Source organism: Paracoccus sp. NIOT.M2S5SZ12, assembly GCF_057748165.1.
The window spans coordinates 1-55,422 of the sequence record NZ_JBYLFR010000008.1 but is presented as its reverse complement, the minus strand read 5'-3'; the positions used below and the strand labels follow the sequence as shown (position 1 = coordinate 55,422).

The 55,422-nt window shown below is 67.7% G+C and carries 51 protein-coding genes, 1 tRNA gene and 1 pseudogene (1 of these 53 only partly in view); 22 read left to right on the top strand and 31 right to left on the bottom strand.

The genetic code is table 11. From position 1 onward, the window contains the following. Positions 1-1,423: the 5' portion of a CoA-acylating methylmalonate-semialdehyde dehydrogenase gene (locus AC2SGK_RS09090; RefSeq protein WP_488323254.1), read on the bottom strand. 77 nt of this gene lie to the left of the window's left edge; only the first 1,423 of its 1,500 coding nucleotides appear in the window; its start codon is at positions 1,421-1,423; its stop codon lies beyond the left edge, outside the window. Between the two features lie 100 nt (positions 1,424-1,523). Here AC2SGK_RS09090 and AC2SGK_RS09085 point away from each other — a divergent pair, with 100 nt between their 5' ends. The 3 genes from AC2SGK_RS09085 to coaD all read left to right on the top strand — a co-directional run bounded on the left by AC2SGK_RS09085 (position 1,524) and on the right by coaD (position 3,545). Further along, a complete protein-coding gene (locus AC2SGK_RS09085) occupies positions 1,524-2,432 on the top strand; it encodes a LysR family transcriptional regulator (RefSeq protein ID WP_488323253.1) in 909 nt (302 codons plus the stop codon). Between the two features lie 54 nt (positions 2,433-2,486). Further along, positions 2,487-2,948: a CBS domain-containing protein gene (locus tag AC2SGK_RS09080; RefSeq protein WP_488323252.1), complete on the top strand. Its 462-nt coding sequence runs from the start codon at positions 2,487-2,489 to the stop codon at positions 2,946-2,948. Positions 2,949-3,038: 90 nt separating this feature from the next. Continuing rightward, complete coding sequence (gene coaD / locus AC2SGK_RS09075; protein ID WP_411839458.1) at positions 3,039-3,545, top strand: pantetheine-phosphate adenylyltransferase; 507 nt, start codon at positions 3,039-3,041, stop codon at positions 3,543-3,545. Here the strand turns inward: coaD and AC2SGK_RS09070 are convergent. From AC2SGK_RS09070 to pyrC, 10 genes are all read right to left on the bottom strand, one after another. After that, positions 3,527-4,252 carry an SDR family oxidoreductase gene (locus AC2SGK_RS09070; protein WP_488323251.1) on the bottom strand — a complete coding sequence of 242 codons (726 nt, stop codon included), beginning with the start codon at positions 4,250-4,252 and terminating at the stop codon, positions 3,527-3,529. The two genes, coaD and AC2SGK_RS09070, sit on opposite strands and share 19 nt — an antisense overlap. Then, positions 4,242-5,111 carry a fumarylacetoacetate hydrolase family protein gene (locus AC2SGK_RS09065; RefSeq protein WP_488323250.1) on the bottom strand — a complete coding sequence of 290 codons (870 nt, stop codon included), beginning with the start codon at positions 5,109-5,111 and terminating at the stop codon, positions 4,242-4,244. The genes AC2SGK_RS09070 and AC2SGK_RS09065 overlap by 11 nt, the downstream gene beginning before the upstream one ends. A 137-nt stretch (positions 5,112-5,248) precedes the next feature. Continuing rightward, positions 5,249-5,734 (bottom strand): bactofilin family protein, encoded by a 486-nt coding sequence (locus AC2SGK_RS09060; protein ID WP_411838789.1) that lies wholly within the window; start codon positions 5,732-5,734, stop codon positions 5,249-5,251. Next, the gene (locus tag AC2SGK_RS09055; RefSeq protein WP_488323249.1) at positions 5,724-7,007 is read right to left on the bottom strand and encodes a DUF5930 domain-containing protein; all 1,284 of its coding nucleotides are present in this window, start codon (positions 7,005-7,007) and stop codon (positions 5,724-5,726) included. Before AC2SGK_RS09055 ends, AC2SGK_RS09060 begins: the two co-directional genes overlap by 11 nt. A gap of 198 nt (positions 7,008-7,205) precedes the next feature. After that, on the bottom strand, positions 7,206-8,603 hold the full coding sequence (locus AC2SGK_RS09050; protein WP_488323248.1) for a helix-turn-helix domain-containing protein: 1,398 nt from the start codon (positions 8,601-8,603) through the stop codon (positions 7,206-7,208). A gap of 60 nt (positions 8,604-8,663) precedes the next feature. Further along, a complete protein-coding gene (locus AC2SGK_RS09045) occupies positions 8,664-9,851 on the bottom strand; it encodes a multidrug effflux MFS transporter (RefSeq protein WP_488323247.1) in 1,188 nt (395 codons plus the stop codon). A 174-nt stretch (positions 9,852-10,025) separates the two neighbouring features. Continuing rightward, the gene (locus tag AC2SGK_RS09040) at positions 10,026-10,376 is read right to left on the bottom strand and encodes a DMT family protein (RefSeq protein ID WP_411838793.1); all 351 of its coding nucleotides are present in this window, start codon (positions 10,374-10,376) and stop codon (positions 10,026-10,028) included. A gap of 4 nt (positions 10,377-10,380) precedes the next feature. Continuing rightward, entirely contained in the window at positions 10,381-11,880 is a 1,500-nt protein-coding gene (locus AC2SGK_RS09035) for a replicative DNA helicase (protein WP_488323246.1), read from the bottom strand. A gap of 96 nt (positions 11,881-11,976) precedes the next feature. Beyond that, a complete protein-coding gene (locus AC2SGK_RS09030; protein ID WP_488323245.1) occupies positions 11,977-12,648 on the bottom strand; it encodes an orotate phosphoribosyltransferase in 672 nt (223 codons plus the stop codon). After that, positions 12,645-13,688: a dihydroorotase gene (pyrC, locus tag AC2SGK_RS09025; RefSeq protein ID WP_488323244.1), complete on the bottom strand. Its 1,044-nt coding sequence runs from the start codon at positions 13,686-13,688 to the stop codon at positions 12,645-12,647. The genes AC2SGK_RS09030 and pyrC overlap by 4 nt, the downstream gene beginning before the upstream one ends. Positions 13,689-13,857: 169 nt before the next feature. Here pyrC and AC2SGK_RS09020 point away from each other — a divergent pair, with 169 nt between their 5' ends. Together AC2SGK_RS09020 and AC2SGK_RS09015 are read left to right on the top strand one after the other, a co-directional pair. Beyond that, positions 13,858-14,163: an antibiotic ABC transporter gene (locus AC2SGK_RS09020; RefSeq protein WP_488323243.1), complete on the top strand. Its 306-nt coding sequence runs from the start codon at positions 13,858-13,860 to the stop codon at positions 14,161-14,163. Between the two features lie 6 nt (positions 14,164-14,169). Then, positions 14,170-14,922 carry an SDR family oxidoreductase gene (locus tag AC2SGK_RS09015; protein WP_488323242.1) on the top strand — a complete coding sequence of 251 codons (753 nt, stop codon included), beginning with the start codon at positions 14,170-14,172 and terminating at the stop codon, positions 14,920-14,922. 58 nt (positions 14,923-14,980) lie between these two features. Here the strand turns inward: AC2SGK_RS09015 and gap are convergent, their stop codons facing one another. The 4 genes from gap to purB form a co-directional block, all read right to left on the bottom strand. Next, entirely contained in the window at positions 14,981-15,982 is a 1,002-nt protein-coding gene (gap, locus tag AC2SGK_RS09010; protein WP_488323241.1) for a type I glyceraldehyde-3-phosphate dehydrogenase, read from the bottom strand. 81 nt (positions 15,983-16,063) lie between these two features. Continuing rightward, entirely contained in the window at positions 16,064-16,207 is a 144-nt protein-coding gene (locus AC2SGK_RS09005) for a hypothetical protein (RefSeq protein ID WP_488323240.1), read from the bottom strand. A 55-nt stretch (positions 16,208-16,262) separates the two neighbouring features. Beyond that, complete coding sequence (locus AC2SGK_RS09000; protein ID WP_488323239.1) at positions 16,263-17,273, bottom strand: FliG C-terminal domain-containing protein; 1,011 nt, start codon at positions 17,271-17,273, stop codon at positions 16,263-16,265. Between the two features lie 74 nt (positions 17,274-17,347). Then, positions 17,348-18,661 (bottom strand): adenylosuccinate lyase, encoded by a 1,314-nt coding sequence (purB, locus tag AC2SGK_RS08995; protein WP_488323238.1) that lies wholly within the window; start codon positions 18,659-18,661, stop codon positions 17,348-17,350. Positions 18,662-18,805: 144 nt separating this feature from the next. Between purB and AC2SGK_RS08990 the strand changes: the two genes are divergently transcribed. The 3 genes from AC2SGK_RS08990 to AC2SGK_RS08980 are packed head-to-tail and all read left to right on the top strand — an operon-like array spanning position 18,806 to position 20,805. Then, a complete protein-coding gene (locus AC2SGK_RS08990; RefSeq protein WP_488323237.1) occupies positions 18,806-19,456 on the top strand; it encodes a hypothetical protein in 651 nt (216 codons plus the stop codon). A 21-nt stretch (positions 19,457-19,477) separates the two neighbouring features. Continuing rightward, complete coding sequence (locus AC2SGK_RS08985) at positions 19,478-20,470, top strand: YihY/virulence factor BrkB family protein (RefSeq protein ID WP_488323236.1); 993 nt, start codon at positions 19,478-19,480, stop codon at positions 20,468-20,470. Positions 20,471-20,472: 2 nt separating this feature from the next. Then, positions 20,473-20,805 carry an SMR family transporter gene (locus AC2SGK_RS08980; RefSeq protein WP_488323235.1) on the top strand — a complete coding sequence of 111 codons (333 nt, stop codon included), beginning with the start codon at positions 20,473-20,475 and terminating at the stop codon, positions 20,803-20,805. On the opposite strand, the gene AC2SGK_RS08975 is transcribed toward AC2SGK_RS08980, so the two are convergent. The 3 genes from AC2SGK_RS08975 to AC2SGK_RS08965 form a co-directional block, all read right to left on the bottom strand. After that, positions 20,802-22,448: a peptidoglycan -binding protein gene (locus AC2SGK_RS08975; RefSeq protein WP_488323234.1), complete on the bottom strand. Its 1,647-nt coding sequence runs from the start codon at positions 22,446-22,448 to the stop codon at positions 20,802-20,804. The genes AC2SGK_RS08980 and AC2SGK_RS08975 overlap by 4 nt on opposite strands. 2 nt (positions 22,449-22,450) lie before the next feature. After that, the gene (locus AC2SGK_RS08970; RefSeq protein ID WP_488323356.1) at positions 22,451-23,653 is read right to left on the bottom strand and encodes a biopolymer transporter ExbB; all 1,203 of its coding nucleotides are present in this window, start codon (positions 23,651-23,653) and stop codon (positions 22,451-22,453) included. 171 nt (positions 23,654-23,824) lie between these two features. Then, entirely contained in the window at positions 23,825-24,370 is a 546-nt protein-coding gene (locus AC2SGK_RS08965) for a gamma-glutamylcyclotransferase (RefSeq protein ID WP_488323233.1), read from the bottom strand. A 62-nt stretch (positions 24,371-24,432) separates the two neighbouring features. On the opposite strand from AC2SGK_RS08965, the gene AC2SGK_RS08960 reads away from it, so the two are divergent. After that, positions 24,433-25,437, top strand: a complete 1,005-nt coding sequence (locus tag AC2SGK_RS08960) for a DUF2125 domain-containing protein (RefSeq protein WP_488323232.1) — start codon at positions 24,433-24,435, stop codon at positions 25,435-25,437. Here the strand turns inward: AC2SGK_RS08960 and AC2SGK_RS08955 are convergent. The 5 genes from AC2SGK_RS08955 to AC2SGK_RS08935 form a co-directional block, all read right to left on the bottom strand. After that, entirely contained in the window at positions 25,434-26,375 is a 942-nt protein-coding gene (locus tag AC2SGK_RS08955; protein WP_488323231.1) for a prephenate/arogenate dehydrogenase family protein, read from the bottom strand. The genes AC2SGK_RS08960 and AC2SGK_RS08955 overlap by 4 nt on opposite strands. Continuing rightward, on the bottom strand, positions 26,372-27,460 hold the full coding sequence (gene hisC, locus AC2SGK_RS08950) for a histidinol-phosphate transaminase (RefSeq protein ID WP_488323230.1): 1,089 nt from the start codon (positions 27,458-27,460) through the stop codon (positions 26,372-26,374). The genes AC2SGK_RS08955 and hisC overlap by 4 nt, the downstream gene beginning before the upstream one ends. Positions 27,461-27,539: 79 nt before the next feature. Continuing rightward, the gene (locus AC2SGK_RS08945; RefSeq protein ID WP_488323229.1) at positions 27,540-28,607 is read right to left on the bottom strand and encodes a calcium-binding protein; all 1,068 of its coding nucleotides are present in this window, start codon (positions 28,605-28,607) and stop codon (positions 27,540-27,542) included. Positions 28,608-28,741: 134 nt separating this feature from the next. Further along, positions 28,742-29,362: a 30S ribosomal protein S4 gene (gene rpsD, locus AC2SGK_RS08940; protein ID WP_045981180.1), complete on the bottom strand. Its 621-nt coding sequence runs from the start codon at positions 29,360-29,362 to the stop codon at positions 28,742-28,744. Between the two features lie 152 nt (positions 29,363-29,514). Further along, positions 29,515-30,639 (bottom strand): ROK family transcriptional regulator, encoded by a 1,125-nt coding sequence (locus AC2SGK_RS08935; RefSeq protein ID WP_488323228.1) that lies wholly within the window; start codon positions 30,637-30,639, stop codon positions 29,515-29,517. A gap of 119 nt (positions 30,640-30,758) precedes the next feature. On the opposite strand from AC2SGK_RS08935, the gene AC2SGK_RS08930 reads away from it, so the two are divergent. The 3 genes from AC2SGK_RS08930 (at position 30,759) to AC2SGK_RS08920 (ending at position 33,693) form a co-directional block, all read left to right on the top strand. Then, positions 30,759-31,787, top strand: a complete 1,029-nt coding sequence (locus AC2SGK_RS08930) for a substrate-binding domain-containing protein (RefSeq protein WP_488323227.1) — start codon at positions 30,759-30,761, stop codon at positions 31,785-31,787. 80 nt (positions 31,788-31,867) lie between these two features. Beyond that, positions 31,868-32,923, top strand: coding sequence for an ABC transporter permease (locus AC2SGK_RS08925; RefSeq protein ID WP_488323226.1), 1,056 nt, complete (start codon positions 31,868-31,870; stop codon positions 32,921-32,923). Further along, entirely contained in the window at positions 32,920-33,693 is a 774-nt protein-coding gene (locus tag AC2SGK_RS08920; protein ID WP_488323225.1) for an ATP-binding cassette domain-containing protein, read from the top strand. The genes AC2SGK_RS08925 and AC2SGK_RS08920 overlap by 4 nt, the downstream gene beginning before the upstream one ends. Before the next feature lie 74 nt (positions 33,694-33,767). Here AC2SGK_RS08920 and AC2SGK_RS08915 read toward each other — a convergent pair whose 3' ends face one another. The 4 genes from AC2SGK_RS08915 to thrS form a co-directional block, all read right to left on the bottom strand. After that, positions 33,768-34,988, bottom strand: coding sequence for a multidrug effflux MFS transporter (locus AC2SGK_RS08915; RefSeq protein ID WP_488323224.1), 1,221 nt, complete (start codon positions 34,986-34,988; stop codon positions 33,768-33,770). Between the two features lie 57 nt (positions 34,989-35,045). Beyond that, the gene (locus tag AC2SGK_RS08910) at positions 35,046-35,672 is read right to left on the bottom strand and encodes a DsbA family oxidoreductase (RefSeq protein ID WP_488323223.1); all 627 of its coding nucleotides are present in this window, start codon (positions 35,670-35,672) and stop codon (positions 35,046-35,048) included. A gap of 94 nt (positions 35,673-35,766) precedes the next feature. Further along, positions 35,767-35,973, bottom strand: a complete 207-nt coding sequence (locus AC2SGK_RS08905; protein ID WP_410218251.1) for a cold-shock protein — start codon at positions 35,971-35,973, stop codon at positions 35,767-35,769. 192 nt (positions 35,974-36,165) lie between these two features. Further along, positions 36,166-38,112 (bottom strand): threonine--tRNA ligase, encoded by a 1,947-nt coding sequence (thrS, locus tag AC2SGK_RS08900; protein WP_488323222.1) that lies wholly within the window; start codon positions 38,110-38,112, stop codon positions 36,166-36,168. Between the two features lie 115 nt (positions 38,113-38,227). Here thrS and AC2SGK_RS08895 point away from each other — a divergent pair, with 115 nt between their 5' ends. Further along, the gene (locus AC2SGK_RS08895; RefSeq protein ID WP_488323221.1) at positions 38,228-39,517 is read left to right on the top strand and encodes an MFS transporter; all 1,290 of its coding nucleotides are present in this window, start codon (positions 38,228-38,230) and stop codon (positions 39,515-39,517) included. Further along, complete coding sequence (locus AC2SGK_RS08890) at positions 39,514-40,263, top strand: alpha/beta hydrolase (RefSeq protein ID WP_488323220.1); 750 nt, start codon at positions 39,514-39,516, stop codon at positions 40,261-40,263. The genes AC2SGK_RS08895 and AC2SGK_RS08890 overlap by 4 nt, the downstream gene beginning before the upstream one ends. Here AC2SGK_RS08890 and AC2SGK_RS08885 read toward each other — a convergent pair. Beyond that, on the bottom strand, positions 40,245-40,718 hold the full coding sequence (locus AC2SGK_RS08885) for a pyridoxamine 5'-phosphate oxidase family protein (RefSeq protein ID WP_488323219.1): 474 nt from the start codon (positions 40,716-40,718) through the stop codon (positions 40,245-40,247). The two genes, AC2SGK_RS08890 and AC2SGK_RS08885, sit on opposite strands and share 19 nt — an antisense overlap. Positions 40,719-40,806: 88 nt before the next feature. After that, positions 40,807-42,153, bottom strand: a complete 1,347-nt coding sequence (gene phaZ, locus AC2SGK_RS08880) for a polyhydroxyalkanoate depolymerase (RefSeq protein ID WP_488323218.1) — start codon at positions 42,151-42,153, stop codon at positions 40,807-40,809. Positions 42,154-42,286: 133 nt separating this feature from the next. On the opposite strand from phaZ, the gene phaC reads away from it, so the two are divergent. The 8 genes from phaC to AC2SGK_RS08840 all read left to right on the top strand — a co-directional run bounded on the left by phaC (position 42,287) and on the right by AC2SGK_RS08840 (position 53,168). Continuing rightward, positions 42,287-44,356 (top strand): class I poly(R)-hydroxyalkanoic acid synthase, encoded by a 2,070-nt coding sequence (phaC, locus tag AC2SGK_RS08875; RefSeq protein WP_488323217.1) that lies wholly within the window; start codon positions 42,287-42,289, stop codon positions 44,354-44,356. Between the two features lie 139 nt (positions 44,357-44,495). Continuing rightward, positions 44,496-44,951 carry a Phasin gene (locus AC2SGK_RS08870; protein ID WP_411838825.1) on the top strand — a complete coding sequence of 152 codons (456 nt, stop codon included), beginning with the start codon at positions 44,496-44,498 and terminating at the stop codon, positions 44,949-44,951. Positions 44,952-45,089: 138 nt separating this feature from the next. Continuing rightward, a complete protein-coding gene (gene phaR, locus AC2SGK_RS08865; RefSeq protein WP_488323216.1) occupies positions 45,090-45,662 on the top strand; it encodes a polyhydroxyalkanoate synthesis repressor PhaR in 573 nt (190 codons plus the stop codon). A gap of 45 nt (positions 45,663-45,707) precedes the next feature. Next, a tRNA-Ser gene (locus AC2SGK_RS08860) sits at positions 45,708-45,797 on the top strand. A gap of 247 nt (positions 45,798-46,044) precedes the next feature. Next, entirely contained in the window at positions 46,045-47,514 is a 1,470-nt protein-coding gene (locus AC2SGK_RS08855) for a type I restriction-modification system subunit M (RefSeq protein ID WP_488323215.1), read from the top strand. Continuing rightward, the gene (locus AC2SGK_RS08850) at positions 47,511-49,010 is read left to right on the top strand and encodes a type I restriction-modification system subunit M (protein WP_488323214.1); all 1,500 of its coding nucleotides are present in this window, start codon (positions 47,511-47,513) and stop codon (positions 49,008-49,010) included. The genes AC2SGK_RS08855 and AC2SGK_RS08850 overlap by 4 nt, the downstream gene beginning before the upstream one ends. After that, entirely contained in the window at positions 49,003-50,208 is a 1,206-nt protein-coding gene (locus tag AC2SGK_RS08845; RefSeq protein ID WP_488323213.1) for a restriction endonuclease subunit S, read from the top strand. Before AC2SGK_RS08850 ends, AC2SGK_RS08845 begins: the two co-directional genes overlap by 8 nt. Further along, positions 50,205-53,168 (top strand): type I restriction endonuclease subunit R, encoded by a 2,964-nt coding sequence (locus tag AC2SGK_RS08840; protein ID WP_488323212.1) that lies wholly within the window; start codon positions 50,205-50,207, stop codon positions 53,166-53,168. Before AC2SGK_RS08845 ends, AC2SGK_RS08840 begins: the two co-directional genes overlap by 4 nt. A 535-nt stretch (positions 53,169-53,703) precedes the next feature. On the opposite strand, the gene AC2SGK_RS08835 is transcribed toward AC2SGK_RS08840, so the two are convergent. Then, entirely contained in the window at positions 53,704-54,834 is a 1,131-nt protein-coding gene (locus AC2SGK_RS08835; protein WP_488323211.1) for an SAVED domain-containing protein, read from the bottom strand. Positions 54,835-54,871: 37 nt separating this feature from the next. Beyond that, positions 54,872-55,333 (bottom strand): annotated as a pseudogene (locus tag AC2SGK_RS08830) (Mov34/MPN/PAD-1 family protein); the annotation flags it as partial. Positions 55,334-55,422: the final 89 nt, after the last annotated feature.

Below are 55,422 nucleotides of genomic sequence, written 5' to 3'. Positions count from 1 at the left end.
GCGTGTAGAAGCGGAACGCGTCCGGGCCGTGCTGGTTCAGGTCGCCGAAGCCCGATTTCTTCCAGCCGCCGAAGGTGTGGTAGGCCAGCGGCACCGGGATCGGCACGTTGACGCCGACCATGCCGATGTTGATGCGGTTCGCGAAGTCGCGCGCCGTGTCGCCGTCGCGGGTATAGATCGCGGTGCCGTTGCCGTATTCGTGGTCCAGCGCCAGCTTGATCGCCTCCTCGTAGCTGGCGGCGCGGACGGTGGAGAGGACCGGACCGAAGATCTCGGTCTTGTAGATGTCCATGTCCGGGGTCACGCGGTCGAAGAGGTGCGGCCCGACGAAGAAGCCGTCCTCATAGCCCTGCAGATTGAAGTCGCGGCCGTCGACGACCAGCTCGGCGCCCTGGTCCACGCCCGACTGCACCAGGCGCAGGATGTTTTCCTTGGCGGCCTTGGTCACGACCGGGCCGTAGTCGATGTCGTTGCCGGCGGTCCAGGGACCGACCTTCAGCTTCTCGATGCGCGGGATCAGCTTCTCGATCAGCGCATCGGCGGTCTTCTCGCCCACCGGCACCGCGACCGAGATGGCCATGCAACGCTCGCCCGCAGCCCCGTAGCCCGCGCCGACCAGCGCGTCGGCGGCCTGGTCCAGGTCCGCGTCGGGCATGATGATCATGTGGTTCTTGGCACCGCCGAAGCACTGGGCGCGCTTGCCGTTCTGGGCGGCGCGCTCATAGATGTACTGCGCGATAGGGGTGGAGCCGACGAAGCCCACGGCCTGGATGGTCGGGTTGTCCAGGATCGCGTCCACGACATCCTTGTCGCCGTTCACCACCTGCAGCACGCCGTCGGGCAGGCCGGCCTCCTTCAGCAGCTTGGCCAGCATCAGCGGCACGGAGGGGTCGCGCTCCGACGGCTTCAGGATCATCGCGTTGCCGCAGGCCAAGGCGGGGCCCATCTTCCACAGCGGGATCATCGCCGGGAAGTTGAACGGCGTGATGCCCGCGACCACGCCCAGGGGCTGGCGCATGGAATACATGTCGATGCCGGGGCCGGCGCTGTCGGTGAACTCGCCCTTCAGCAGATGCGGCGCGCCGATGCAGAACTCGATCACCTCCAGGCCGCGCTGGATGTCGCCCTTGGCGTCGGGGAAGGTCTTGCCATGCTCGCTGGACAGGGCCTCGGCCAGCTTGTCTATGTCGCGGTTGATCAGGCCGACGAAGGCCATCATCACGCGGGCGCGGCGCTGCGGGTTGGTGGCGCCCCATGCGACCTGCGCCTCGGCGGCGCAGGCGACGGCATGGTCCAGCTCGGCCTTGGTGGCCAGCGACAGGCGGGCCTGGACCTCGCCGGTGGCGGGGTTGAAGACATCGGAATGGCGTCCGGACGTGCCCTTGTACTCGGCGCCGTCGATCCAGTGGTTGATCTCTTTCATCGCATCCTCCTGATCCGTTGGCGGCAGGCTAGCCTTGCACATTTGCGGATGAAAGAGGAATGCTGACAAAAGCGTTTTGCGTTTTCGCAAAGGGGGCGGGATGGACTGGGACGATCTGCGCATCTTTCTGGCCGTCGCGCGGGCCGAGAGCCTGTCGGGCGCGGGGCGCAGGCTGGGCATGGACGCCTCGACCGTGGGGCGGCGCGTCGCGCGGCTGGAGGGGGCGGTGGGGGCGGCGCTGTTTCTCAAGACGCCGCAGGGCTATGCGCTGACCTCGGAGGGCGCGCGGCTGGTGGCGCCGGCCGAGGGGGCCGAACAGGCCGCCGCCGCCGCGGCCGAGGCCGTCACGCGCGAGGCGGGCATCACCGGCCAGCTGCGCATCGGCGCGCCGGACGGCTGCGCCAACTATCTGCTGCCGCAGGTGGCGCGCGACCTCTGCGACTCCCATCCCGGCCTCGAGGTGCAGATCGTGGCCCTGCCGCGGGTCGTCAACCTGACCCGGCGCGAGGCGGACATGGCCATCGCCGTCTCGGCCCCGGACACGGGGCGGCTGACCGTGCAGCGGCTGGCCGACTACCACCTGCATCTGGCCGGACATGCCGACTATCTCGACCGCCACCCGCCGCTGCGCGGGCTGGAGGACCTGCGCGGGCACCGCATGATCGGCTACATCCCCGACATGATCTTCGACCGCGAGCTGGACTATCTCTCGGCCACGGGGGTGGAGGCGGCGCAGATCGGCAGCAATTCGGTCGCGGTGCAGATGCAGGCGGTCCGCGCGGGGGCGGGCCTGGGGATCGTGCACGACTTCGCGATCCCCTTCGCGCCGGGCGTGCGGCGGGTGCTGACCGAGCGCATCGCGCTTAGGCGCAGCTTCTGGCTGATCCGGCATGCGGACGACCGCGCCTCGCGCAGGCTGGGACTTCTGGCGGATGCGCTGGCGGCGGGGCTGCGGGCCGAACTGGCGCGGCTGGAGACGCTGGCGGCGGCCACCGATCGTCGGGCTTGACGCGGCGCGTTTTGGTGAAAAGGATGAGGGGGAATGCACCGTGGGAGGGCCATCATGCTTGTCAAGCAGCTGCTGTCGATGAAATCGGATCACGCCAAGCCGTGGATCGATGCGGGCACCATCGTGACGATCCGGCCCGACACGACCCTGGCCCAAGCAGCGACCCTTCTGGCCGAGAAGCGCATCGGCGCGGTCGTCGTCTCGACCGACGGCACGCGGCCCGAGGGCATCCTGTCCGAGCGCGACATCGTCCGGCAGCTGGGCAAGCACGGCCCCGACGTCCTGGGCCAGCCGGTCAGCGGGTTTATGACCACCCAGCTCCAGACCTGCACCACCGGAGAGGACGCGCTGACCATCCTAGAGCGCATGACCGAAGGGCGCTTCCGCCACATGCCGGTCGTCGACGATCAGGGGCAGATGCTGGGCGTGATCTCCATCGGGGATGCAGTCAGCGGGCGGCTCAAGGAGCTGGCTGCCGAAAAGGAGGCGCTGACCGGGATGATCATGGGCAGCTGACGCAGGGTCGCATCGCGGCGCGATCTTGCAATCGGGGGGCAAATCGGATTTGCATGTCCGGCAATGACCTGACACAAGGACGTGATCGCGATGCGCATCGGCCTCTATCCCGGGACGTTCGACCCGATCACCCTGGGTCACGTCGACATCATCCAGCGCGCGATGGCGCTGGTGGACCGGCTGGTGATCGGGGTCGCGATCAACCGCGACAAGGGGCCGCTGTTCTCTCTTGAGGAGCGGGTGGCGATGGTGCGCGCGGAATGCGACGCCATCGTGGCCACCACCGGCGGAGAGATCATCGTCCACCCGTTCGAGAACCTGCTGATCGACTGCGCGCGCGACGTGGGCGCGACGCTGATCCTGCGCGGGCTGCGTGCCGTCGCCGATTTCGAGTACGAGTTCCAGATGGTCGGCATGAACCGCGCCCTGGACAGCAGCATCGAGACCGTCTTCATGATGGCCGATGCCCGCCGCCAGGCGATCGCCTCCAAGCTGGTCAAGGAGATCGCGCGCCTGGGGGGCGACGTGTCGAAGTTCGTCACCCCCTCGGTGGCCGAGGCGCTGCGGGTGCGCCTGGATCAGCCGCGCCCGATATAGGGCATCGTCGTCGCCATCAGCGTCATGAACTGGACATTCGCGCCCTCGGGCAGGGTGGCCATCTGCCAGACGGCCTGGGCGACGGTCTCGACATCGATCATCGGTTCGGCGCCGGGCTCCTTTTCGCTGGCCTCCACCAGCAGGCGCGTCGCGGCGTTGCCCACGTCGATCTGCCCGCAGGCGATCCCGAAGGGCCGCCCGTCCAGCGACAGGCTGCGCGTCAGCCCGGTCACGGCATGCTTGGACATCGTATAGGCCACCGACCCCGGCCGCGGCACATGCGCCGAGACCGAGCCGTTGTTGATGATCCGCCCGCCCTGCGGGTCCTGCGCGCGCATCGCGCCGAAGGCCGCCCGCGCGCAGAGGAACATCCCCGTCACGTTGGTCGCGATCACATCGCGAAAGACCGCCGGGTCCAGCCGGTCGGGCGTGGCCAGGGGGGCCGCGCGCCCGGCATTGTTGAACAGCGCCTCCAGCCGCCGGCCGCCCTGCTGCGCCCGCTCGAACGCGGCCTGCACCGCGCCTTCGTCGGTCACGTCGCAGGGCAGGATCAGCGCGCGGGCGTGACCCGCCGCCGTCTCCTCAAGCGGCCCCGCGCGCCGGCCCAGCAGCGCCACGTCCCAGCCCTGCCGCAGGAACAGCCGCGCGGTCGCCTGGCCGATGCCGCTGCCTGCGCCGGTGACGACGATCAGGCCGTCAGCCGACATGCTCGGCCCCGTCGCGGACATGCTGGGTCTGCTGGCCCAGCCCGTCGATGCCAAGCCGCATGACCTGGCCCGAACGCAGATAGGTCGGCGGCTTCTGCCCCATGCCGACGCCGGGCGGGGTGCCGGTGGTGATGACATCGCCCGGATGCAGCGTCGCCACGGTCGAGCAATAGGCGACCAGCGCCGCGACGCCGAAGACCATCGTCGCGGTGCTGCCGTCCTGGCGCATGCGCCCGTCCACCTCCAGCCACAGGCGCAGGGCCTGGGGGTCGGGGATCTCGTCGCGGGTCACCAGCCAGGGGCCGATGGGGCCGAACCCGTCATAGCCCTTGCCCTTGTCCCAGGTGCCGCCGCGCCGGATCTGCCAGTCGCGTTCGCTGATATCGTTCACCACGCAATAGCCCGCGACATGCTCCAGCGCGCGCTCCTCGGGGATGTCGCGGCCCGGATCGCCGATGACGATGCCCAACTCCACCTCCCAATCGGTCGCGGTCGAGCCGGGGGGCAGGTGCAGGTCGTCGTCCGGCCCGGTGATGCTGCTGGACCACTTGGTGAACAGGACCGGCTCGGTCGGCACGTCCATCCCCGATTCGGCGGCATGATCGGCATAGTTCAGCCCGATGCCGATGAACTTTCCCACCCCCGCGACGCAGGGCCCGAGGCGCAGGTCGCGCTGCGGCGTGCCCGGCACCACGGGCAGGCTGTCGGGGTCCAGAGCCGCCAGGCGGGCCAGGCCCTGCGCGGTAAGCGCGGCGCCGCTCAGGTCTTCGACATGACCGGACAGGTCGCGGACCTGCCCCCTGTCGTCCAGCAGTCCGGGGCGTTCGGAGCCGGCAGGCCCGTGGCGCAGAAGCTTCATCGCATGTCCTCCGTCATGATCGGGCGCATTGGACCCGCCGCGGCGGCGGCTTTCAAGCGGGCGCGTGAAAAATTATTCCACCGGACATGAAAAATGGCCCGCATCGCTGCGGGCCTTCGAAACGGTGGGGCAGGGGATCACTCCGCCGAGGGCGGCGCCAGCTTCTTGGTGCCGCCGTTGTTCAGCGGGTCTTCCTGACGCTGGACCGAGCCCTCGAAATGGGCGCCCGATTCGATGGCGATGGTCTTGTGGATGATGTCGCCCTCGACCCGGGCCGAGGCTGACAGGCGGACCTTCAGGCCGCGCACGCGGCCGATGACGCGGCCGTTGACGATGATGTCGTCGCCGACGATCTCGCCCTTGATGGTCGCGGTCTCGCCGATGGTCAGCTGATGGGCGCGGATGTCGCCCTCGACCGTGCCCTCGATCTGGATGTCGCCCTGGGTCTTGATGTTGCCGACGACGGTCAGGTCCGCCGACAGGACCGACGGCGCCACGCGCGCGCGGGGTGCCGCGGGGGCTGCCGCCTCGGGGGTCGCGGGGCGGTCGATGGGCGCGGAGGTCGCCTGCGGTGCGGCATCCGGGGTGGGGCGGGTTTCGGTCACGCGGGTCTTACTGAACATTGTCTGCTGCCTTGATGAAGCTCATCGGGTCCACGGCCCGACCGTTCATGCGCACTTCGTAATGCAGGTGCGGCCCGGTCGAGCGTCCAGTGTTCCCCATAGCACCGATCAGTTCGCCTTGCGACACCCGATCGCCGACTTTCACGCCGATCCGGCTGAGATGGGCGTAACGCGTCTCGGTGCCCAGCTCGTGGCGGATCTTGATAAGGTTCCCATAGGCGCCCTGGCGGCCCGCGAAGGTCACCACGCCATCGCCGGTCGCGTGGATCGGCGTGCCGACCGGGCCGGCCATGTCGATGCCCTCGTGCATCCGGCCCCACCGGCGGCCGAAGCCCGAGGTGTAGCGGAAGTTCTGCGTGACGGGCATGGCCAGCGGCAGCTTCTCGATGGCGATGCGATAGGTGTTCATCTGGTCCAGCGTGACGATGATCTGGCGCGCCTTGACCTCGGTATCGGTCAGCGCCGCATTGCCGCGCGTCGAATAGGACATGGGCGTCAGCGGGCCGCCCTGGCCGGAATAGCCGCTGCGGATGGTGCGCAGCACGTCGTCGGGGTTCATGCCGACATTGCGGAAGACCTCGTCCAGGGGCGCGACCGAGACGGTCACGGCATCCTCCAGCTGGGTCAGGATTTCGTCGTTGCGGGCCAGGATCTGGTCGCGCTCGGCGGTCAGCTCCTGCGCGGCCAGGCGGGCGGCCTCGGCCTCCTCGACGGCGATGCTGCGCTGATCGGCCGAATCGCGCAGTTCCGCGGACAGGATGTCCAAGGCGACGGCGAATTCCTTGCTGCGATCGGCCTCGGCCTCGGGCGCGGTCTCGGAGGCGTCCGCCGTGGCGGTGTCGCGGTCGGTCAGCGTGTCGCGCAGGGTGGACTGCACCGCGGCCAGGCCGGTCTCCATCTCGCGGCGGCTCTCCTCGGAGGCCAGAAGCTGGCTCTGCATCTGCGAGACCTGCTCCAGCGCCACGGTGAAGCGCGACTGCGCGGCCAGGGCCTCGGCGGCGCGGGCGTCGCGCTCTTCCTGCAGCTGGGCCAGCTGCTGCTCGAACGCGGCCTGGCTGCGCTGGATCTGATCGCGCGAATTGCCCGAACTGACCGCGTCGATCACCAGGAAGGAACTGGCCACCAGGGTCCAGCCGAAGACCAGCGTCATCCCGCTGATGCCGACCAGTTGCGTGACGGGCCGAAGCCGGACAAAGCGCGTCGTATCCTCGGAGCGGAGGAAAAGCCGTTGCTCGGGCAACCACTTTCCCACCGACGCATTCAGTCGATCCATCACCGTCATTGTCAGTTTCTGTCCCCTGAAGGCACGCCGCGTTTGGTTGGGCCAGGCGCGTTGGTTCCGTTCGTCCCCGGGTAAACAGCAGCTGTGCCTTCTTGGCAACAACCTAAGGGCGACGGGTTCCCATCATTGGCGAAACCCTGCCTTGATCGGCAAGGTTTCGCCGAGGCTTTTTATTCGGATTAGAAAAAATTATGCTATTTCATAGGGCAGGGGCCCGTCGCGATCCTGCGGCACGCGCAGTGGACGGTCGATCGGCGGGACCGAGCGCTGATGACAGTCGGGCCGCGGGCAGATTCGGCAGGAGATGCCGATGGGCTGATAGGCGCGCGGCTTGGTCAGGTCCAGCCCGTCGGCATAGACCAGACCTGCGGCATGGGCGACCTCGACCCCGAGACCGATGGCAAAGCGGCGGACGGGGGCGTTGAAGGCGCCGGCGTGTTTGGACACGTCGCGCGCCAGAAGCAGATAGCGCATCCCGTCCGGCGTCTCGGCCAGCTGCCGCAGGAAGCGGCCGGGCTGCTCGAAGGCCTGATGCACGTTCCACAGCGGGCAGGCCCCGCCGAAGCGCGCGAATTGCAGCCGCGTCGCGGAATGGCGCTTGGTGATCGTGCCCGCCTGATCGACGCGCACGAAGAAGAACGGCACCCCCTTGGCACCCGGCCGCTGCAGGGTCGACAGGCGATGCGCCACCTGCTCGAGCGAGGCGCCGAAGAGATGCGACAGGCGCTCCAGGTCGTGGCGTTCGGCCTGGGCCGCAGCCAGGAAGGGGCTATAGGGCATCAGCGCCGCGCCCGCGAAATAGTTCGCCATGCCGAGCCGGGCGATGTCGCGCGCGGTCGGGCTGCGGAACCGCGCGAGGTCCACGACGGCCTCGATCAGGTCGGACTGCCGCTCCAGCGCGACCAAGTGCAGTAGCTGGAACAGGCGGGTCGGGGCCTCGGCCGCGGCATTGACCAAGAGCGTGCGGCCGTCGCGGCGATAGACGGCGTTGGCGGGCAGTTCGGTCAGCCGAACCTGGATGCCGCCCGCAGCCAGCGCCGCCACCGCCAGCGCCCAGGGGTCGCCGCGCTGCCCGTCCGGGCAGGCAAAGCGTTCCGCCGCCCGGTCTACCGCGTCAATGTAGTTGTCGCAGTAATGGAAGAAGTCGCGGACCTCCTCCCAGGGCGTGGTCAGGCTGTTCTGGCTGGCCGCGCCCAAGGCCTCGTCCAGCGCGGCAAGGCGCTCCTGCCCGTCGCGATGCGCGCGGTAGAGGTCCAGGAAGGCGCGCGCCAGCACGGGCGCGTTGGTGGCGGCCAGGCGCAGGTCCGCCAAGGGCGGGGCCGTGTCGAAGAGCGGATCGGCCAGCGCCTCCTGCATGTCGATGACCAGCCGTTCGGCATCGCCCGCGGCCAGCGTGGTCAGGTCCACGTCGAATTCCTGCGCCAGGCGCAGCAGCACGCCCGCGCTGATCGGGCGGTGGTTGTTCTCCATCTGCGACAGGTAGGGCAGCGAGACATCCAAGCGCTCGGCGAAGCGCCGTTGGGTCAGGCCGGCGCGGGCGCGCGTCTCGCGAAGCGCGCTGCCGGCATAGATCTTCTGCGTCGCCATCGGCCGGGCCTCCGTTTGCAAATCCCTGGATAGCGGTTGCAAAGGGGGCGGGGCAAGGGGTCACGCCATCAGGGCCAGCTGCCTTTCGCGCCGCAGCACCCAGAGGATCGCGGCCAGCGAACCCAAGGCCGAGGCGCACATGATGGCCAGGAGCGGGGTGGCACCGCTGCCTGGCTGCAGAAGCGCGCCGGCCAGTGCCGAGAGGATCGCCCCGCCCGCCACGGCCAGCGCCCCGCCCAGGCCTGAGGCGGTGCCGGCCAGTTCGGGCCGCACGCTCATCATGCCGGCATTGGCGTTGGGCAGGACCATGCCGTTGCCAAGGCCCATCAGCGCGATCGCCCCGAAGAAGATCAGCGGGCGGACGATCCCCGCCATGTCCATGACCAGGGCGGCGGTCAGCGCCGCGAGGCAGATGGCCGCCCCGATCAGGATCATGCGGTTCAGGCCCAGCACGGGCGAGAAGCGCGCGGCCAGAAAGTTGCCCAGGATGTAGCCGACCGAAGGCGCCGCGAACCAGTAGCCGACCTGTGCGGGGGTCAGGCCGAATACTTGGTCGCCCACGAAGGGCGCCCCGCCCAGATAGGCGAAGAAGGCGCCGGAGGACAGCGTCGCCGCGCTGCAATAGCCCCAGAAGCGGTGCGAACGGGCGAGGATGGGATAGTTGACCATCTGGGCGCGCAGGTTCATGCCGCCGTCGCGGACTGTCTCGCCCATGTCGCGCCAGGCGACGATGAGGACCGCGATGCCGAGCGCGCCCATCACCGCGAAATTGGCCTGCCAGCCGAAGAGCTCGTCCAGGACGCCGCCGAAGACGGGGGCCATCATCGGCACCACGGCCATGCCCATCGTGACATAGCCCAGCATCGAGGCCGCGCGGTCGCCGTCATAGAGGTCGCGGATCACCGCGCGCGGCACCAGCATGCAAACGGTGATGACCGATTGCAGCAGCCGGAAGATCAGGAAGGTCGTGGCGGTGGTCGCCATCAGCGTTCCGATGGTGGCCAGAAGGAAGCCCGCCAGCCCCCAGATGACCACCGGGCGGCGCCCGAAGCGGTCGCTGAGCGGGCCGCCCAGCAGCTGCAGCACCGCGCTGGCGCCGATATAGGCCGAGACCGAGAGCTGCATCACGCCGTAATCGACGTCGAAATCGCGCGCCATGCCCGGCAGCGAGGGGAGGAAGACGTTCATGGAGAGCGCCGAGACGCCCGAGAGGGCGACCAGCGTCAGTAGATGGGGCGGGGTGCGCATGGCGGGTGACCTGTTCGAAGGGCGGGATGCACGATGTGCAAGTCCGGCGGCCCATCCATAGCGCGGCCGCGGGGGGAAGCGCCAGACGGATTGCGTCCCGCGAGATGCCGGGGGGCGCCGCCCCCCGGACCCCCCGCCGGCGGGGGCTGTGCCCCCTCCGGGCCGCCCCCGCGATCAGCCGAAGTCGTGGAAGATGAACCAGGCGCCGAGGCAGATCAGCGAGAAGCCCACGCCGTGCTGCCAGCCGATCTTTTCGCCCAGGTAGACCCAGGAGAAGATCGCGAAGACCGAGAGGCTGATGACCTCCTGGATGGTCTTGAGCTGGGCGGCGCTGAAATACCCGTAGCCGATGCGGTTGGCGGGCACCTGCATCAGGTATTCGAAGAAGGCGATGCCCCAGCTGATGAAGATCACCGTCACCAGGGGCGCGGTCTTGAACTTGAGGTGGCCGTACCAGGCCACCGTCATGAAGATGTTCGAGGCCAGGAGGAGGCCGATGGTGGCCACCGGGACGGGCAGGGTCATGGCGTCAGTCCCACTGGCTCTGGCGGTCGCGGGCGAGGTTGCCGAAGCGGGTGAACTGCCCCTCGAAGGCCAGCTCGACCGTGCCGATGGGGCCGTGGCGCTGCTTGCCCAGGATCACCTCGGCCTTGCCGTGGACGGCCTCCATCACCTGCTGCCATTTCGCCATCGCATCGAGGTCGCTGTCCGAGGGCTTCTCGCGTTCCTTGTAGTATTCCTCGCGGAACACGAACATCACGATGTCGGCGTCCTGCTCGATCGAGCCGGATTCGCGCAGGTCGGAGAGCTGCGGGCGCTTGTCCTCGCGGTTCTCGACCTGGCGGCTCAGCTGCGACAGGGCGATGACGGGGATGTTCAGCTCCTTGGCGATGGCCTTGAGCCCCTGGGTGATCTCGGAGACCTCGTTCACGCGGCTGTCCTTGGCCGTCGCCGCCTTCAGGAGCTGGAGATAGTCGACCATCAGCACGTCGAGGCCGTGGGTCCGCTTGAGTTTCCGCGCCCGGGCGGCCAGCTGGTTGATTGGCAGGGCGGGCGTGTCGTCGATGAACAGCGGGCAGTTCTGCAGCGCGTGCGCCGCCTCGACGAAGCGGCGGAACTCGCCCTCGTCCATGTTGCCGCTGCGGATGCGCTCGGAGGGCACCTCGGCGGCCTCGGACAGGATGCGCGCGGCCAGCTGTTCGGCCGACATCTCGAGGCTGAAGAAGCCCACGACGCCGCCCTCGATCGCGCCCTGTGTGCCGTCGGGCTTTTCGCCGAGCTTGTAGGCCTTGGCGATGTTGAAGGCGATGTTGGTGGCCAGCGACGTCTTGCCCATCGACGGGCGGCCGGCCAGGATGATCAGGTCCGAATTGTTCAGACCGCCCATCTTGGCGTCCAGGTCGATCAGCCCGGTGGAAATCCCCGACAGCTTGCCGTCGCGCTGATAGGCGGCGTTGGCGACCTGCACCGCGCCGGTCACGGCCTTGAGGAAGCTCTGGAATCCGCGTTCGGCGGTGCCTGCCTCGCCCAGTTTGTAGAGCGTCTGTTCGGCGGCCTTGATCTGCTCCTCGGCGTCGTCGCCGACCTCGACGGACTGGGCGCGGGCGGCGATGTCCTGGCCCAGCTGCATCAGCTCGCGCCGCAGGGCGAATTCGCGGATCATCTGGGCGTAGTCGCGCGCGGCATAGGCGCTGATCGCCGCCGCCGCCATCCGGGCCAAGTAGGCCGGGCCGCCCAGCTCCTTCAACCCGTCGTCGTTCTCCAGGAAGGCCTTGATCGTGACCGGGCTGGCCAGGGCGTTCCGGCGGATGCGTTCGGCGCAGATGTCGAAGATGCGCGCATGGACCGGGTGGTAGAAATGATCCGACTTGATGATCTGGCTGACCCGGTCGAAGACGTCGTTGTTGGTCAGCAGCGCGCCCAGAAGCTGCTGCTCGGCCTCCAGCGAGAAGGGGACCGAGGGCTGCGCCTGCTCCTCCGACTGGCCGGGAACGATGAAGCGCGCGCTGGTCACGGTGAGGGTGCTCATGGTCTGCCTGCCCTTTTTCTGCCTTGGTTCACAGTAAACCGAAAGCGGCCGGCCCGTCATCGGGGCCGGCCGCATGAAGTTGTGGATAAGACCCGATCAGCCGTTTGCCGCCTGCCAGGCGCGCGGCTCGGTCAGGAAGGCCTCGACCTCGGTCAGGGTCGCCTCGTCGAAGACGCCTTGGGCGCGGGCCTCGGCCAGCACGTCCCACCAGGTGCAGAGGTGGTGCAGCTGCACGCCGTGATCGGCCAGACGCTGCGTGGTCTCGGGGAAGATGCCGTAGTAGAAGATCACCGCCGTGTGCGCGCAGGTCGCACCCGTCTCGCGGATCGCGTCCACGAAGGACAGCTTGCTGCCGCCATCGGTGGTCAGGTCCTCGACCAGAAGGACCCGCTGGCCTTCGGTCATCACGCCCTCGATGCGGGCGTTGCGGCCGTAACCTTTCGGCTTTTTCCGCACATAGGTCATGGGCAGGCCAAGGCGTTCGGCGACCAGCGCGCCGAAGGGGATGCCCGCAGTCTCACCGCCCGCCACGTTGTCGAACGCCTCGAAGCCCGCGTCGCGCATGACCGTCGCGGCCATGAAGTCCATCAGCGTGCTGCGCACCCGCGGAAAGCTGATGATGCGGCGGCAGTCGACATAGGTCGGGCCCTTGAGGCCCGAGGCGTAGGTGAAGGGCTGGGCCGCGTTGAAGTCGACGGCCTTGATCTCCAACAGCATCCGGGCGGTCAGGCGGGCGATCTCCTCGCGGGCGGGGAAGGTCAGGCTCATTGGTCCTCCAGATGCCAGAAAAGCGGAAAGCCGGGGTCGAAGACGGTCACCGTCTCCGCGCCCGCGGTGATCTGCGCGGGGTAGTCGGCGGGCCTGTCGCGGCGCGTCAGGGTGATGCGGTCCGCATTCGGCGCCATGCGATAGAAGGCCGCGCCGTTGAGGCTGGTGAAGGCCTCCAGCCGGTCCAGCGCGCCCTCATCCTCGAAGACCTGCGCCAGGATCGACATGGTGTTGGGCGCGGTGAAGCAGCCCGCGCAGCCGCAGGGCTGCAGCTTGGCCGCATCCGTATGCGGGGCGCTGTCGGTGCCCAGGAAGAAGGTCGCGTCGCCCGAGGTCGCCGCCGCGCGCAGCGCCAGGCGGTGGGATTCGCGTTTCGCCACCGGCAGGCAGTAGTAATGCGGTCGGATGCCCCCCGCCAGGATGGCGTTGCGGTTGATGACCAAGTGATGCGTGGTGATCGTCGCGGCCAGGTCGTCGCCGCCCGCGCGGGCGTAATCGACGCCCTGCGAGGTGGTGATATGCTCCATCACCACACGCAGGCCGGGCGTGCGGCGGCGCAGCGGGTCCAGGACGGTGTCGATGAACACGGCCTCGCGGTCGAAGATGTCGACGGACGGGTCGGTGACCTCTCCGTGCACGCAGAGCGTCACGCCCGCCTCGGCCATTGCCTCCAGCACCGGCTGCACGCGGTCGAAATCGGTGACACCCGAGGCGCTGTTGGTGGTGGCGCCCGCCGGATAGAGCTTGACCGCGCGGATGATCCCGTCGCGGAACGCGCCCACCACATCGGCGGCATCCGTCGTGTCGGTCAGGTACAGCACCATCTGCGGGTCCAGCGCGGCACCCTGGGGCAGGGCCGCGCGGATGCGGTCGCGATAGGCGGCGGCCTGGGCGCCGGTCGTGACCGGCGGCACCAGATTGGGCATGATGATCGCGCGGCCGAATTGCGCGGAATGCGGCACGACGGCCTGCAGCATCGCGCCGTCGCGCAGATGCAGGTGCCAGTCGTCCGGGCGGCGAAGGGTCAGCGTCTGTGTCATGAGGCTGCCTCTAACCACGGCAGGGCGGCCTTGCCAAGCGGGCATCGCGGGATTGCGGGAACCCGCGGCCAAAGTGGCGGTTGTCTGACTGCGCCACAGGGCGCAATGTGCCTGGGCCGGGCATGACCTGCCCGGTCGGCCGAAAGGAATTCCGCCAATGAACCCGATGATGCCCCTGATTCTGCCCGCCGCGCAGGTGCGGCTTGCCTCCCAGTTCGCCCGCATGGCCATCGAGGCCAACATGGTGATCGGCATGCGCATGGCCGGGATGATGGGCCTGATGGTCCAGTCCCCCGGAGAACCGTTCCGCATGATCGCCGAAAAGCAGGCCGCCCTGTCGGAATCCATGATGGCCATGGCCAGCGCCGGCATGCGGGGCCACAGCGCCGAACGGATGCTGTCGGCCGGGCTGCGGCCCTATGGCCGTCGGACACGGGCGAATTCGCGTCGCCTCTCGGCCGTCAGGACGCGCTAGGCCCGCATGCGGACGGCGCTGGTCACGGGCGGGGCGCAGGGCATCGGGCGCGGCATCGTCACCCGCCTGCGCGCCGATGGCTGGCGCGTCGCGGTGATGGATCGCGACGCCGAGGCGCTGGAGGAGATCGGCGCATCCGACCCGGGTCTGCTGGCGCTGCACGCCGATGTCGGCATCGAGGCCGATGTGGAGGGCGCGCTGTCCACGCTGCGCGGTTGGCTGGACGGGGCGGGGCTGAACCTGCTGGTCAGCAATGCGGGCATCGCCGATCCGGTCAGCGGCCCGATCGAGGATCTGTCGCTGGAGCGCTGGCGGGCCTGGCAGGACAGCCATGTCACGGGCACCTTCCTGACGATCCGCGGCTGCGTGCCCCTGCTGCGCGCCGCGCGGGGCAGCATCGTGACGATGGCCTCGACCCGCGCGCTGCAGTCGGAGCCGGATACAGAGGCCTATGCCGCCGCCAAGGGGGCGCTTGTCGCGCTGACCCATGCGCTGGCCGTCAGCTTGGGACCGGCGATCCGCGCGAACTGCATCCTGCCGGGCTGGATCGACACGTCGCTGGCGCGCAAGGCCGCCGACCGGCACCCGCCGGACCTGTCGGAGACCGACCATCGGCAGCATCCGGTCGGGCGCGTGGGGCGGGTGGACGACATCGCGGGGCTGGTCGGGTGGCTTGCCTCGGACGAGGCGGGCTTCGTCACCGGGCAGCGCTTCGTGGTCGATGGGGGGATGAGCGTCCGGATGATCTACGCGGACTGATCCCGCGGAAATAAAAAAGGCCCCCGGACGGAGGCCTTTCGCGTTTCGGGGGCGTAGGTCAGATCAGCTTGCCCATCGCCACGGCCGTGTCCGACATGCGGTTCGAGAAGCCCCATTCGTTGTCGTACCAGGTCAGGATGCGGACCATGCGGCCCTCCATGACCTTGGTCTGATCCATGTGGAAGATCGACGAATGCGGGTCGTGGTTGAAGTCGGTGGAGACCAGCGGCTCCTCGGTATAGCCCAGCACGCCCTTCAGCGGGCCGTCGGCCGCGGCCTTTATCGCGGCGTTGATCTCGGCGACCGAGGTGTCGCGGCTGGCCTCGAACACCAGGTCCACGACCGAGACGTTGGGCGTCGGCACGCGGATGGCCACGCCGTCCAGCTTGCCCTTCAGCTCGGGCAGGACCAGGCCCACGGCCTTGGCGGCCCCGGTCGAGGTCGGGATCATCGACAGCGCCGCGGCGCGGGCGCGGTACAGGTCCTTGTGCATCGTGTCCAGCGTCGGCTGATCGCCCGTATAGCTGTGGATCGTGGTCATGAAGCCGCGATTGATGCCGATCGTGTCGTTCAGCACCTTGGCCACCGGCGACAGGCAGTTCGTGGTGCAGCTGGCGTTCGAGACGACCAGATCGTCCTTGGTCAGCGTGTCGTGGTTCACGCCATAGACGATGGTCTTGTCGGCATTGTCGCCCGGCGCCGAGATCAGGACGCGCTTGGCGCCCGTGGACAGGTGCGGCTGGACCTTCTCCTTGGAGGTGAAGATGCCGGTGCATTCCATGATGACGTCGATGTCGCCCCAGGGCAGTTCGGCCGGGTTGCGGATCGCGGTCACCTTGATCGGGCCGCGGCCCACGTCGATGCTGTCGCCCGACACCGTGACCGTGGCCGGAAAGCGGCCATGCACGCTGTCATAGCGCAGCAGGTGGGCGTTCGTCTCGACCGGGCCGAGGTCGTTGATCGCGACGACCTCGATATCGGTGCGGCCGGATTCGACGATTGCGCGCAGGACGTTGCGACCGATCCGGCCGAAGCCGTTGATGGCGACCTTGACTGCCATGGGTATCCCTCTCGAGCAGGTGACGGTTGCGCATGCTCTAGCGCGGCGGCGGTCGCGATGCAAATGCCGAAAGGCCGACCGTCAGCGCCAAAAGCTGAGATATTCGATCAGCCCGTCCATGCCGCGGGCCACCGTCAGGGGCAGTCCGCAGCCCAGCCAGACGGCATCCACCGCAAAGGCCGCAGCGATCAGCAGCAGCAGGGCAATCGCGATCCTGTTCGTCATCAGCGCCTCCGGGACGCCTCGTTATCGCGCAGCGCCGCCCGGCGGGCAAGACGGCTCATTCGTCGTCTTGGGGCATCTTCAGCACCAGCTGGCCGTCCTCCTGCAGGCGGCGGATGGCCGAGACGACCTCGGTCATGGCTTCCTCGACATCCTTGGCGCGGGGCTTGCCCAGGGCCTCGCGCTCCTCGCGCAGGCCGTCGGACATGCGCTGCGACAGGTTGGACAGGATGAAGTCGGCGGCTATCGCGTCCGCCTCGGACGGGGCGGCCAGGGCGCGCACCAGCGTCGCCTGGTCCAGCTCGCGCACGATCTTGGGTACGTCGCGCGGCTCGATCCGGGCGGGGATGTGGGCGAAGATGAAGATCGCCTTGCGCACCCCGTCGGCGAATTCCACGTCGCGTTCGTCCAGTGCGCCCAGCACGTCGTCGCGCAGATCGGCGGTGGCGAAGTTCAGGATCGCCCCCATCCGGTCGGTCGCGGGCGTGGCGATGGCGGGCTTGGGCAGCGCCTCGGCCGCCTGCAGCAGCACGAGGCCCACCCGCTTGAGCGCCGCCGGCGTGACGCCCGATGTCATCGACATGGCCTGGGCCACGACGCGCGCCCGCTCGCGCGGGAGGGCTAGAAAGGTGGCGGAGGCGGCCTCGACCGGCAGCTTGGACAGCATCAGCGCCACCAGCTCGACCGATTCGGCATTGGCCAGCGCGATCAGCGCGTCCTTGGGCAGGGCGCAGAGCCGCGCCCAGGGGTCGGACTGTCCGGTGATGGCGGCGGTGCGCCGCAGCGCGTCGGTGCTGTCCTCGGACAGGCGCTGGCCCAACATGGCCAACGTGCCGTCCAGACCGCCCGGAAAGGTCACGCCCACCGATTCCAGCCGGTCGCAGAATTCGGTGATGACCGCGTCGCGGGTGGCGCGGTCGATCAGCTCCATCCCGGCCATCTCCTGCGCCAGCAGGGTCTGGGCGCCGCTGTCCAGCCGGTCCAGGCCCGCGACCTCATCGTCGTCCAGCAGAAGCCGCACGATCACCGCCGCCTTCTGCCGCTGATTGAGACCCGTCTGGCTTGTCATGGCACCCTCCGTCATCGCGTCGTCGGACAGGATGCCACCACAACCCTAACGGAAGGTTGACTTATTCCCGGAAATCACCGCGGCGCGGCGCCGAAGACGCGCGCGAAGATCGTGTCGACATGCTTGGTGTGATAGCCCAGATCGAACTTCTCCTCGATCTCGGCGGGGGACAGGGCGGCGGTGACCTCCGGGTCGGCCAGGAGCTCCTCGCGGAAATCGGCGCCCTTCTCCCAGACCTTCATGGCGTTGCGCTGCACCAGGCGATAGCTGTCCTCGCGCGACACGCCCGCCTGCGTCAGCGCTAGCAGCACCCGCTGCGACATCACCAGGCCGCGGAACTTGTTCATGTTGGCCAGCATGTTGTCGGGATAGATCACCAGCTTCTCGACCACGCCCGCCAGGCGGTGCAGAGCGAAGTCCAGCGTGATCGTGGTGTCCGGCCCGATCGCGCGCTCGACCGAGGAATGGCTGATGTCGCGCTCGTGCCACAGCGCCACGTTCTCCATCGCCGGGATGACCGACATGCGCACCAGGCGCGCAAGGCCCGTCAGGTTCTCGGTCAGGACCGGGTTGCGCTTGTGGGGCATGGCCGAGCTGCCCTTCTGGCCGGGGCTGAAGAACTCCTCGGCCTCCAGCACCTCGGTGCGCTGCATGTGGCGGATCTCGATGGCGATGTTTTCGATCGAGGAGGCGATCACGCCCAGCACGGCGAAGAACATCGCGTGGCGGTCGCGCGGGATGACCTGGGTGCTGATCGGCTCGGGGCGCAGGCCCAGCTTGGCGCAGACATGCTCCTCGACCGCCGGGTCGATATTGGCGAAGGTGCCGACCGCGCCGCTGATCGCGCCGGTCGCGACCTCCTCGCGCGCGCGCTCCAGCCGGTCGCGGCCGCGGGCCATCTCGGCATAGAAGCGGGCGAAGGTCAGGCCCATCGTGGTCGGCTCGGCGTGGATGCCGTGGCTGCGGCCGATGCGGACGGTGTCCTTGTGCTCATGCGCGCGGGCCTTCAGCGCGGCCAGGACCCGGTCCATCCCCGCCAGCAGCAGGTCGGAGGCGCGGACCAGCTGGATGTTCAGCGTGGTGTCCAGCACGTCGCTGCTGGTCATGCCCTGATGGACGAAGCGCGCGTCGTCCGCGCCCACATGCTCGGCCAGATGGGTCAGGAAGGCGATCACGTCATGTTTGGTGACGGCCTCGATCTCGTCGATGCGGGCCACGTCGAACTGGACATCCTTGGCGCGCCAGACGGCCTCGGCATTGGCGCGCGGGATCACGCCCAGATCGGCCTGCGCGTCGCAGGCATGGGCCTCGATCTCGTACCAGATCTTGAACTTGCTCTCGGGGGACCAGATGGCGACCATTTCGGGGCGGCTGTAACGCGGGATCATGGCGGGCTCCTTTCGCTGCGGGGGGCATAGCCGCGCGGGGGGGCGGGGGCAAGTTTTCATCACGGCCGCGTCAGGGGCGCGGGAACATTCCCCGCGCCCGGCGGGTTCGGTGGCAACAGTCCAGCCAACCGACCGGAGAGATCCATGCGCCGCCCCCATCACCCGAACCCGCCCCATTCCCCCCGGACCGAGGCCGAGCGCACCAGCCACACCCGCTTCGGCCCGCGTCCCGTGCCCACCGGCCAGCGCCCCGCCCATGCCGGCAGCCCGGCGGCGGAGGCCGGGACCACGGCCAAGGTGATCGTCTGGACCGGCGTCGCCTTGGGCGTGGCGGGCGTCACCGCCGCCGCCGCGATCCTGGGCCGCAAGCTGGCCGGGACCGACACCGACAGCGACCACCGCCCGCACGGCCCCGCCGTCGCGCCGCGCTTTGCCGCGCTGGACGAGGAGGAGCGCGAGGCGATGCGCCGACGCGTCCGCGCCCAAGACCGCGAGGACCGCGAGCGTGCCGCGCGTCTGCGGGCCGGGGCGTCGCGCGGGCGTCGCGGCAACATGGCTAAGGACCTGACCCGCACCGCGACCGAGCTTTCACGTGGCCTGACCGGAGTGGCCGAGTCGCTGACCGGGGCCTTCACTGCGTTTCGGGGCGTGTCGTCGCAGGCTACCTCGATCGTGAGCGATTTCGTGGCCGCCGCCGATCAGCTGCGCGCGATCCTGAACGGCGCGCCCGGACCGCAGCCCGTCCAGCCCCGCGACCGCGCCGCCCGGCCGCAGGATGATCTGCCGCATGTTTGAGGCTGACTGGGCGCGGCACGCATGACACGACCCATCGGCATCCGCGCGGCCCTGTTCGGGCCGCTTGATCCCGCGACACGCGCGCGCTTCGGACTGGACGAGGCGCGCGATGCGGCACCCGTGCCGGGCCTGCGCGACCTGCGTCGCGACGACTTGCTGACCGTCGCCAAGGCCACGATCCGGCAGATCGGGGAGGATCGCGTCACCTCGGTCGCGGGCGGGGTAACGTTCTTCGGGCTGCTGTCGCTGTTCCCGGCCATCACCGCCTTCGTGTCGCTCTATGGGCTTTGGGCCGATCCGCTGACCATCCAGACCCATCTGGCGCTGCTGGAGACGCTGCTGCCGGCCAGCGCGCTGGACATCATCCGCGCGCAGGTCGTGGCCATCGCCTCGGCCTCGACCGGGGCGCTGTCGCTGGCGGGCGTGGTCGCGCTGCTCTTGGCCTTCTGGTCCGCGAATGGCGGGATGAAGGCGCTGCTCTCGGCGCTGAACGTCGCCTTCTTCCAGCGCGAGACGCGCAGCTTCGTGCAGCTGAATGTGGCCGCGATGTGCTTCACGGTGGGCGGGCTGGCGATGATCGCGATGATGCTGGCGGTGATCGCCGTCGTCCCGATCGTGCTGCGCCTGCTGCCGATCGGATGGGGGGCCGAGACAGTGCTGGCCGTCATCCGCTGGCCGCTGATGCTGGGCCTGCTGATCCTGGGTCTGGCGGCGGTCTATCGCTGGGGACCGGCCGCGCCCAAGTCGCGCTGGCGCTGGATCTCTCCGGGCGCAGTCATCGCGGGGCTGGCGCTGGTGGTCACGTCAATGCTTTTCTCGTGGTACGCGGTGAATTTCGGCAACTACAACGAGACCTATGGTTCGCTGGGCGCGGTCGTGGCATTGATGACCTGGCTCTGGCTGAACGCGATGATCGTGCTGGTCGGGGCCGAGATCAATTCCGAACTGGAGCGGCATCTCAAGCACATGGCCGGTGTGCCCGACGACCGCCCCCTTAAGCCGGAGCGCGCCTGACCATGTCGCCCTATCTGCCCCTCGTCCTCGCCATCGTGCTGGAGGTCGTGGGGACCTCGCTGCTACAGCGGTCCGAACAGTTCTCGCGGCTGATGCCCACCATCGGCATGGCGCTGTGCTATCTGGCCAGCTTCTATCTGTTGTCGGTCAGCCTCAAGGCGCTGCCCCTGGGTGTGGCCTACGCCATCTGGAGCGCCTGCGGCGTGGCCCTGGTCGCAGTGATCGGGCTGGTGGTCTTCGGCCAGCGGCTGGATCTGCCCGCGGTCGTGGGGCTGGCGCTGATCGTGGCGGGCGTGGTCGTGATCAACGTCTTCTCCCGCACCGTCGGGCATTAACGCTCGGTCAGCTTCAGCTCGATCCGGCGGTTCAGGGCACGGCCTTCGGGCGTGTCCTCGGGCGCGATGGGGCGGGTGTCGGCAAAGCCCGTGGGCGCCAGCCGCGATGCTGGAAAGTTCAGCCCGTCCGACAGATAGCGCACGACCGCCAGGGCCCGTCCCTGGCTCAGCTCCCAGTTGTCGGCATAGCGACCGGTCCCCGACAGGGGCAAGCTGTCGGTATGGCCGTCCACGCGGATGATCCAGTCGATCTCGGGCGGGATCTCGTCGGCGATATCGGTCAGCAGGGCGGCCAGCCCCGCGATCTGTTGCTGTCCGGCCTCAGACAGGGTGGCCTCGCCCGGCGCGAACAGCACCTCGGACTGGAAGACGAAGCGGTCGCCAACCACGCGCACCCCTTCGCGGCCCTGCAGGATCTGCGACAGGCGGCCGAAGAATTCGGAGCGGTAGCGCGCCAGGTCCTGCGCCTCGGCCTCGGCACGACGGCGCGCCTCCTCCTCCAGGCCCAACCGGGCGCGGGTCTCCTCGGCGGCGCGCACCAGCGCGGCGTTCAGCTGCTGACCCAGGTCCGAGACGCGCAGCTCGGCCTCGGCCTGCTGGTCGCCCGCCGTGTCCAGAAGCGCCTGCAGCGAGCCAAGCTGCGCACGCAACTGCGCCACCTGCTCGTTCAGGACCGCGACGCGGCGCTGGCCGTCCTGGGCCAACTCCTCCTGCTGGCTCAGCGCGCCCTGCGCCGTGGCCAGAAGCGCCGCCCGCCGCTCGGCCTCGGACAGCGCGCCATCGGCGCGGGCCACGGCCTCGTCGCGCGCAGCATTGGCGGCGGCCAGCAGGGTCAGCGTCTCCTCCGCCGCGCGCCGCTGCTCCTCCAGCGCCAGCGTCATCGCGGTCAGTTCGGCATCCGCGCCCTCCAGCCGCTCGCGCAGCAGGCGGGCGGCCTCGGCCTCGGCCAGACGCGCCGCCTCGGCCTCGCTCAGCAGGGTCTGCTGCTCGGTGCCCTTGGCGCGCAGGTCGTCGGCCAGCGCCTGCAGCGCATCGGCGCGGGCGGCGGCCAGACGCGCGGCCTCGGCCTGGGCGTCGGTCTCTCTGCGGTCTTGGGCCAGCGCCAGTTCGGCGGCCGTGGCCTGCCGCCCGGTCTCCTCCAGGCGGCCCTCCAGCGTGGCGACCTGCTGCCGGTCCGTCGCGCGTTCGGCCAGAAGCGCCGCGACCTCGGCCTCGAAATCGGTCAGCCGGCTGCGGGCCTGGGTCAGCTCGGCCTCGCCCGTGGCCAGCTGGCTGGTCAGGCGCGCGATGCGGGCGGCGCGGTCGCGCGCCTCGGCCTCGGCGCGGGCGGCGCGCTCGGCCTCGGTCTCCAGCGCGCGGTTCAGCTGGGCCTCGCTGTCGCGGGACTGGCCCAGGGCCTGACCCAGGGCCGCGACCTGCGCGCCCAGCTCGTTCAGCTGCCGGTCCTGGCGCGAGATCACCTCGCCCTGATCGGTGATGGTGCTGCCCTGGCTGGTGATCTCCTCGCGCAGCACGCCCTGCACCACGGTGAAGATGGTCAGCACGAACATCAGCACCAGAAGCAGCGCCGTCATCGCGTCCACGAAGCCCGGCCAGATCGAGGCCGAGAAGCGCTGCGCCGACGATCCGCGCGACAGCCGCATGGTCAGACCCCGGATCGGTTGAGGATCGGGTCCGCGGCCAGGCGCGCATCCGAGAAGGGATCACCGAAGCGCGCCGCGCGGACCGCCCGCGTCAGGACCAGGATGTCCGACCGCAGCTCGGCCAGCATCTCGTCGCGGCCCTCGGCCATGTCGCGGGTCATCCGCTCCAGCGCCGCCTCCAGCCGCGACAGGTCCGGCGTGGCGGGGCGATGCTCGGCCAGCCGCGACAGCGCCTGCGCCAGCCGGTCCTGCTGCGCGGCGGCTGCGGCACGGTCGGCCTGCACCTGATCGACCAGCGCCTCCACCGCCTGGGCCATGACCACGACACGCTCATCGGCCATCAGCGCGGTCTCCTCGCGCAGGCCCTCGCGTTCGCCGTGATAGCGCTGCATGCGGTCCATCTGCGCAGCCATCTGCGTCAGGAACCCGGCCAGGGCGGCCTGATCGACCGCCTCCCCGTCGCCCAACTCGACGCCGAGGCGGGTGAAGCCCGACAGCCACTCCTCCAGCTCACGATAGAAGCGGTTCTGCCCATGGGTCACGAACAGCTCCAGAAGGCCCACGACCAGCGATCCCGCCAGACCCAGAAGCGAGGAGGAGAAGGCCGTGGCCATGCCGCCCAGCTGCGATTCCAGCCCGCTCATCAGGTTCTCGAACAGGTCCAGCCCGCTTTGCCCGTCCTGCGGCGACAGGGCGCGGATTGTGTCGACGACGGCGGGGATCGTGGTCGCCAGACCGTAGAACGTGCCCAGAAGACCCAGGAAGATCAGCAAGTTGGCCAGATAGCGGGTGATGTCGCGCGCCTCGTCGATGCGCGTCGCGACGGAATCCAGGATCGAGCGCGCGGAGCTGGCCCCGATCGCCCCGCCCACCGGGCCGCGCGAGCCCAGCAGCGCCGCCAGCGGTGCCAGAAGGCGGGGGGCGGCGTCGTGACCCTCCGGTCCGTCGGTCCCGCGGCGGCGTGCGGCAAAGCGTTCGATCCAGCTGACCGAGCCGACCAGCTGCGCGACCTGCCAGAAGCAGCCCAGAACGCCCAGGGCAAAGACCGCCAGGATCAGCCCGTTCAGCCAGCGGTTCGCGTCGAAGATGGACAGGATGCGTCCATAGGCGAACCAGCCGCCGGCCAGCACCAGCCCCATCACGGTCAGCATCATCAGGATCTGGCGGACGGGCTGCGAGAAACGGGGCGACCCGGTCTCGGCCATCAGCGCCTTGTCGCGCGTGGCCGCGAGGCGCCGGTTCGTCAAGGTCAGCCGCGAGGGCGGCTGCCTGTCGCCATTGGTCGGATCGCTCACCGGTAAATCCCCGCCCCGTCGCTGCTTTTGGCCGACTGTAGGATGGGGCGGGTCACTTGCCAAGCGTTCCGGCGAACGCGCTTAACCGGCGGGGGGCAGAAGGGCGCGCACGGCGCGGGCCAGATCGTCCAGGTGATCGTCCGGCATGCCGATCCGGCTGAGATGGATGGCGGTGTTGAACAGGTAATCGGCATTCGGGCCGCGCCCGCCCTGCGCCGCGGCGATGATGCGGGCCTGCTCCTCCAGGGGCAGGCCGCCCGCATATTGCCAATGGTCGCGCCGCATCACATAGGCCAGCGCGCGAACCTCGCGCCCGTCTTCCAGCGCGACGGGCAGCACCGCCTCGCGATAGGCGTCGGTGACCAGCTCGCGCGCGCGCAGATCGGCCAGGACGCGATCATGGTCACGCGGCTTGATGCGCAGGGCCAGGCCCTGGCACAGCGCGCCCTCCTGCGGATCGAGGCCCAGCACCAGCCCCGGCAGGTCCTCGGTGCCGCGATGCTGGATGGAGCGCAGGCAGAAGCTGCGCGCAAAGCCCGCAAGCGTCGCCTTGACGCTCTCCGCCGGGGCGAAGCCCGGGTTCCAGATCAGCGACCCGTAACCGAAGATCCAATCTATCCGTTCCATTCGCGCCCCTTTCGGCCCACAACTTAGGGCAGCATTATCACGGACGGAAGGGCAGGGCGGACATGCGCGGAGCGATCATCGGGGCGGTTCTGGCAGCGGCGGTGGGTGTGGGCGGCTGGCTGGGCGCCGAGAGCCTGGCCAGCCGGCAGCTGGCGGCGGCGATCGCCGCCGATCCGGCGCTGGACGCGGCCGAGATCCGCCCCCTGCGCGATCCGGCCCGCCTGGGCGTGGCGATGCGCGATCTGCGGCTGGAGGACCCGGCGCTGGGTCTGCGCCTGCCCCGGGCGGCGCTGTCGCTGCGACCGCTGTCGCCCCTGACGGCACGGCTGGACCTGCCCGAGGCCCTGACGCTGGTCCGGGAGGGGCAGGAGCGGCAGCTGGGCCTGTCCGACCCGGTCGCATGGGTCGAACTCGCGCCGCTGAACGGGTTCTCGCCGCGCGCGATGCAGGTCTCGGCGCGCGATCTGACCCTGGACGGGCAGCCGCTGGCAGGTGGGCTCAGCCTGGACGCCGATCTGGTGCCGCTCGGCGCGCAGGCGCCTCGCGCCGCGCGGGCGGCCTATGACGTGACGCTGGAGCTGGAGGAGGGGCAGACCGCCGCGCTGGAGAGCCTGGGCCTCGGGGCAGGGCTGCTGCCGGGGCCGGTCGCGGGATCGGGGACGGTGCGGCTGTGGCTGGACGGCACGCCCGTGCCGAACGCACCCGCCCCGCAGGTCGTCGGCTGGCAGACGCCGGGCCTGGAGATCGCCGCGGGCGGGATCGCGCTGCGCCTGGTGGGGCGGCTGGCGCGCGACGCGCAGGGCCGCGCCGAAGGGCAGGTCGCGCTCTATTCGGCCGATTCGCAGGCGATGATCGACATGGCGGGGGCCTTGGGGCTGATCCCCGATGGTGCGCGCCTGCTGATCCGCGCCGGTCTGTCGAGGCTCTCCGAGGCACCCATCGACACCGCGCTGCCCGGCCCGGCCTTTCCGGACCCGGCAGAGGGAGAGCTGCGCCTGCCCGTCATCTTCCGCGACGGGCAGGTCGTGCTGGGCGGCCTGCCGATCGGCCCGGCGCCGGCCTTCTAGGCGGCGCCGTCCGGCACGGGCGCGCGGGCGCCGGGGGTGCGGCCGAAATCGGGCGCCTCGGTGTCCTGCCCGGCCTCGATGATGCCGCGGCGGATCGCCCGGGTGCGGGTGAAGTAGTCGTGCAGCTGCTGGCCGTCGCCCATCCGGATGGCGCGCTGCAGCACGAACAGCTCCTCGGTGAAGCGGCCCAGGATGTCCAGCGTTGCCTCGCGGTTGTGCAGGAACACGTCGCGCCACATGGTCGGGTCGCTGGCCGCGATCCGGGTGAAGTCGCGGAAACCGGCGGCGGAATACTGGATCACCTCCTCGCCGGATACCCGGCGCAGGTGGTCGGCCACCCCCACCATGGTATAGGCGATCAGGTGCGGCGCATGGCTGGTCACGGCCAGGACCAGGTCGTGATGGGGGGCGTCCATCCGGTCGGTCTTGGCCCCCATCGCGGTGATCAGCCGGTCCAGCCGCGCCAAGGCGTCGGGATCGGTGTCGGGCAAGGGCGTCAGCAGCCACCAGCGGTTGCGGAACAGGCTGGCAAAGCCCGCGCGCGGGCCGGAATGTTCGGTCCCGGCCAGGGGGTGGCCGGGGATGAAATGCACGCCCTGGGGCAGGTGCGGGGTCACGGCATCGATGACGGACTGCTTGACCGAGCCCACATCGGTGACGGTCGCGCCGGGCGCCAGATGGGGCGCGATCTCGGCCATGACCTCGGCCATGGCGCCGACGGGCACGGCCAGCACGACCAGATCCGCCCCCGCCACCGCCTCGGCCGCGCTGTCGCAGACCTCGCAGAGGGCGATCTCGCGTGCCGTGTCGCGGGTCCGGGCGCTGCGGGCAAAGCCGGTGATGCGGCCCGCAAGCCCCCCCTCGCGCATGGCATGGGCCATGGACCCGGCGATCAGGCCCAGCCCGATCAGGGCGACCTTGTCATAGACCTGCGTCATTGCCCGCGCCCCTGCATGAACCGGCCCAGGCAGTCCAGGACGCGGGTCACGGCCTCCTCGTCGCCCACGGTGATGCGCAGGGCGTCGGGCAGGCCGTATCCGCCCACGCGCCGCACCAGGATGCCCTCGGCCCGCAGCGCCGCATCGGCGGCGGCGGCCGTGTCGGGGCCGTCGAACCGCGCCAGCACGAAATTGGCGAAGCTCTCGTCGCAGCCGATGCCCATCTGGATCACCGACTGCCGCATCCGCTCGCGCATCCGCGCGTTCAGCGCGATGCAGCGGTCGGTGAAGTCGCGGTCCAGCACGGCGGCGCGGGCGGCCTCCATCTGGGCATTGGAGAGGTTGAAGGGCTGGCGGATGCGGTTCAGCACGTCGATGACCTCGCGCGCGGCATAGCCCCACCCGATGCGCAGCCCGCCCAGGCCATAGGCCTTGGAGAAGGTCCGCGTCATGATCACGTTCGGATGCCGGTCGACCAGCGATGCGCCCCCGTCGAAGCCGTCGGCGAATTCGGTATAGGCCCCGTCATGCACGAACAGCACCTGCGGCGGCAGGCCGTCCACCAGGCGCTGCAGCTCGTCCGCGCCCAGCATGGTGCCGGTGGGATTGGCCGGGTTCGCGATGAAGACGACGCGCGTGCGTTCCGTCACGGCGGCCAGGATCGCGTCCACATCGACGCGGCGCGTGTCCTCCGGCACCGTCACCGGGGTCGCGCCGACCATGCGCGCCAGGATAGGATACATGGAGAAGCCGTGTTCGGTGGTGATGACCTCGTCGCCCGGACCGGCAAAGGCCTGGACCACGAACTGCAGCACCTCGTCCGAGCCCACGCCGCAGATGATGCGGTCGGGGTCCAGCCCGTGAACCTGCCCGATGGCCGCGCGCAGGCCCGCGTGATCGGTCGCCGGATAGCGGTGCAGATCGCCCGCCGCGCGGCGGAAGGCCTCCTGCGCCGCGGGGCTGGGGCCAAGCGGGTTCTCGTTCGACGACAGCTTCAGCACGTCGTCGCGCCCGGCCAGCGTGCTTTCGCCGCTGACATAGAGCGCGATATCCATGATGCCGGGCTGCACGGGGGTCTGGGTCATGGGGTCCATCCTTTGTCCGCGCCCGGTTTAGTGCCCGGTCACCGACAAGGAAAGCCCCCAAACCGCCGCGGATGCCCGGTCAGAAGAAGACGAAATCACCCTCGTCCAGGCGCAGGTGATCGACCCCGGTCAGCACGATGCTGTCCGCGCCGAAGCGGATCACCGTATCCGCGCCCCGGTCGATGATGCGCAGGTCCGCCATGCCCTCCGCGCCCCCTTCAAAGACGATGCTGTCGGTCCCGGTCCGGAAGTCGACGATCCGGTCCGCGCCGGAACCCGCGCGGAACACGAAGGCGTCCGAACCCGCGCCGCCGCGCAGCACATCCGCACCGGTGCCGCCGTCCAGCGTGTCGTTGCCCAGCCCGCCGTCCAGCCGGTCGCGGCCCGCCCGCCCGGCCAGGATGTCGTCGCCCGCGCCCCCTTCCAGCAGGTTGGCACCGGCGGTGCCCGACAGGCGGTCGTCGCCGCCACCGCCGCGCAGGTTCTCGACCCCGGTCACGGCGACGGACCCGCCGGCAAAGCGCTGGACCGATGTCAGGGCCAGGTCCACGGTCACGTCCGCCGTGGTGGCCAGGCGCAGCGTGTCGATGCCCGCGCCGCCGATCACGACATCCGCACCGCGCCCCGCGATCAGCAGGTCGCTGCCCGCCCCGCCGTTCAGCGTGTCGTTGCCCAGGCCCCCGTCCAGGACGTCGTTGCCCGCATCGCCCTGCAGCCGGCCGTTGCCCAACCCACCCTCCAGCCGGTCCGCGCCCGCGCCACCGGACAGCCGGTCGTCGCCGCCGAGGCCGCGGATCAGGTCGTTCCCCGCCAGCCCCGAGACCACGTCGCGCCCCGAGGAGCCGGTGATCTGGTCGTCCCCGGCCATGATCGTGCGCCAGACCGACAGATAGTCGCCGCGTTCGAACAGGGCGGCAATGTCGATGACACCGGGCGCGGTCGAGATCAGGAAGTCGGACATGGTCACCACGGCGCGACCGTCCTGCGTCAGGCGAAGGGCGTCGGCACGGTCGAACCCGGCCCCGTCGATGGCGACGCGATAGCCGTCGGCATAGTCGATCCACTCCTCGTCGCCGCCGAAGCGGCCTTCGCCGAAGCGGGTGGGAATGGTCAGGTCAAAGGATCGGTGCAGACGAATGCGGGCCATGATGGCGCTCCGGTTGGATGCAATGCCGCGACGCTAGCGGGTCGCGGCCGCAAGGCCAGAATCGAATGCATCGAATGCAATGAAAAAGGGCCGCATCCCAAGATGCGGCCCCGAGGAATGCGGTGCGGCGAAGATCAGTTCTTCGCGTAGAATTCGACGACCAGGTTCGGTTCCATCTGCACGGCATAGGGGATGTCGCCCAGGGCCGGGGTGCGCACGAAGGTCGCGGTCATCTTGTTGTGGTCGACTTCCAGGTAGTCCGGAACGTCACGCTCGGTCAGGGCGACGGCTTCCAGCACGATGGCCAGCTGGCGCGAACGCTCGCGGATCGAGATGACGTCGCCTTCCTTGACGCGGTAGGAGGCGATGTTCACGCGCTGACCGTTGACCTGGATGTGGCCGTGGTTCACGAACTGGCGGGCGGCCCAGATGGTCGCCACGAACTTGGCGCGATAGACGACGGCGTCCAGGCGGCGCTCCAGCAGGCCGACCAGGTTCTCGCCGGTGTCGCCGCGGATCCGCTCGGCTTCGGCATAGATGCGGCGGAACTGCTTCTCGGTCAGGTCGCCGTAGTAGCCCTTCAGCTTCTGCTTGGCGCGCAGCTGGGTGCCGAAGTCCGACAGCTTGTTCTTGCGGCGCTGGCCGTGCTGGCCGGGGCCGTATTCGCGGCGGTTGACGGGCGACTTGGCGCGGCCCCAGATGTTCTCGCCCATGCGGCGGTCGAGCTTGTACTTGGCAGACGTGCGTTTGGTCACGGCTGATCTCCTTCATGCAGTTGCGAAGGGCGTTGTCCTTTGACCAGGGGCCTTGCGATCCAGGGTCCGACAGGGTTCCCCTTGCGGGGTCCACCAACACCAACGAAGCGTGCCGTATAGACGCGCGGGCGCCCGTGTCAACCGCAATCGGCCTAATCCAGCGCGCCGTCGGGCTGGAAGAAATGCGACAGGGGCAGGCCGGCGGCGCCCAGGATGCGCGCGCTGCGCCCCAGGCTGCCCTCCAGCACGGTCGGGCGGTCGATGCCGGCGGCGGGCATGGCCTCCAGCGCCCGGCGCGTGGCTTGGGCCAGGCGCGCGCGGGTGGCGGGGGGGACCGCGCCGTCGATCACGACCAGCGGCAGATCGACCAGCGCCACCGCCGACATGGCCGCGAAGGCCAGCGCCCGGCCCGCCTCCTCGGCCCAGTCCGCCTCGATGTCGGGGGGCACGTCCCAGCCCGAATCGTCGGGCGGCAGCGAGCGTCCGATCCGCGCCTCCAGCGCCGAAACCGAGGCGCGGTCCAGCAGCTGCCCGCCCCGCGCCCCCGGCACGGGCACCGGCATGGAGCCGAGCGCGCCCGCATTGCGGGTCGGCCCGTGGCGCAGGACCCCGTCCAGTACGATGCCGCCGCCGGCGAAATGCGCGATGTAGATGTGGATGAAGTCGCGGGGCAGGGCGGTCGTGCCGAAGACCAGTTCGGCCCCGCAGGCGGTGGTCGCGTCATTGTCCAGAAAGACCGGATAGGGCAGGCCCGCGGCCAGGTCGGCCCGCAGGTCCTGCCCGCTCCAGTCGGCCATCTCCTGTCCCCAGTCCCACAGCCGATAGGGGGTGGCGATGCCCAGGCCCATCAGCCGCGCCCGCTGCGCGGGGCTGAGCGAGGCGGTCAGCGTCTCCAGCCCCTGGCGCGCGAAGGCCAGGATGCGGTCGGGGCGGGGATGGGCGTGGACCTCCTGGCGGTGCATGCGCACCCGGCCCGCGAAATCGACCAAGGCCAGCTCCGCCAGCCTGCGGCCGATCTTGAGGCCCAGGAACCATGCCCCGTCCGCGGCCAGGGCCAGCGGCACCGAGGGCTGGCCCACCTTGCCGCGCACGACCTCCTCGGCCTCGAGGAAGCCTGCCGCCATCAGCTTGCGCGTGAGGTTGGTGATCGACTGCGCGGACAGCCCGGTCAGCTGCGCCAGGGCCGCGCGCGGCATCGGCCCGCGACGCCGGATCAGCGACAGGATCACGCGCTCGTTCCGGCTGAGCCAGCCGGGGGCGTCACGGTCTAGGGGCATGAATTCCGTCCTCCTGAAATGCATTAATCAACATGATTGATTTATTGACAAGTCGATTCTTCTGGTGCTTTCTAAGCGCAAGACGGCCGAGGAACCGTCGTGCTGGAGGAGTTAGTCAAGTGACCATCAAGACCGTTTTCCGCGCATCCGTCGCGGTGTCCGCGCTTGCCCTGTCGGCAGGCTTCGCCCAAGCCCAGGAGCCGACCAAGGCCTGCCTGATCACCAAGACCGACATCAACCCCTTCTTCGTGAAGATGAAGGAGGGCGCCACCGCCAAGGCCGAGGAACTGGGCGTGGAGCTGATGACCTTCGCCGGCAAGGTGGACGGCGACCACGAGACCCAGCAGCAGGCCGTGGAGAGCTGCATCGCGGCGGGCGTCAAGGGCATCCTGATCGCGGCCTCGGACACCAAGGCCATCACCGATTCGCTGGGCCAGGCGCGCGAGGCGGGCATCCTGGTCATCGCGCTGGACACGCCGCTGGACCCGATCGACGCGGCCGACGCGACCTTCGCCACCGACAACCGCGAGGCGGGCCGCCTGATCGGCGCCTGGGCCGCGGGCACGATGGGCGAGGCCGCGGCCGATGCCAAGATCGCGATGCTGGACCTGTCGGCCAGCGCGCCGTCGGTCGACGTGCTGCGCGACCAGGGCTTCCTGGAGGGCTTCGGCGTGGACGTGAAGGACGAGAACGTCATCGGCGACGAGGATGACGCCCGCATCGTCGGCCACGAGGTCACCTCGGGTAACGAGGAGGGCGGCCGCCAAGCCATGGAGGCCCTGCTGCAGAAGGACCCGGGCATCAACGTCGTCTATACGATCAACGAACCCGCCGCGGCCGGTGCCTATGAGGCGCTGAAATCCTTCGGCTTGGAGGAGAACGTGCTGATCGTGTCCGTGGACGGCGGCTGCCCCGGCGTGCAGAACGTCCAGGAGGGCGTGATCGGCGCGACCTCGCAGCAATATCCGCTGCTTATGGCGTCGATGGGCGTCGAGGCGATCGCTGCCTTCGCCGCCGACGGAACCAAGCCCGCGACCAGCGAGGGGCTGGATTTCACCAATACCGGCGTGAACCTGGTGACCGGCGCCCCGGTGGACGGCGTGGCCTCGATCAGCGTCGAGGACGGCCTCGCGCAGTGCTGGGGCTGAGGCCCTCCGTCATTCCGACATGATCCGGCCGATGGCGGACCCTCCGCCATCGCCCCTTCGCCACAGCCACGGAGCCGTCGATGTCCGACACCCCCGATCCCGTGGTCCCGCGCAACGCGAATGAAACGGTCGCCCGCTTCGACCATCGCGACCGCAGCGCGCTGGACCGGGTGCAGCATTTCCTGCACCAGTATCCCACCATGGTTCCGGTCATCGTGCTGGTGCTGTCCCTGCTCGCTTTCGGGCTGATTTCCCCCAATTTCTTCTCCGCCTTCAACCTGTCGCTGATCCTGCAGCAGGTCGCGGTGGTGGGCACGCTGGCGGCGGCGCAGTCGCTGGTCATCCTGACCGCCGGGATCGACCTGTCGGTCGGCGCGGTGATGGTGCTGATCTCAGTCGTGATGGGAAACCTTGCCGTGAACTCCGGCATCCCGGTGCCCATCGCCATCGTGATGGGCCTGGCCTGCGGCGCGGCGACCGGGGCGCTGAACGGGCTTCTGGTGACGCGGCTGAAGCTGCCGCCCTTCATCACCACCCTGGGCACCTGGAACGTGTTCCTGGCGCTGAACTACTACTATTCGGGCCGCGAGACGATCCGCAGCCAGACGCTGGACACCGAGGCGCCGCTGCTGAAGTTCTTCGGCGAGCGCTTCAACCTGGGCGGTGCGGTGCTGACCTACGGGGTCGTGCTGATGCTGATCGTCTTCGCGGTGCTGTATTACGCGCTCTACTACACGGCCTGGGGACGGCGGGTCTATGCGGTGGGCGACGATCCGGAATCGGCCGCGCTGGCCGGCATCCAGACCAAGCGCGTGCTGCTGTCGGTCTATGTCGTGGCGGGCGTCATCTGCGCGCTGGCGGCCTGGTCGTCCATCGGGCGCGTCGGGTCGATCAGCCCGACCTCCTTCTTCGAGGCGAACCTGGAATCGATCACGGCCGTGGTCATCGGGGGGATCTCGCTCTTCGGCGGACGCGGGTCCATCGTGGGGCCGCTGATCGGGGCGCTGATCGTGGGCGTCTTCAACTCCGGCCTGCGGCTGGCGGGTGTGGACGTGCTGTGGCAGCTGTTCGCGACCGGCTGGCTGATCATCTTCGCCGTCGCCGTCGACCAATGGATCAGAAAGGTGTCGTCATGACCCAGCCTTTGCTTTCCGCCCGCAACCTGGTCAAGCGCTATGGCCGGGTGACCGCGATGGACCATGCCGATTTCGACCTGTATCCCGGCGAGATCCTGGCGGTGATCGGCGACAACGGCGCGGGCAAGTCCAGCCTCATCAAGGCCATCTCGGGCGCGGTGCGCCCGGATGAGGGCGAGATCCTGCTGGAGGGTAAGCCCGTCAGCTTCGACAGCCCGCTGGATGCGCGCAAGATGGGGATCGAGACCGTCTATCAGACGCTGGCCCTGTCGCCCGCCCTGTCGATCTCGGACAACATGTTCATGGGGCGCGAGATCCGCAAGAAGGGCATCATGGGCCAGTGGTTCGGGATGCTGGACAAGCAGGCGATGGACGAGTTCGCCCGCAAGAAGCTGACCGAGCTGGGCCTGATGACCATCCAGAACATCGCCCAGCCCGTCGAGACCCTGTCGGGCGGCCAGCGCCAGGGCGTGGCGGTCGCGCGGGCCGCGGCCTTCGGCAGCCGGGTGATCATCCTGGACGAGCCGACCGCGGCCCTGGGCGTCAAGGAGAGCCGGCGCGTGCTGGACCTGATCCTGGACGTGCGCTCGCGCGGCATCCCGATCGTGCTGATCAGCCACAACATGCCGCATGTGTTCGAGGTGGCCGACCGCATCCACATCCACCGCCTTGGCAAGCGCCTCTGCGTCATCAACCCCAAGGAGCATTCCATGTCGGATGCAGTGGCCTACATGACCGGGGCCAAGGTTCCCGATCGCATCGCGGCCTGAGCCTTGCGTCCCGCGACGGGCCGGGGGGCCAGCCCCCCGGACCCCCCGGCGTCGCGCAGAGCCGCTCGCCGCCCTCAGTCCCGCAGGCCGCGCATCAGCGCCCAGGCCAGTGCCGAGCAGACCAGCGTCGCCACCACCGCCGGAACGGCAGTGCCGTCGTAGAGCAGCCCCACGGGCGCCGCAATCAGCACCGCGGCCAGTGTGGACAGCGCCGCGACGATGGAGGCCGCCATCCCCGCGATATGGCCCATCCGCTGCAACGCCAGCGCGTTCAGGTTGCCGAAGGTCACCCCGGCCATGAAGAACACGCTGACCGCCCAGAAGAAGAACAGCGCGAATTCCGCCGTGGGCGGCAGGACCCCGGAGAGGATCAGCGCCAGCGTCACGGCTGACACGACCGTCTGCATCACATAGGCCCATTTCGCGATCCGCCGCATGCCGAAGCGCATGACGAAAGTCGCGTTCAGCACCGTGCCCGACCCCGACAGCAGCGCCATGGCCGCGAACCACAGGTGGAAGTTCTCGCCCCGGCCGTAGGTCTCTCCGAAGAGCTGCTGCGCGGAGGAGAGGAGGCCGAACATCTGCCCGAAGCCCAGGGTCAGGACCAGGGTCGCCAGCATCACCTGGCGGTCCGACAGGACCTCGCGCGCGGCGGCGGCCAGGGTGGTCAGGCGCAGGGGGCGGCGGGCGGCGGGGGGCAGCGTCTCGGCCTGGCGGAGGTTCAGCCACAGCGCGCCGACCAACGCGAAGGCGATGAACGCCAGGAACACCCCGTGCCAGTCCGAGATCGCGATGATCCCCGCGCCGAGCGTCGGGGCCACGGCGGGGATCATGATGAAGATCATCAGCACGAAGCTGCTGATGCGGGCCATCTCGCGGCCCTCGTAGAGGTCTCGGACCAGCGCCAGCCCGACGATGCGGGGACCCGCGGCGCCCAGGCCCTGCACGAAGCGCGCGACCAGCAGGAACTCCAGCGACTGCGCATAGATCGCGGCGATGGTGGCGGCGATGTAGATCGCGAAGCCCGCGGTGATCGTGCGCTTGCGGCCGAAGGCGTCCGACAGCGGGCCGGCGAACAGCGTGCCCAGACCCATGCCCGCGACGAAGGTCGTCAGGATCAGCTGGGCGCGGTTGACGTTGTCGGGGGTCAGGTCGGCGGCGATGTCCGGCAGCGCCGGCAGCATCGCGTCGATCGAGAAGGCGATGGTGGCAAAGAGGAAGGCCAGCATCGCGATGAATTCGGGCAGGGGCAGGCGGCGATGGGCCGCGAGCCCCGGAAGGGTGGCATCGGTCATGGGGGTCACCAGTTGGGTTCGACCCCGCTGATAGCGCAACCTTGCAGAGTCTGCAAGTTATCCGTCGCGCGTGCCCATCAGATCGTCGATCACCTGCTGCCACAGCGCGGCGGGCTGGGCGCCGCTGACCGCGTGTGTGTCGGCCACGATGAAGGTCGGCACGGCCGATATGCCGCGCTGACGCGCATGGGCCTCGCGCCGGGCGACCTCGTCGCGGTCCGCGTCGGAGGCCAGCAAGCGGGCGGTGACGGTGCCGTCCATGCCCGCGGCGACGGCGATGTCGGTCAGCACGGCGGGGTCGCCGATGTCGCGGCCCTCCAGCCAGTGGGCGCGCAGCAGGCCCTCCATCACGCGGTTCTGCGCATCCTCAAGCCCGGCCCAGTGCATCAGCCGATGGGCGTCCGTCGTGTCGGGCTCGCGCGGCGAGGGGTTCAGCGCCAGCCCCAGCTGGGCGGCGCGTTCGGCCAGCGCGCGCCCGGCGGCCTCGGCCTGATCGCCCAGCTTGGCGCGCAGATAGGCGACGCGGTCCATGCCCTCGCGCGGCATGGTCGGGTTCAGGCGGAACGGATGCCAGGTGATCGCGAAGGGATGGTCGGGGCGGCTGTCCAGCGCGCGGTCCAGTTCGGTCTTGCCGATCAGGCACCACGGGCAGACCGGGTCGGCAAAGATGTCCAGGCGGGTCATGGTCGCCTCCCTTGGGCGCGCGATGCGCCGGGTCTTTGGAATGGAAAAAACGGCCCGCGCGAACGGGCCGTCCGGATCGCGCGCGAGGGCGGGATCAGAGCAGTTTGAGGTCGCTGGCCGAGGCGCGGCCGTCACGGCCCGACTGAAGCTCGAACGCGATCTTCTGGTTGTCCTGCAGGCCGGTCAGGCCGGCGCGTTCCACGGCCGAGATGTGCACGAACACGTCCTTGCCGCCGTCGTCCGGCGCGATGAAGCCAAAGCCCTTGGTTGCGTTGAACCACTTAACCGTTCCGGTCGCCATAACCGTATTCTCCTTCAAGTCATCCCGACGCAGGATTGCGCCAGGCCGTGCAGCCCGCTTTCGGTCTTCCGGCTGCCCAAGAGGGAGGCGGTAGAAAGTCTTCGCTCACGCGAGTGAGAGGATGCCCGAATCGCCGCAAAAGGCAAGAGTCAAACGCGGCTCCCGTCGTGCCGCGTTTGACGCAGGCGGCGATCAGCGCAGGTCCGGCGGCGTGGCCTCGGCCGCCAGGTCGGTCACGACCTGGTCCAGGGGCAGGGTGCGGCTGCCCTGGGCGTCCAGGCGGCGCAGCGAGACGGTGCGCTCCTCGACCTCCTTCATGCCGATGGCCAGGATCGCCGGGACGCGGCCGACGGAATGTTCGCGGACCTTGTAGTTGATCTTCTCGTTGCGGATGTCGGCCTCGGCGCGGATGCCCTGCGCACGCAGCGCCGCCACGACCTCATGCACATAGCCGTCCGCATCCGACACGATGGAGGCGACCACCACCTGGCGCGGCGCCAGCCAGAAGGGCAGCTTGCCCGCGCTGTTCTCGATCAGGATGCCGATGAAGCGCTCGAAGCTGCCCAGAACGGCGCGGTGCAGCATGACGGGGCGGTGCTTGTGGCCGTCCGCGCCCACATATTCCGCATCCAGCCGCTCGGGCAGGTTGGGGTCCACCTGAAGCGTGCCGCATTGCCAGTCGCGCCCGATCGCGTCGGTCAGCACGAATTCCAGCTTGGGGCCATAGAACGCCCCCTCGCCGGGAAAGATCGTGTAATCGTGGCCCGCGGCCTTGCAGGCATTGCCGAGGGCGGCCTCGGCGCGGTCCCAGCTCTCCTCCGATCCGATGCGCTTCTCGGGGCGGGTGGACAGCTTGATGCGCCAGCCCTCGAAGCCCAGATCGGCATAGATGCCCGCCAGGAAGTCGATGAACTTCTTGGTCTCGGCCTCGATCTGGTCCTCGGTGCAGAAGATGTGGGCATCATCCTGGGTGAAGCCGCGCACCCGCATGATGCCATGCAGCGCGCCCGAGGGCTCATAGCGGTTGCAGGAGCCGAACTCGGCCATGCGCAGCGGCAGGTCGCGATAGGATTTCAGGCCGTGGTTGAAGATCTGCACGTGGCAGGGGCAGTTCATCGGCTTGAGCGCGTTGATGGTCTTGGTCTTGGCATGTTCCTCATCGACCTCGACGATGAACATGTTTTCCTGATAGTTCTCCCAGTGCCCTGATTCCTCCCACAATTTGCGGCTGACGACCTGGGGCGTGTTGACCTCGACATAGCCGTCGGCGCGCTGCTTGCGGCGCATGTAGTCCTGCAGCGTGGTGTAGATGTTCCAGCCGTTCGGGTGCCAGAAGATCTGGCCCGGGGCCTCCTCCTGCATGTGGAACAGGTCCATCTCGCGGCCCAGCTTGCGGTGGTCGCGCTTGGCGGCCTCCTCCAGCATGGTCATGTGCGCCTTCAGCTCATCGCGCGACCGGAAGGCCACGCCGTAGATGCGCTGCAGCATGGGCCGCGTCGCGTCGCCCAGCCAATAGGCGCCCGCGATATGGGTCAGCTTGAAGGCGTCGGCGGGCAGCTGGCCGGTCGATTGCAGATGCGGGCCGCGGCACAGGTCCTGCCAGTCGCCGTGCCAGTACATGCGCAGATCCTCGCCCTCGGGGATGCGGGCGATCAGCTCGAGCTTGAAGGGCTCACCCGCCGCCTCGTAATGGGCCACGGCGCGGGCGCGGTCCCAGACCTCGGTGCGGACGGGCTCTCGGGCGTTGATGATCTCCTTCATCTTGGCCTCGATGGCGCCCAGATCCTCGGGCGTGAAGGGCTCCGCCCGGTCGAAGTCGTAGAACCAGCCATGGTCGCGGACCGGGCCGATGGTGACCTTGACGTCCGGCCAGATCGCCTGCACCGCGCGGGCCATGACATGCGCGAAATCGTGGCGGATCAGCTCCAGCGCCTGCGCCTCGTCCTTCATCGTGTGGATGGCGATGGTGCCGCTGGCGGTGATGGGCCAGGCCAGGTCGATATGGCGACCGTCCAGGCTGGCCGAGATGGCGCGCTTGGCCAGGCTGGGCGCGATGCTCTCGGCGACCTCGGCGGCGGTCACGCCGGCGGCATAGTCGCGCGCATTGCCATCGGGAAAGGTGAGGGTGATCTGGGACATCTTGTCCTCCTCGTCGGTTTGGCGCCCACGGAACGCCCGGTTGCGGGTTATGGTCGGGCAGGCATGGACGTGCCCGCGCGATTAGTCAAGATTGCCGCAGCAATGGGGGTCGTTCATGCGCCACGCCACCGATTTCGAGGAACAGCTGTTCGAGACCCTGGTCGAGGACCCGGAGACCGACGGCGGCCTTTCGGACGCCCAGCAAGCGGCCGAGCCGCGCAACTTCCTGCGCCACATCCTGTCCCTGGCGGCCTCCAAGCTGGGCGACGGGCTGGTCGATGCGAAACTGGTCCTATCCTGGCTTCTGACCCATCTGGGCGCGGGCGCAGGGGTGATCGGCCTACTGGTCCCGGTGCGCGAGGCCGGATCGCTGCTGCCGCAGCTGTTCACGGCGGGGGCGATCGGCGCGCTGCCGCGGCGCAAATGGGCCTGGGCCGCGGGCAGCGTCGTGCAGGGCCTCGCAGCGCTGGCCATCGCGGGGATCGCGCTGACGATGGAGGGGCCCGCTGCGGGGGCGGCCATCATCGCCGCGCTGGCCGTGCAGGCCCTGGCGCGGTCGGTCTGTTCGGCCAGCTACAAGGACGTGCTGGGCAAGACCGTGGGCAAGTCGCGGCGGGGCGCCGCCACGGGCTTCGCCAGCAGCGTCGGCGCGGCGGGGGTGATCGTCTTCGCGGGCCTGCTGCTGTGGCAGCCCGTGGACCGGGCGGCGCTGGTCATCGGCGCGGTCGCGCTGGCGGGGGCGGTCTGGATCGCGGCGGGCGCGATCTTCGCCACCCTGGACGAGGAGCCGCAGCCGCGCGAGGAGGTGCTGAGCCTGTCGCAATCCCTGGGACAGCTGCGCCTGGTGCGCGAGGACGGCCAGCTGGCCCGGTTCATCATCGCGCGGTCGCTGCTGGTCGGATCGGCCCTAGCGCCGCCCTATCTGCTGGTGCTGGCCGCGGCGGGGGACAGCGACCGGCAGCTGGGGCTTCTGGTGCTTGCCTCGGCGCTGGCCTCACTGCTGTCCTCCTGGGTCTGGGGGCGGATGTCGGACCGCTCGGCCCGGCGGGTGCTGATCTGGTCGGGCGTGTCGGGGGCGCTGGCCTTGAGCGTGGCGCTGGCGCTGGCGGCGATGGGGCTGGCGCAGGCGACGGGGGCCATCGCGGTGGTTCTGTTCGGGCTGATGATCGCCTACCACGGGGTGCGGCAGGGCCGGACGACCTATCTGGTCGACATGGCCCCCGACGATCAGCGCGCGGCCTATACGGCGGTGTCGAACCTGGTCGTGGGGGTGGTGCTGCTGGTTGCGGGGGCGGCATCGGCCGCGCTGGCCTTGCTGGGCGCGGCCTGGGCGGTCGCGGCCTTTGCGCTGGCATCGGGCTTGGGGGCCTGGGTCGCATGGGGATTGGACGAGGTGAGCGAATGACGGATTTTCTGACGACGCCGCAGGGACGGCGCATCGCCTATGAACGGCTGGAGGGGCAGGGTCCCGGCATCGTCTTTCTGGGCGGGTTCCGGTCAGACATGCGCGGCTCCAAGGCCGCGTTCCTGCACGAATGGGCGGCGGCGCAGGGGCGGGCCTTCCTGCGTTTCGACTATTCCGGCCATGGCGAAAGCGGCGGCCTGTTCGAGGAGGGCTGCATCGGCGACTGGTCGGCGGACGCGCTGGCCGCGATCCTGGCGCTGACCGAGGGGCCGCAGATCCTGGTGGGCTCGTCCATGGGGGGCTGGATCAGCCTGCTGATGGCACGGGCGATGGCGGACCGCGTCGCGGGCCTGGTGACGATCGCGGCCGCGCCGGATTTCACCGAACGGGGTTTTTACGCCGGGTTCTCCGAGGCGGAGCATGCCGCGCTGCTGCTGGACGGCAAGGTGGAGCGTGCCAGCGAATACGGCGCGCCGCTGGTGCTGACGCGCCGTCTGATCGAGGATGGCCGCGACCATCTGGTGCTTGACCGGCCGCTGACCCTGCCGATGCCGGTGCGGATGCTGCAGGGCACGGCGGACGCGGACGTTCCGGTCAGCTGGGCCATGGACCTGCTGGACCATGCGTCGGGCGGGGATCTGCGGCTGACCCTGGTCAAGGGGGCCGACCATCGCTTTTCCACGCCCGACTGCCTGTCGCTGATCGCCCGGACGGTCGCGGAGATCGGTCAGAACGTCAGGCTGTAGTGGTCGCCCATGTCGGGCTTGTGGCCGGTGATCTTGGACTTGGCGATCTCATAGAGGAAGGACAGGCTGCCGCCGGTGGCCCAGACCTCGGCCTCGTCCAGATCGAAGCGCAGCAACTGGACGTCGGGGTCCTGCTTGCCGTCCTCGAACCAGCTGGAGGCGACGGCGTTCCACAGCTCGTCCAGCTTGACGCTGTTGTCGGACAGGGACAGCTGGCCGTGGATGCGCGCGTAGAGGCCCTGGCCTGCGTCGCTGACGACGTGGATCGCGGGCTGGGCGCCCGAGGCCACGCTGCGCGCCAAGTCGGTGTCGCGGGCGGTGATGAACCACAGGACATTGGCCTTGCGGTCGGTGTAATGCGACATCGGCACCAGGCGCGCATCATGGGTCAGGCCCAGCATGCCGCTGTTGATGTCGTCCAGGCGGCTCCAGAACTGGTGGTTGTGGTCGGTCATCGTGGATCCTTTCGCACCGCGTCGCGCGGCATTCGGATCACAACCACGATGATGTGGGCCCGGTTCCTGCGAACCGGGCCGCAGGCGGTCAGACGGCCACGTTGTCCGAATGGACGGGGTCGTTCACGCCGCAATCGGCCGCCGCGCCGCCCACCTTGCGCTTGCGCTTGGGCTCGATGCTGTCGGGAATGGCCGCGTTCTCGTCGATGAAGTCGAGGACCAGCGGGCGGATGTTCAGCCGCCAGGACTTGCCCGCGAAGATGCCGTAATGGCCCGCGCCGGGTTCCAGATGCTGCACCTTCCTGGCGTCGGGCACGCCCGTGCACAGGTCCAGCGCCGCGACGCATTGGCCGGGAGCCGAGATGTCGTCATTCGCGCCTTCGACCGTCATGACGGCGACATCGGTGATCCGGCCGATGTCGACCGGCCGCCCCTCCACGGTGAAGCGGTTCTGCGCGATCTCCAGATTCTTGAAGATGCGTTCGACCGTAGACAGGTAGAATTCGGCCGTCATGTCCATCACGGCCAGGTATTCGTCGTAGAACCGGTTGTGCTTGTCGCCCTCGCTGGCGGTGCCGCGCGCCTCGGCATAGATCTGCTCGATGAAGGCGCGGGTGTGGGTCTCCATGTTCATGGTGATGAACGACGACAGCTGCGCCAGCCCCGGATAGACCATCCGCCCCGCGCCGCGATACTTGAAGCCCACGGACTGGATGGCCAGGTGCTCCAGCTCGCCCATGGTGATGCGGTTGCCGAAATCGGTCACCTCGGTTGCGGCGGCGTCCGGATCGACCGGGCCGCCGATCAGCGTCAGGGTGCGGGGCTGGGCCGCGGGATCGTCCTCGGCCAGGATGGCGGTCGCGGCCAGTGCCAGCGGCGCGGGCTGACAGACCGCGATGACGTTCACGTCCGGGCCCAGGTGGCGGATGAAGTCGACCAGATAGCGGGTATAGTCCTCGACGTCGAACTTGCCCGCGCTGACGGGGATGTCGCGCGCATTGTGCCAGTCGGTCACGTAGAGCTCGCAGTCGTTCAGCAGCGACGTCACGGTCGAGCGCATCAGCGTGGCGTAGTGGCCCGACATCGGCGCGACCAGCAGCACCTTTCGGGGCAGGGGATCGCGGCGGGCGACGCGGAAATGGATCAGGTCGCCGAAGGCGCGGCGGATCACCGGCTCGACATAGACGATGTGGTCCTGCCCGTCCTCTCCGGTGATGGGGGGGATGCCCCAGTCGGGCTTGGTCACCATGCGGGCGAAGCTGCGCTCGGTCACCCGGCCCCAGGCCCCGAGCATGCGGAAGGCGGGATGCGGGACCAGCGCGAAGGCGGGGTAGGAACCGATGGCCCGCGCGGTGGCGCCCATCCATTCGTTGGTGGTTCGGATCGTCTCCATCGCGTCGTAGGACACGATGCCTCGGAGGCCTTTGACCGGCATGGCTATCCCCATTCACTGCACTGCGGCACCTGATCTGCGCGCGGAAGGCGGCTTGGACGGGGACAGAAGCCGGGTTTACGCCTTGCCTGCGCTGCGCATATCATGAGCGTATTCCTAGGGGGGTTTACGGATCATGGCAAGACGACCGGATGCGACGGGTAAAAATGTTGCGAAATCGCGCAGCAGATCGGCAACATCCGAAAAAGCCGCATCCGCGTCGCGTCGCGCCGCCAAGGCGGAGCAGCCTGCCGAGGATCAGCCCAAGGCCCGGAAGGCCGCGGCCCCCAAGGCGCCGGCCAAGCCGCGCCGCACCGCCAAGGCCGCCCCCCGGACGACCCCCAAGACCGCTGCCGGCACTGTCGATGGCACGCAGGCCCCCGAGCCCACGACCCCCGAACCTGCGACCCTGGGCGACCCCGATCCCGCCCTCGCCCCCGTGGCGACCGAGCCTGCCGCCGTCCACCGCTTGGCCGAGAATATCGAGCGGATCGAGGCCCTCGGGCACCGCCTGATGAGCGCGCTGGCGGAGCGCAACCTGCCCAATCCCGGCGTCGAGGGGCCCGGACCGGACCTCTACCTGACGGCCGCCAACGCCTTCCTGAAGACCCTGGCCGAACATCCCGCCAAGATGATCGAGACGCAGGTCGCCTTCTGGGGCCAGACGCTGTCGAACTATGCCCAGGCCCAGCAGGCGCTGGCCACCGGACAGGTCAGCGGCGATGACGAGGAGGGCCTTGCCGACCGCCGCTTTGCCAATCCGCTGTGGCGGACGCATCCCTATTTCAACCTGATCCGTCGACAGTACCTGACCAATGCCCGCGCGCTGCGCGAGGCGACCGACAGTCTGGAGCTGCCCGACCAGATCGCCCGGCGGCGCGTCGACTGGATGACTTCGCAGATCATCGACATGATGGCGCCGACGAACTTCTTGGCGACCAATCCCGACGCGCTGGAACGCGCCGTGCAGACCGAGGGCGAGAGCCTGGTGAAGGGTCTGGAGAATCTGGTCCGCGACGTGGAGCAGCATGGCGGCGAGATGATCGTGTCGCTGGCCGACCGTCGCGCCTTCACCGTGGGTGAGAACATCGGCACGGCGCCGGGCACGGTCGTGCATCGCGCGCCGCTGTTCGAGCTGATCCAGTACACGCCCACGACCCCCAAGGCCCATGCCCTGCCGCTGTTGGTCTTTCCGCCCTGGATCAACAAGTTCTACATCCTGGACCTGAAGCCGCAGAACAGCCTGATCCGCTGGCTGGTCGATCAGGGCCACACGCTGTTCGTCGTCAGCTGGCGCAATCCGGACGCGTCCATGGCCGAGACCGGGATGGAGGATTACGTCGCCGCCTATCTGGAGGCGATGGACCGCGTCCTGGCGCTGACGGGCCAAGCGCGGCTGAACGCGGTCGGCTACTGCATCGCCGGGACGACCCTGTCGCTGACGCTGGCCCTGCTGAAGCAGCGGGGCGACACGCGCGTCAACAGCGCGACGCTGTTCACGACGCTGACCGACTTTTCGGATCAGGGCGAGTTCACCAGCTTCCTTCAGGACGATTTCGTGGGCGGCATCGACGCCGAGGTGCAGCGCCACGGGTTGCTGCGCGCGCAGCTGATGTCGCGCACCATGAGCTTCCTGCGCGCCAACGACCTGGTCTGGGGGCCGGCGATCCGCAGCTACATGCTGGGCGAGACGCCACCCGCCTTCGATCTCTTGTTCTGGAACGGCGACAGCACCAACCTGCCGGGGCGCATGGCGATGCAGTATCTGCGCGGGCTGTGCCAGCAGAACGCCTTTGCCGGCGAGGGATTCGAGCTGATGGGGCACCGGCTGCACCTGTCGGACGTGACCGTGCCGCTCTGCGCCGTGGCCTGCGAGGCGGACCATATCGCGCCCTGGACGGATTGCTGGCGCGGCGTGGCCCAGATGGGCAGCGCGGACCGGACCTTCATCCTGTCGCAGTCGGGCCATGTCGCAGGCATCGTGAACCCGCCCACGCGCAAGAAGTACGGCCATTACCTCAGCGAGGGCGGCTTCGAGGGCGGGTGGGAGGCCTGGAGGGAGGCCGCGTCCTTCGACGATGGCAGCTGGTGGCCCAGTTGGGGGCGCTGGTTGGCCGATCGCGCGGGCCCGATGGTCGAGGCCCGCGACCCCGGCGACGGGCTGGAGCCCGCGCCTGGGCGTTACGTCCACGATCGGGCCGGGTAGGCGAGGCGGCGGATTTTTGCTGCGGCGCAGAAGAAATATCTTGAAATGCTGCGGTGCAGCATCCATATTGCCGTCATGGAATGGATAGCGGCGACCCGTTCCCCCGTCTTTCGGTCGCTGCAACGCAGGAGTGAACGATATGGCAAAGACCCCCGATTTCGCCAAGACCATGCAGGACATGATGGCCAACTTCCCCGTCGACACCAGCTCGATGCAGGACGCGATGAAGTCGCAGTCCGTGATGGGCGAGAAGCTGGCCCGTGTGGCGCTGAGCGCCGCCGAGCGTTCGACCGAGATCTCGGCCCGCTGGGCCAAGGACTCGATCGCGCGCATGGGCGAGCTGGCCGCGGTCAAGCAGGACCCGTCCGAATACGCCAAGGCGATGAGCGATTTCGCCTCCGCCTCGGCTGAGATGGCCGCCGAGCACATGGCTGCCTATGCCGAGGTCGCCAAGAAGGTCCAGATGGACACCGTCGACCTGATGCTGACCGCCGGCAAGGACATGGCCTCGGACGCCCAGAAGGCCGCCGAGAAGGCGACCCGCGACACCCAGGCCGCCGTCAAGAAGGCGACCGCGGCCGCGACCGACAAGTGATCTGACCCCCAGGGTCGGACCTGCGCAGGGGCGGCTTCGGCCGCCCCTTTTGCATATGCGGCAAGGCTGGGCTTTTTCCTTTGCGTTTTGCGGGTGCAGCTTTCATCATGACGCAAAGACGCATCCAGGGAAGCCACGATGGCCGCATCCACCGCGCCGCTGCTGATCAAGCGCTATGCCAGCCGCCGCCTCTACAACACCGAGACCAGCGATTACGTCACGCTTGAGGACATCGCCCGCTTCATCCGCGAGGGGCGCGAGGTCAAGATCGTCGACCTGAAGTCGGGCGACGACCTGACGCGGCAGTATCTGCTGCAGATCGTGGCGGAGCATGAGAGCCGCGGCGAGAACATCCTGCCGCTGGACGTTCTAACCGACCTTGTCCGCAGCTACACGACCAGCGCGCAGTCGGTGGTGCCGCAGTTCCTGGCGGCCAGCTTCGAGATGCTGCGCGACGGGCAGTCCAAGCTGATGGAGAACATGGCCTCGATGCCGAACCCGATGGCCTCCATGCCGGGTTTCGACGCGTTGCAGCGCCAGCAGCAGCTGTTCCTCAAGGCGATGATGGGCGGCTGGCGCGGCGGCAGTTCGGGCCCCATGCCCGAAGACGACGCCGGTGGGCCTGCCGCCTCCACCCCGGACGACGACCGCGACATGGCCGAGATCCGTCGCCAACTGGCCGAGTTGCAGAAGCGAGTCTCCAAGCTGTGACTACCGGCTTGCACCGCGCCGCGCGTCGGGCTAGACCCGCCTCACGGAGCGGTGGCCGAGTGGTCGAAGGCGCACGCCTGGAAAGTGTGTAGGCGGGAAACCGTCTCGAGGGTTCGAATCCCTCTCGCTCCGCCACTTTTTTCTCATGACCCGTTGTTTTTTAACTATTTTTGCGCACTGGTGCAGGCTTTCTTCCCCCGAAAATTCCCCCATTTGCTCTAGGAAGGCCGTAGCTTTTGACAGAACTTGGCGGAAAACGTATCACGGCTCTGGGCCTCGTTTGACTCTTGGTTCATCTAGGCTTTGGCCTAAGAGCCTTTGGTTGCACCCAGAGTAAAAAATGCGAGTTTTGACGAACGATAATCTAAGGCTGAAATCTGCGATGTGGGACGCCGCGAATACTCTTCGCGGCTCCGCTGTCGATCGGACGGATTGGAAGGGTTACATTCTTCCTTTGCTGTTCTTCAAGCGCATCTCCGACGTCTGGGGCGAAGAGACGGCTGAGGCTCAAGAGATTTATGGCGAAGCGGACCCCTCCCTGTTTGCGGAGGTGCACCGTTTCGTGCTGCCCGAGGGCAGTCACTGGAACGACATCAGGGAAGTCCCGGCCAACGTCGGCGCGGCGCTCCAGAAGGCGATGCAGGAGATTGAGCGGGCCAATCCGGACACGCTGTTCCGTGTCTTTGGTTCGGCCGACTGGGGAAACAAGGAGAAGTTCTCGGACGAGTTGCTGAAGGATCTGATCGAGGGCTTCTCGGAGATCGGGCTCGGCAACACCACCGTCAGCACCGACGTGCTCGGCGATGCCTACGAATATCTGGTAGGCAAGTTCGCCGACGTCACCCGCCGAAACAAGGCAGGCGAGTTCTACACGCCACGCAGCGTCGTGCGCATGATGGTCGAAATCCTCGACCCCCAGGAAAGCGAAAGCATCTACGACCCCGCCTGCGGCACGGGCGGCATGCTACTTGGGGCTATCGAGCATGTCATGCGCAAGGGCGGCGATCCGCGCACCTTCTACGGCAAGATCTACGGCCAAGAGAAGAACCTGACCACGGCCGCGATCGCCCGGATGAACCTTGTCCTGCACGGGATCGAGGACTTCCAGGTGGCCCGTGAGGACACGTTGCGGAGTCCGGCCTTCACGGACTCCAGCACGGGTGGCCTCGCCACCTTCGACTGCGTCATCGCAAACCCGCCGTTCTCGCTCAAGGAATGGGGGCGTGACCTGTGGGAGGCCGACCCCTGGGGCCGGGCCCAGTACGGCATCCCGCCCGAAAGCTACGGCGACTATGCCTTCGTCCAGCACATGATCGCGTCGATGGCGCCGACCGGGAACAGCCGCATGGCAGTCGTCCTGCCGCAGGGCGCGCTGTTTCGGAAGTCTGCCGAAGGCTCGATCCGGCAGGCCCTGCTGGAAAAGGACATGGTCGAGGCAGTGATCGGCCTAGCGCCGAACCTGTTCTACGGGACGCAGCTGGCCGGGTGCGTAGTTATCCTGCGCCGCAAGAAGCCTGAAGCCCGCAAGAACAAGGTCCTGATCATCGACGCCTCCAGTCTGTTCCGCAAAGGCCGGGCGCAGAACTTCCTCGATCAGGAACACAGCGACCAGATCGTCGCCTGGTTCCGTGCCTTCGAGGATGTCGAGGACCGTGCAAAGGCGGCGACGCTGGACGAGATCAAGAAGGAAGGCTGGACGCTGAACATCTCGCGTTACGTCCTGCCGCCCATTGGCCAGGATATCCCTCCGCTCCCCGAAGCCGTCGAGGCGTTCAAGGCAGCGCTGGCCGACGCTCGGGCGGCCGAGGATCACCTGCGCAAGGTGCTGGTCGAAGGAGGCTGGCTGCAATGAGCGGGCTGACCCAGCGCGAACTCGAAAGCTATCTCTGGGGCGCCGCCACCCTGCTGCGCGGGCTCATCGATGCCAGCGACTACAAGCAGTACATCTTCCCGCTCTTGTTCTTCAAACGTCTGTCCGACGTCTGGGACGGCGACTACCAGGAAGCCCTCGATGAAACCGGGGACGAAGGCTACGCGACCGCCACCGCCAACGACCGCTTCGTGATCCCCGAAGGCGCGCATTGGAATGACGTCCGTTCCGCGCCGCGCGATGTCGGGCGGGCGCTGCTTTCCGCCTTCCTTGCCATCGAGGCCGCCAACCCCGAACGCCTGCAGGGCGTTTTCGGCAATGCGAACTGGACCGACAAGGCCCAGATGCCCGACAGCACGCTGAAGAACCTGATCGAGCATTTCTCGAAACACGACCTCACCCTTGCCGCCGTGCCCGAGGACGAGCTTGGCAACGGCTATGAATACCTGATCAAAAAATTCGCCGATGACAGCGGCCATACCGCGCAGGAGTTCTACACCAACCGCACCCTCGTCCATCTGATGGCGCAGATGCTGGAACCCCAGCCGGGCGAGAGCATCTATGACCCCACCTGCGGCACCGGCGGCATGCTGATCTCGTGCCTGGCCGAGGTGAAACGGCGCGGGGGCGACATCCGCACCACCGGCCTCTACGGGCAGGAACTGATCACCATCACCGCCGCCATCGCGCGGATGAACCTCGTCATCCATGGCGTGGACGATTTCCACATTGCCAGCGGCAACACGCTGGCCACGCCCGCCTTCGTGCAGGGCGACCGGCTGCGCACCTTCGACGTGGTGCTGGCCAACCCGCCCTATTCCATCAAGAAGTGGAACCGCGGCGCGTGGGAGCAGGATGCCTGGGGTCGCAATTTCCTTGGCACCCCGCCGCAGGGGCGGGCGGATTACGCCTTCTTCCAGCACATCCTGTCGTCGATGCACCCGAAGACCGGGCGCTGCGCCATTCTGTATCCGCATGGCGTGCTGTTCCGCAATGAAGAGGCCGAGATGCGGCGCAGGCTGGTCGAATCCGACCGGGTCGAATGTGTGCTGGGGCTGGGGCCGGGGCTGTTCTACAACTCGCCAATGGAGGCCTGCGTGGTGATCTGCCGGTCGCAGAAACCCGAGGCGCGCAAAGGGCGTATCCTCTTCATCGACGCGGTGGCCGAGATTGCGCGCGAACGAGCGCAAAGCTTCCTGCGCCCAGAGCATCAGGCGCGCATCCTGTCTGCCTATCACGCCTTTGAGGGTGATCTCGGCTTTGCAGCGGTAGCGGATGTGGCCGATGTGCTGGCGGCGGACGGCAACCTGTCGATTGCCCGCTATGTGAAGCGGCCCAAGGCGGCGGTGGCGGGCGGTGCCACGCTGGCGGCGACCTGGGCGGCGTTTGATGAGGACGGGCGCGAGTTCTGGTCGGGCATGGACGCGCTGGTGGACATGCTCGATGGCCTGACACCTGCGGAGGATGCCGATGCTTGAGCGGCCGATTTCCAAGGCGGGGTGGACGCGCGTGCGGTTCGACCAGATCGCCACGCAGATCAACGACCGCGTCGACAACCCCGCCGAGGCCGGGGTGGACCGCTATGTCGGGCTGGAACACCTCGATCCCGACAGCCTGCGCATCCGGCGCTGGGGAGAGCCCACGGATGTGGAATCAACCAAGCTGCGGTTCCAGCCGGGCGACATCATCTTTGGCAAGCGGCGGGTCTATCAACGCAAGGTGGCAGTGGCGGATTTCGAGGGCATCTGTTCGGCACATGCCATGGTGCTGCGCGCCAAGCCCGGCGCGGTGCTGCCCGATTTTCTGCCCTTCTTCATGCAGAGCGACCTGTTCATGGAACGGGCGTTGAGCATCTCGGTCGGGTCGCTGTCGCCAACGATCAACTGGAAGGCCCTCGCCGCAGAGGAGTTCCTGCTGCCGCCGATCCAGGAGCAGGCGCGTTTCGTTGAGATTTCAGTTGCGGTCAATGACGCAATTGGCCATTTGCGTGATGTTTGGAACAGTCATCAGATTGCACTATCGTCGGCGACTGATGACATGATCAGGTCGGCTCTCAGCCATGCGAAAGAAGCATCTCAATCTAAAGAAAAATCACATGGCGGCATTGCATTCATCAGTGACGTCGCTCAGGTAATTGATTGCAAGCACAGGACCCCTGTATTCGTTGAAGCAGGTGTTCCAATGGTAGCCCCCGGCGACATCAAGTGGGGAAAGCTCAATCTGCAAAACTGCAAGCAGATCTCCGAAAGTGATCTGACGAAATTTATGGATCACTTGGATGTCGAGGATGGAGACCTCATCTTTAGTCGAAACCAGAGCTTTGGTATTGCCGCATATGTTTTGGGGCAGAGAAAATTCGCTTTGGGCCAGGATACGGTTGCCATAAAGCCGAGAGATGTAGGTTGGGAATATCTCTATCTTGCAATAAAATCAACGTATGTTCAAAAGCAAATTAGAAGGTTCTCCGCAGGGAGCACCTTTGGCCGAATAAACCTCGGTGATATCAGGAAATTGAGCATCCCACTACCTATTCATACGCTTGAAGCGCGCGCGACTTCACTTTTGAAGTCCTTTTCAGACTGTGAAGATGATGTGCACGCTCGGTTGAATGCTTTGATCGAAACCAGGCAGATGATTATTTCAGGTTTCTTTTCTGTGCCTGGAGGTGCTGAATGACCTTCACCGAAGCCAACACCGTCGAAGCCCATCTGCGCGACCTTCTCGCGGGCGCGGCCTCGGCCCGCCCGGCGCAACTCTCCATCGGCCTCGCCCGCACGGGCGGCAAGATCGCGGGCCTCGGCTGGCATTACGTCGCCCCCGCCAACCTTCCCCGCCAGCCGCAAGAGGTGCTGGTCGAACCCCATCTGCGCGACGCCCTGATCCGCCTGAACCCCGACATCGCCGCCAACCCCGGGCTGGCCGATGACGTGCTTTACCGTCTGCGCGCTATCGTGTTGGGTGCACGGTCGGACGGGCTGGTGAAGGCGAATGAGGAATTTGCCGCCTGGGCACTGGGCGAACGCTCGATGCCCTTCGGCGCGAATGGCGAACACGTCACCATCCGCCTGATCGATTTCGACGAGATCGAGAAGAACAGTTTTGTCGTCACCCAGCAGTTCACCATCCGGGCGGGCAAGACCGAAAAGCGCGCCGATCTGGTGCTGCTGGTCAACGGCATTCCGCTGGTCCTGATCGAGGCCAAGACGCCGGTGCGGTCCAGCCAAAGCTGGCTCGACGCCGCCATCCAAGTCCATGACGATTACGAGAAGAACGTGCCGGAGCTGTTCGTGCCCAACGTCCTTTCCGTGGCGACCGAGGGCAAGGAGTTCCGCTATGGCTCTGTCCGGATGCCGGTCGACATGTGGGGCCCCTGGCGCGACGGCGACGGCAAGCAATCGCTGGGCGAGGTTGAGAAAGCCGCCTGCTCGATGCTGCGCCCGGCGATGGTGCTCGACATGCTCGACAGCTTCACCGCCTTTGCCACGCAAAAGGGCAAGCACCGCATCAAGATCATCGCCCGCTATCAGCAGGTGGACGGGGTCAACAAGATCGTCGCGCGGGTGGTCGCGGGCCAGCCGCGCAAGGGGTTGATCTGGCATTTCCAGGGGTCGGGCAAATCGCTGCTGATGCTGTTCGCTGCGCGCAAGCTGCGACTTCATCCGGCGCTGAAGAACCCCACGGTGCTGATCGTGGTGGACCGGATCGATCTGGACAGCCAGATCTCGGGCACCTTCTATGCCGCCGACATGGCCAACATGGTGCGCACGGAAAGCCGCAAGGAACTCGCCGATCTGCTGGGCAAGGACGCGCGGAAGGTGGTGATCACCACGATCCACAAATTCGCCGAGGCAGATGGGGTGCTGAACGACCGTGACAACATCATTGTGCTGGTGGACGAGGCGCACCGCACGCAGGAAGGCGATCTGGGCCGCAAGATGCGCGACGCACTGCCGAATGCGTTCCTGTTCGGCCTGACCGGCACGCCCATCAACCGCGCCGACAAGAACACCTTCTACGCCTTCGGCGCCGACACCGACGATGGCGGCTACATGAGCCGCTACGGCCTGAACGACTCGATCCGCGACGGGGCGACGAAGGAGCTGCATTTCGAGCCGCGCTTGGTGGACCTGCACATCGACCAGAAGGCTATCGAGGAGGCCTATGCAGAGCTGACGCAGGGTCTGACCGACGAAGACCGGGATCGGCTGGGCAAGGCGGCGGCCAAGATGTCGATTTTGGTGAAGTCACCGAAGCGGATCGCCGCGATCTGCGCCGACATCGCCAAGCACTTCCAGGAGAAGGTCGCCCCGAACGGCTTTGGCGCGCAGGTGGTGACCTTCGACCGCGAGAGCTGTCTGCTCTACAAGCAGGAACTCGACCGCCACCTGCCGCCCGAGGTGTCGGACGTGGTGATCTCGGTCAACAGCGGCGAGCCCGAATATGCGGCCTTCAAGCGCGACCGCGATGCCGAGGAGAAGCTGCTCGACCGGTTCCGCGATCCTAAGGACCCGCTAAAGATCATCATCGTGACGTCGAAGTTGCTGACCGGCTTCGACGCGCCAATCCTGCAGACGATGTACCTGGACAAGCCGTTGCGCGACCACACGCTGCTACAGGCGATCTGCCGCACGAACCGCCCCTATGGTGAGCAGAAAACGCATGGCCTGATCGTCGACTACCTCGGCATCTTCGACGACGTGGCGCAGGCGCTGAAGTTCGATGAGGAGGGCGTGCAAAAGGCGGTGTCGAACATCGCCGAGCTGATCAACGCCCTGCCGACCGTCCTGCAGAAATGCCTCGCTTATTTCCCGGGCGTGGACCGAAGCCTGACCGGTTACGAGGGCCTAATCGCCGCGCAGGAGTGCATCCCGAACAACGACCTGCGCGACGCCTTTGCGGCCGATTTCTGCGTTCTGGCGCGGATCTGGGAGGCGCTGTCGCCTGATCCGGTGCTGACGCAATACGGAACCGACTATCGCTGGCTGGCGCAGGTCTACGAATCGCTGAAGCCCTCCAGTGGCACAGGGCGGCTGCTTTGGCATCGGCTGGGTGCCAAGACCATCGAGCTGATCCACGAAAATGTTCATGTCGACGCGGTCCGCGACGACCTCGATACACTGGTTCTAGATGCCGAACTGCTTGAAGCAGTCCTCGGCAACCCTGACCCGGAAAAGAAGGCCAAAGAAATCTCGGTCAAGCTGGCAAGCCGCCTTCGGAAGTATGCGGAAAATCCGAAGTTCAAGGCGCTGGGCGAACGCTTGGAGGACCTGAAGAACCGACATCAGCAGGGCCTGCTGATGTCGATCGACTTTCTGAAGGCGCTTTTGGCGCTGGCTAAAGAGGTGGTGAAGGCCGAGCGCGAGACGCCGGAAGAGGAGGACATCGATCGGGGCAAGGCGGCGTTGACCGGGTTGTTTGAGGAAGCCCGGAACGGCGACACGCCTGTGATGGTCAAGCGGGTTGTGGACGATATTGATGCAATAGTCCGCGAGGTGCGCTTCGAGGGATGGCAGGCGACCCATGCAGGTGAACGTGAGGTCAAGAAAGCTCTTCGGCAGACGCTCTTTAGCTACAAGCTACACCGAGACGCTGACCTATTCGAGAAGGCATACGGCTACATTCGCGAGTATTATTAGGGTCTTTTCCTATAGAGATTAGCCTCACAATGAGGGGATGGATCCAACGGTGCAACGTCGGCATCGTGACCTGCCACGGGGCGGAATACCTTGCGGCCACCCGTTGAATCCGCAGGGACCTCGCGGACGTTTGCTGTAAGTGCATTATGTGATCAGGGTTATTGTCCCTCATCAAGCTGGTGGGCGGAAAGTGGTCGATCGTTGGGCTCGTCGTGAACGGCTGCGTCGCGCAGAGAGTGTTCGTTCGTCTTGACCGAGGCAATGGTCGATATGGGGCCGCAAGCGGATCGTTCGTTGTGTGACCATCAACTACCGACAGTAGACGTTAACGTCCGCGTCTGCCCTGCCAGCCTCGCCGCGGAAGCCTGTAAAGAGACCAACTCAGCTTTCGGCGTCGTTCGCACAAGCCCACGGAAGTTCGATACATTTGACGTGCTCCCAGATTGCGATCGTAAAATTAGGTGAAGATATGCAATTCCTGCGCTTCGAAGGGCGATTATCGGCAGGGGTTGCCAGACCACCTTGCCGCTGTTTGTTAGCCGATAGAAATCGTCGGGACAAAAGCCTGCGCAGTGCGGTTCTGGTCGTAAAGCTTCATCGCGAGGTCCGCTTTTGGCATCCAGACTCGCCCCGTTTCCACTGCTGCGGAAGCCGGCAGTACCGGGAAAACATGCAGTAGCACGCCTTCCCCGTGATAAGCCTTGATCCGGTTGAAAAGGTCGCGCAGCAACCGTTTGTAGGTCCCGAGGTCATCCTTCCTCCGCATGATGTCATTTCCGGGCTGGTCGCAGGTGATTGACCAGATAGCGGTTTCTTCGCCCAAGGCCGAGGTAATGCGATCGTCATTTACTGTGGCGCTCAGGGCCAACTTCAACGCGACTGGCACATCTTTACGGCCGCTATACTCGTTCATTTTGTAAGCTATGCGCCGCTGGTCGGGCAGCCATTTCCAAGTGTCGGGTTCGCGGTGCTTCTGGTGCACGGAAACCGGCACAATGTCCCCTAGAAGCGTCCCGAGACGGATGAGCAACGGCTGAGGCGCTAAGGCGAAGACGCTGAGTTGGCGGATTTCCCGCTGCTCGATGCGCTCCTTGATCTTGCGCGCAAAAAGGCGCTCCAGATTCTCGTTCTGCTCGGTCCAGTAGGCTTCCTCGTGATCCTTGCGCTCCGAGCCGATCAACTCGATGTCGATTGTTCGGCCCTCCGCGGGGTGGTGATCCGGTGGCATAGCGCTGAAGATCGAACGGGTTGTCACCAAGGAGTCGCGCTGGCCGATAGTTGCCGCGAACCTGACAACATGGGAAACGCGGTCGACATCCATGTCTGTGACGATCTCGATCCGGTCCTCATGTTCCGCTTTCATAGCCAGGAGGACGTCCTCGGGATAGTCGGCCAGGTAGTCCACATCGATCGCCTTATGGTGAACGGGGCACATCAGCATCAGGTTGTCGATGTCCTGGGCAAGCAAGGGCGATCTGTCGGCATCACCCCTAGGCCCACCTGCTTCGTCGGCGACAATGTGAGCGATGTAACCGAACTTGCCCTTGCGCTTGCCAGCGATCAGGTTACCGATCAGCAGCTTATTACATCCACGGAACTGGCACCGCCCTGCAGCCTTTGCCCAAAGCGCGTTTGCAACTTTTGATGGAATAGCAGTCTTGGACATGTGGACCTTTCAATTGCCGCACTGAAAGCGACACCTTTCAGATGAATATTCTCTTCGATCGTGGCACCGGTTCGTCAATCATCTCGACGCGTTTCGGGTGCTGGCCGCGTATGAACAGGTATGTCCCCACCTGCAACATCACGAACATCCGCAGCCGAACGATCATCAAAACCGAAAAATCGATGTTGCCGACGTCCTCAACCATCGCCTGCATGGTACTGATGTCGGTCGTGCTCGGACTTACCGGAAAGCTTGGATGGGAGTGCCATTCACCCAAGTAGTTGAAGCGACTGAAGTTATTGCCATTCTTCTCAAAGAAGGCTTCCAGTGCCTGAGTGTGCAGTTCCGGGCGGCGCTCGAAGTACGCGCTCTCGCCGCCCCTCGGGTCCACGGTGACGTCCACGATCCGAAATCGCCCTTCGTCGTCCAATTGCTCGGCGAGCAGCAGGCCCCCAGTTTCCCGGCGTCCTGATAGGGACAGTTCTTTGCAAATTTTCTTGCGGACAGAACTAGGGCCTGTTGACGTTCACCGCAGCCGAATGATGGTTGCAGCGATGGCGACGAAGGCTGAGAAGCTGCTGTCTGTCT

What these genes read in the sequence shown, in the direction of transcription:
- AC2SGK_RS09020 (WP_488323243.1), top strand. Translation starts at nt 13,858, where the DNA reads ATGCCCCTGATTCTGCCCGCCGCGCAGGTGCGGCTTGCCTCCCAGTTC.
- AC2SGK_RS09065 (WP_488323250.1), bottom strand. Translation starts at nt 5,111, where the DNA reads ATGAAGCTTCTGCGCCACGGGCCTGCCGGCTCCGAACGCCCCGGACTG.
- AC2SGK_RS08920 (WP_488323225.1), top strand. Translation starts at nt 32,920, where the DNA reads ATGACCCAGCCTTTGCTTTCCGCCCGCAACCTGGTCAAGCGCTATGGC.
- thrS (WP_488323222.1), bottom strand. Translation starts at nt 38,112, where the DNA reads ATGTCCCAGATCACCCTCACCTTTCCCGATGGCAATGCGCGCGACTAT.
- coaD (WP_411839458.1), top strand. Translation starts at nt 3,039, where the DNA reads ATGCGCATCGGCCTCTATCCCGGGACGTTCGACCCGATCACCCTGGGT.
- AC2SGK_RS08855 (WP_488323215.1), top strand. Translation starts at nt 46,045, where the DNA reads ATGTGGGACGCCGCGAATACTCTTCGCGGCTCCGCTGTCGATCGGACG.
- AC2SGK_RS08990 (WP_488323237.1), top strand. Translation starts at nt 18,806, where the DNA reads ATGCGCCGCCCCCATCACCCGAACCCGCCCCATTCCCCCCGGACCGAG.
- AC2SGK_RS08975 (WP_488323234.1), bottom strand. Translation starts at nt 22,448, where the DNA reads ATGCGGCTGTCGCGCGGATCGTCGGCGCAGCGCTTCTCGGCCTCGATC.
- AC2SGK_RS08935 (WP_488323228.1), bottom strand. Translation starts at nt 30,639, where the DNA reads ATGCCCCTAGACCGTGACGCCCCCGGCTGGCTCAGCCGGAACGAGCGC.
- AC2SGK_RS09050 (WP_488323248.1), bottom strand. Translation starts at nt 8,603, where the DNA reads ATGGCGACGCAGAAGATCTATGCCGGCAGCGCGCTTCGCGAGACGCGC.
- AC2SGK_RS09070 (WP_488323251.1), bottom strand. Translation starts at nt 4,252, where the DNA reads ATGTCGGCTGACGGCCTGATCGTCGTCACCGGCGCAGGCAGCGGCATC.
- AC2SGK_RS09000 (WP_488323239.1), bottom strand. Translation starts at nt 17,273, where the DNA reads ATGACAAGCCAGACGGGTCTCAATCAGCGGCAGAAGGCGGCGGTGATC.
- AC2SGK_RS08945 (WP_488323229.1), bottom strand. Translation starts at nt 28,607, where the DNA reads ATGGCCCGCATTCGTCTGCACCGATCCTTTGACCTGACCATTCCCACC.
- AC2SGK_RS08985 (WP_488323236.1), top strand. Translation starts at nt 19,478, where the DNA reads ATGACACGACCCATCGGCATCCGCGCGGCCCTGTTCGGGCCGCTTGAT.
- AC2SGK_RS08970 (WP_488323356.1), bottom strand. Translation starts at nt 23,653, where the DNA reads ATGGCCGAGACCGGGTCGCCCCGTTTCTCGCAGCCCGTCCGCCAGATC.
- AC2SGK_RS08965 (WP_488323233.1), bottom strand. Translation starts at nt 24,370, where the DNA reads ATGGAACGGATAGATTGGATCTTCGGTTACGGGTCGCTGATCTGGAAC.
- AC2SGK_RS08840 (WP_488323212.1), top strand. Translation starts at nt 50,205, where the DNA reads ATGACCTTCACCGAAGCCAACACCGTCGAAGCCCATCTGCGCGACCTT.
- AC2SGK_RS09030 (WP_488323245.1), bottom strand. Translation starts at nt 12,648, where the DNA reads ATGAGCCTGACCTTCCCCGCCCGCGAGGAGATCGCCCGCCTGACCGCC.
- AC2SGK_RS08850 (WP_488323214.1), top strand. Translation starts at nt 47,511, where the DNA reads ATGAGCGGGCTGACCCAGCGCGAACTCGAAAGCTATCTCTGGGGCGCC.
- AC2SGK_RS09035 (WP_488323246.1), bottom strand. Translation starts at nt 11,880, where the DNA reads ATGAGCACCCTCACCGTGACCAGCGCGCGCTTCATCGTTCCCGGCCAG.
- AC2SGK_RS08915 (WP_488323224.1), bottom strand. Translation starts at nt 34,988, where the DNA reads ATGACCGATGCCACCCTTCCGGGGCTCGCGGCCCATCGCCGCCTGCCC.
- AC2SGK_RS08890 (WP_488323220.1), top strand. Translation starts at nt 39,514, where the DNA reads ATGACGGATTTTCTGACGACGCCGCAGGGACGGCGCATCGCCTATGAA.
- AC2SGK_RS09085 (WP_488323253.1), top strand. Translation starts at nt 1,524, where the DNA reads ATGGACTGGGACGATCTGCGCATCTTTCTGGCCGTCGCGCGGGCCGAG.
- AC2SGK_RS08845 (WP_488323213.1), top strand. Translation starts at nt 49,003, where the DNA reads ATGCTTGAGCGGCCGATTTCCAAGGCGGGGTGGACGCGCGTGCGGTTC.
- AC2SGK_RS08955 (WP_488323231.1), bottom strand. Translation starts at nt 26,375, where the DNA reads ATGACGCAGGTCTATGACAAGGTCGCCCTGATCGGGCTGGGCCTGATC.
- AC2SGK_RS08905 (WP_410218251.1), bottom strand. Translation starts at nt 35,973, where the DNA reads ATGGCGACCGGAACGGTTAAGTGGTTCAACGCAACCAAGGGCTTTGGC.
- AC2SGK_RS09080 (WP_488323252.1), top strand. Translation starts at nt 2,487, where the DNA reads ATGCTTGTCAAGCAGCTGCTGTCGATGAAATCGGATCACGCCAAGCCG.
- purB (WP_488323238.1), bottom strand. Translation starts at nt 18,661, where the DNA reads ATGATCCCGCGTTACAGCCGCCCCGAAATGGTCGCCATCTGGTCCCCC.
- AC2SGK_RS09040 (WP_411838793.1), bottom strand. Translation starts at nt 10,376, where the DNA reads ATGACCCTGCCCGTCCCGGTGGCCACCATCGGCCTCCTCCTGGCCTCG.
- AC2SGK_RS08885 (WP_488323219.1), bottom strand. Translation starts at nt 40,718, where the DNA reads ATGACCGACCACAACCACCAGTTCTGGAGCCGCCTGGACGACATCAAC.
- AC2SGK_RS08980 (WP_488323235.1), top strand. Translation starts at nt 20,473, where the DNA reads ATGTCGCCCTATCTGCCCCTCGTCCTCGCCATCGTGCTGGAGGTCGTG.
- AC2SGK_RS08870 (WP_411838825.1), top strand. Translation starts at nt 44,496, where the DNA reads ATGGCAAAGACCCCCGATTTCGCCAAGACCATGCAGGACATGATGGCC.
- phaR (WP_488323216.1), top strand. Translation starts at nt 45,090, where the DNA reads ATGGCCGCATCCACCGCGCCGCTGCTGATCAAGCGCTATGCCAGCCGC.
- AC2SGK_RS08895 (WP_488323221.1), top strand. Translation starts at nt 38,228, where the DNA reads ATGCGCCACGCCACCGATTTCGAGGAACAGCTGTTCGAGACCCTGGTC.
- gap (WP_488323241.1), bottom strand. Translation starts at nt 15,982, where the DNA reads ATGGCAGTCAAGGTCGCCATCAACGGCTTCGGCCGGATCGGTCGCAAC.
- phaZ (WP_488323218.1), bottom strand. Translation starts at nt 42,153, where the DNA reads ATGCCGGTCAAAGGCCTCCGAGGCATCGTGTCCTACGACGCGATGGAG.
- AC2SGK_RS08925 (WP_488323226.1), top strand. Translation starts at nt 31,868, where the DNA reads ATGTCCGACACCCCCGATCCCGTGGTCCCGCGCAACGCGAATGAAACG.
- AC2SGK_RS09060 (WP_411838789.1), bottom strand. Translation starts at nt 5,734, where the DNA reads ATGTTCAGTAAGACCCGCGTGACCGAAACCCGCCCCACCCCGGATGCC.
- hisC (WP_488323230.1), bottom strand. Translation starts at nt 27,460, where the DNA reads ATGACCCAGACCCCCGTGCAGCCCGGCATCATGGATATCGCGCTCTAT.
- pyrC (WP_488323244.1), bottom strand. Translation starts at nt 13,688, where the DNA reads ATGACACAGACGCTGACCCTTCGCCGCCCGGACGACTGGCACCTGCAT.
- AC2SGK_RS09015 (WP_488323242.1), top strand. Translation starts at nt 14,170, where the DNA reads ATGCGGACGGCGCTGGTCACGGGCGGGGCGCAGGGCATCGGGCGCGGC.
- AC2SGK_RS09005 (WP_488323240.1), bottom strand. Translation starts at nt 16,207, where the DNA reads ATGACGAACAGGATCGCGATTGCCCTGCTGCTGCTGATCGCTGCGGCC.
- AC2SGK_RS09045 (WP_488323247.1), bottom strand. Translation starts at nt 9,851, where the DNA reads ATGCGCACCCCGCCCCATCTACTGACGCTGGTCGCCCTCTCGGGCGTC.
- AC2SGK_RS08910 (WP_488323223.1), bottom strand. Translation starts at nt 35,672, where the DNA reads ATGACCCGCCTGGACATCTTTGCCGACCCGGTCTGCCCGTGGTGCCTG.
- AC2SGK_RS09055 (WP_488323249.1), bottom strand. Translation starts at nt 7,007, where the DNA reads ATGGATCGACTGAATGCGTCGGTGGGAAAGTGGTTGCCCGAGCAACGG.
- AC2SGK_RS08835 (WP_488323211.1), bottom strand. Translation starts at nt 54,834, where the DNA reads ATGTCCAAGACTGCTATTCCATCAAAAGTTGCAAACGCGCTTTGGGCA.
- phaC (WP_488323217.1), top strand. Translation starts at nt 42,287, where the DNA reads ATGGCAAGACGACCGGATGCGACGGGTAAAAATGTTGCGAAATCGCGC.
- AC2SGK_RS08960 (WP_488323232.1), top strand. Translation starts at nt 24,433, where the DNA reads ATGCGCGGAGCGATCATCGGGGCGGTTCTGGCAGCGGCGGTGGGTGTG.